This is a genomic window from Halalkalibacter kiskunsagensis, from assembly GCF_037027555.1.
GTDB classification, from domain to species: Bacteria; Bacillota; Bacilli; order Bacillales; family Bacillaceae_D; genus Halalkalibacter; species Halalkalibacter kiskunsagensis.
Genome location: NZ_JAXBLX010000042.1, coordinates 1 through 40689, shown reverse-complemented (window position 1 = coordinate 40689; position 40689 = coordinate 1). Strand labels below are relative to the sequence as shown.

The following is a 40689-nucleotide window of genomic DNA, read 5'->3' as shown; positions in this document are numbered from 1 at the left end:
TTACTAAATTGCTAAACATTGACGAGAAAACATGTTTCTCTATTTCGCTTGGCTTTTGTTCAGTTTTCAAAGAACTACGTCGTCGCTCATTGGCGACTTTAATATCATAACAACTGAAGTAACGAAAGTCAAGAACTTTTCATAACTTCTTTTGCAATCAATTAATTTCTCTTAAGCAACGAGATTAACTTTACCATTAGAAATCATAATCGTCAACAAGTTTTTTAACGATATACTAGATATTTTAAAATGAATGAAAAAGAACGAACTACTCTCACTCTCTCAAACGACACAAGAAAGCTCGATTGAAATGAAAACCAACGTAAGGAATTAAGAGAAAGTGTCGATGAATTTAGAGATAGCACTCACTCCCTGTACATACCTTTTAGTGAGAGGTTTCTCCTTAAAATAACAAAAATGAGAGTAACTCTTTGTAAGAGCCACTCTCATTTTTTGGTTTGTACGGGTTTATTATTCCGACAAGAAAACAAAATACGCAAGGAAAACAAAGAAGAGAACATACATAATTGGATGAACTTCTTTGCCCTTCCCTTTTGCTAACATTGTTATTGGATATAAAATAAAGCCCATTGCAATCCCTGTTGCAATACTATACGTTAACGGCATAGCAATAATTGTCATGAAAGCCGGTACAGATACCTCAAACCTCTTCCAATCAATCAACCCTAAAGAAGACGCCATTAAGATCCCAACAATAATTAATGCAGGAGCAGTTACCTGTGCTGTTACAACCGCCAACAATGGCGAGAAGAACAATGCGAGTAGGAAGAAGAAAGCTGTTACAACAGACGTAAATCCAGTTCGTCCGCCTGCCGCCACCCCAGAAGCCGACTCAATGTAAGCAGTTGTTGTTGATGTACCAAGTATCGCACCTATTGATGTTGCACTAGAATCAGCAAACAATGCTTTGCTAGCACGAGGGAGCTTATTGTCTTTTACAAAACCAGCCTGATTCGCAACAGCGTAAAGCGTTCCAGCCGTATCAAAGAAATCAACGAACAAGAAAGTTAAAATAACTACTAGCAACTGCCATGTAAATACTGTAGACCAATCAAGTGCAAATGCCTGACCAAACGTCGGAGCTAAACTTGGGATCGATCCTACAAATGCAGTTGGACGTTCAATTACACCCGTTACTACTCCAGCTACTGCCGTCAGAACCATTCCGTAGAAGATTCCACCTTTAATCCCACGCACCATAAAAATAACGGTTACGACAATCCCAAACACAGCAAGAATCGTTGGACCTGAAAGCATATCTCCTAGTGTTACCGCAGTTGCTTCATAAGGAACAACAATTCCCGCACCCTTTAAACCAATAAACGCAATGAACAAACCAATCCCTGCAGCTGCTGCATATTTCAACTCTGCAGGAATTGCATTAATAATAACTTCTCGGATTTTAAATATCGTAATTAAAATGAAAATAATACCTGAAACAAATACACCAAATAAAGCCACTTGCCATTCAATCCCCATCCCTAGCACAACCGAATAAGCAAAGAAAGCATTTAATCCCATTCCTGGTGCTAAAGCAATCGGATACTTAGCTAACAGCCCCATAATCAACGTTCCGATTGCCGCAGCTAAAGCTGTGGCTGTAAAAACAGCCCCTATGTCCATCCCAGCATCTGCTAAAATCATCGGATTCACAAACAAAATGTAAGCCATCGATAAGAATGTTGTTAGCCCAGCAACAGATTCTCTCCAATAACTCGTTCCATGTTCTTTAAAACCAAAATATCGATCCATGATCTTTCCCCCATTTTTTCGTCTTACTCGTAATTCGTCTTACTCGTAATATAAACAAAAATAAACTTCCAATGCATCACGCTTGGAAGCTTAACTCACAAAAAATCGTAATATCCCATATAAACAAAGGAATAGGTTGATTTTTCGTAGTCAAGCTTTTTACGGAAGCTTGGTAGAGACTCGTAGGCCATATTCCCACAATTATACGATTCACAAAAGAAAGTGTATCAACCAACCGATTCTTTGTCAACAAGAAACCCGAACCTTTTTGCTCTTTTTTTATTTATTGTTCGTCTTTAATCATTCCCACTCAATTGTTGCTGGCGGCTTGGATGTCACATCGTACACAACACGATTTACATGCTTCACTTCGTTTACAATTCGTGTAGAAATGATCTCAAGGACATCCCATGGAATACGAGCCCAATCTGAAGTCATTCCGTCAATTGACGTAACAGCACGAATCCCTACCGTATAATCATACGTACGAGCATCTCCCATAACTCCTACACTTCTCATATTCGGAAGCGCAGTAAAGTATTGCCAGATTTCACGATCAAGACCAGCTTTTTTAATTTCTTCGCGAAGAATTGCATCCGATTCACGAACAATCTCGAGCTTCTCGTCCGTAATCTCTCCAAGTACACGAATCCCAAGACCTGGACCCGGGAAAGGTTGACGCCATACAATTTCCTCAGCAATTCCAAGTTCTGTTCCAAGTTTACGAACTTCATCCTTGAACAATGTATTAAGTGGCTCGATTAACTCAAAACGCATATCTTCAGGGAGACCACCAACATTGTGGTGTGATTTAATCGTTTGAGCTGTATCTGTTCCACTTTCAATAATGTCTGTATAAAGTGTTCCTTGAGCAAGGAAATCCATGTCTTTTAATTTTCCAGCTTCTTCATCAAATACGTAAATAAATTCATTTCCGATAATTTTACGTTTTTGTTCAGGGTCAGAAACACCTTGCAATTTGCCTAGGAAGCGATCTTGCGCATCAATTTTAATGACTTTCATATTAAATCCTTCACCAAACGTCTCCATTACGCTTTCCGCTTCACCTTTGCGAAGTAAGCCATGGTCAATAAACATACACGTTAACTGATCACCAATCGCTTTATGAATTAACACTGCTACAACTGATGAATCAACACCACCGCTCAATGCACACAGAACTTGTTTATCGCCTACTTGTTCACGGATTTTCTCAATTTCAACTTCCACGAAATTCTCCATTGACCAATCACCTTTACATCCACAAACTTCAAAAGCAAAGTTTTTCAGCATTTCATTACCAAATTCAGAATGGCGAACTTCAGGATGGAATTGAACACCATAGAAATTACGTGACTCGTTGCTCATTGCCGCTACAGGAGTAGACGGATTATAAGCATCGACTACAAACCCTTCTGGTGGTGCAACGATTAAGTCACCATGACTCATCCAAGTAGATTGTTCAATTGGTAAACCTTTAAAAATCTTTGATTGATTTTCAACCTTGATCGTTGCTTTTCCGTATTCCCTATGGTCAGCAGCATCAACGTTACCACCAAAATGCTGTGTCATTAACTGCATTCCATAACAAATTCCTAAAACCGGGATGCCGAGATCAAAGATAGCAGGGTCACACTTTGGTGCACCTTCTACATAGGCGCTGTTTGGACCTCCAGAAAAAATAATTCCGCTAGGGTTCATTGCTTTGATTTCTTCTGCTGTTAACTTATTCGTGTGTAACTCACTATACACACCTAAATCACGAATACGTCTTGCAATTAATTGGTTGTATTGCCCACCAAAATCAAGTACTACAATCATTTCTTGGTTTAATTCAGTCATGCTTTCCCACCCTTTGTATGATTTCATTCGTACATCTTTAGGTAATAAAAAAACTAGAATTCACCTACTTGTCCCACCAAAACATGCGACAAAGAAGGCAGAATTCTAGTTAATCGATCACTCTGCCTTCATAGTCAGATTGTTTACGGAAATCCGGTAGAAACTCTTAGGCCATATTCCTAAGGATATACGAAGGTTATTTCTTTATACACTTTTTAAATACTGATTCATTTTATCAGTGCGCTATAGACCGGTCAAGAATCGATTTTTCGAACAAACGCAATCCAATTGGGCTTTTGCACAGTCCAGCTAGTACCAATGGACTGACCTCCATACGCGATTTGTTCATACGCAACTGTTAGACTCATCATTTCTGTTGAATCAAATTCCTTATCAATCCTCACAGCATATTCTCTAAGAGTTTCTCCATTTTTGCGTTTCCAACCAACAAATTCGAGCAGCCAGAGTAACCGGTCGTACGCCAACAAAAAGGCCTCTTCATCCTCTCTCCGGCTAAATGTCTGCAACGTATAGTATTGAACAATTCGTTTGTTCTTCAAAAAAGCAAAAACTAACGCAGCTACAAGTACTCCAGCTAACATCCAAGAGCCACCTGGAATCGTCGGATTGTTAATCGAACCCGCTCCAGTAGCTTCCTGCTCAACTTCGTCGTCTCCTTCTAATTCAGCAAAGGCATCTTCAACTTCAGGTTCCGTTTCTTCTTCTAATCCAGTGTCATCGTATATGTTGTCGACTTCCACTTCAGGCTCAACAAATTCATACGTACTATCAAATCCACGTGTTGGTTCAAACGGAACCCATCCAACTCCTGGAAAATACACTTCGACCCATGAGTGAGCATTCCCGTTTGTCACCTTGTATACATCTCTTGAATCATCTAGCACCTCAACAACCTCGCCTTGCGTATAACCCTTTACCCACCTAGCCGGTATATCTAACGCTCGTAACAATACAATCATGGACGTAGAAAAATTGTCACAATATCCTCGCCTTGTTTCAAATAAAAATTGATCAACGTAATCTTGCCCATCAACAGGGACAGGTACATCTTGTGTCTCATAGCTAAAGCCTTCATCACTAAAAAAGGTCTCAACCGCTTTTGCACGATCATAGCGATTTTCTTCACCAGACGTTATCTCAACAGCTAATTCCCTCACTCTCTCAGGAAGGTCTTCCGGCAATTGCGTATAAAATTCTCGAATCTCTTGTGGGTCTTGTTCACTCGATGAACGCAGTCCATCAATCTGATAACTTGGGAACAAGTACGTATATTGATAGTTTTCCAGTTTGACAGGTTCACCACCTTGATATGTGCTTGCCCTTTCTGTATACGCATCTTGAAATAAGTCCGCATTCATTATCTGATCGTTAAGCAATAATTCACCTGGATAAAGCAAGTGATCAATGAGTCCAGACGAGTCTGCCACAAAAGCGATTTCCGCCTCTAATTGTTCTAATTCAGCTACAGCATTCTGCTCTCCGTATAAGAATTCTTTTCTTTCTTCTGGAGTTGTCGTTTCCCAACCTCTCCCCGTATAAAAATCCTTCGTTTCCCCGCGCCAATAATGCTCCCTCGTTGCCGCCGCGTAGAAAACAGGTGAATTATCATCAATAAACCCACCACCTAGCCGCTCGTCATTATCTCCATAACCAATTCGTTGCAACACTTCTCCTGAACCATCTGTATTCATCCCAACAGCCGCACGAACAAACGGTACGGGATCTTCCCATTGCGGATCGAATTTAGGTGAAATAAAGCCAAATAGACCGCCCACTCCAATCATCATTACAAGAAGTGCAGCAAGACGAATAGGCAAATACTTCGGCGCCCTGTACACAGGTTGTTGTTCAATCATTCGATATACCGTCACCAAACCAAGCAGAAGAAAACCGATGACAAACGTTCGAATAATTGCAAAGGATGCATCGTATATCGTAAACGTATCAATCACTGTTACATAAACAATTGTGAAAAGAAGAAAAAAGAGAATTCTACGCGCATGTACCGTCCAATAGAACAATAGATAGCTCATAATAGCTAACAACACAAAAAACAAGAAGCTCCTGAACGTATCTGTTAACGCATACCAGCCCCCATTAATCATCAATTCTATATTTTCTCTCACATCTAGTAAAAGTATAAATAGCCAGTCAACAGAGAAAAACGGACCTTCAAAAAAAACCAAATAAAGTCCGTAACATATAACCAATGACTTCATGACCATGGATAGTATAACAGGTAGCTGCAAAAAGGTAATAAAGAAAAACACGGCTGTAAGTAAGACAAAAACATGAATATAACCAGTATCTGTAACGTACGGGAGTGGTAAGAGCCATTCCATTAGTAGCAAGAAGCTAAGTCCATAAAGGAGAATATCTCTCCCGTACTCCATTTGCTTTTTTTCCATTCGCACGACTCGACCATCCCCCCTTCTTTTTCATTCTTTTTCAATAAAGATCGTAATGCCTAGCTTTTCTAACTCTTTTACAATGTTACGATTTTCCGGCGAAACAGCAACGACACAAATGGTGACGTTCGCCCCTTGCTCCAAGATCGTTTGACAAGTCTTACGTAATTGTTCATTTAATTCAATACAAACATAATAAACATGCATTCCTCGCCACTCACGGTACATTTTGTGAACAATCGGAGTAGCTTTTGAGTTCGGGGTTACTTTCGCCAATAATTTCAAACCTAAGAAGACTTGTTGTTGCGTGACCTCTATAGCTACCCAATCGTGAAGGCGCACCGCGAGAATCGGTGAGGTTTGTTTTTTCGCAAACATGACGAGCAACGAAGCTGCTAACTCAATAGAATGCTCAAAATATGACTCGCCTTGCAACAAAAAAGAGTCAAACGCTACAAGTACCCCTTCCCCTTGATACGATTCAAATTCTTTTGTCATCAACTTGGCCGAACGTGCAGATTGTTTCCAATCAATTGACGTTAACCTATCGCCAGGTACATACCCGCGAACGCCTGAAAGTGAGCGGTCCTCTTCGAAAGATTGACGAACTCTTTGACCTTCTAATTGTTTCGGACTCCCATTCGCTGGTATCTCATTTATTTTATAAAAATGAGGATACACGAGCACAGTCGTCTCACATGGAACAACCGTTACTCTCTCAAATAACCCAAACAAATCACCAAACACAAGTGATAATTGTTGAAATGTATGAGAACCTCTTTTTACATCGTGTACTGAATAGGAAAAAACAAGACGTTTTTGAAACGAAAAGAAAAATAGCGCTCCAGCTTCATGATATGTTCCTAACTTTTCAGGAATGATATCTTGGACCCGTACAAAGAAAAACGGTTGAAATGCTTGCTTATGAATGGTCACTGTTACTTCTACTTTTTCACCCGCTTGAAGGACTTCTTTGCTTAGTTTCCGTTCTACTTTTTTTATTGAAAAAGGATAAATAGCGATCAAAACCGTACAAATGATCACGGTTAAGACACTGTAAAAAAGAAACCAACTAACAAATCCTCCTTGAAACATGGCATAAGAAAAGGTTGCTACTACAAAAATAAGCAGCAACATATACTTTAAAAACGAACGAACTTTACCAGCTATGTTCACGAGCGCGTCAACCTTCTTTGAGTAACTGGAACTTGTACCTGTTCAAGAATAGAATATATTACTTCTTCAGGTGTACGATTTGCCATCTTTGTCTCAGCCGTCAACATGACCCTATGCGCTAACACATATGGGGCTAAGTATTTCACATCATCAGGCAGAACATATTCTCTTCCTTGTAAGAGCGCATATGCCTGCGCTGTTTTCATTAACGCAATTGTACCACGAGGACTAACACCAAGCTCTATAGACCGATGCCCTCTAGTCTCATGAACAAGATCGATCATATATTTTTTTACATCTTCACTTACTAACACGTTCACAACATCCGATTGAATATCGATTACTTCCTCCGTTGTCATCACTGCTTCTATTTCTTCTAGAGGAGATTTATGTTGAAGTCGGTTTAATATATCAAGCTCCTCTACCGCAGTTGGATAGCCAACATTCAATTTCAAAAGAAACCGATCGAGCTGCGCTTCTGGTAAAGGGAACGTCCCTGCATACTCAATTGGATTCTGTGTAGCCATCACAAAGAATGGCTTCTCAAGCAGCATCGTTTCTCCATCTACCGTTACACTACCTTCTTCTAATGACTCTAATAGAGCAGACTGCGTCTTTGGTGACGTTCGGTTTATTTCATCAGCAAGCACGACATTAGCCATAATGGGGCCTTTTCGAAACTCAAATTGCTGTGTATGTTGGTTATATATCGATACTCCCGTCACATCTGACGGCAAGAGATCCGGTGTAAATTGAATTCGTTTAAACTCCGCTCCAAGCGTACGTGCAATGGCTTTAACCATCATCGTTTTCCCAACGCCTGGTACATCTTCTAAAAGAACATGACCACCAGCAAAGAGTGCAACAAGGCTTAACTCAACCTCTTTCCTCTTCCCTACAACGACATGCTCAATTGCCTTAATTACTTTCTCTACCCGATCTACGGCTTGCACCATACAACTGCCTCCAATCTAAATAAAACGACTCGTCCTCATCATACCATTTCATTTACTAAAAAACGTTACAATTGCATTACCAATTTTTTGAGAATAACATTCTAGCTTCATGAAAAAACATTAAAGTTCTTTCGATTTTTTTTATTTTCTGCCAACATTTTTCCCTCTTTAAACGTTATCTTTATCAATATGATAAAAAGGAAGCAAAGAACCTATATCCCTCCTTAAGGATATAGGGGAACTTTCACGAAGAGCTGCACAAAGAAGCATACTTTGACCAACTGCTACGTAAAGGTCACCAAAAGAAAAAATGGTTTTGAAAAAGTGGTCCATCCCTAAACGTGAATCCCGTAATAAAGCCTAAGCAACAACACCCAATCGAACGTTTAGTTGGGTGTTGTTTATCTTTTTTAAAGGAATTTTTCTCCCATAATTCACTCGCACTTAGGTATACTACAAAGAGATAGGAGGAGTACGATGTTTCGATTATTTACTCATAATGACTTAGATGGTGTTGGATGCGGCATTCTTCATCGCTTAGCTTTTAAAGACGATACCTATATTCGATATAACTCTGTGCAAGGATTGGATTTTCAGATTGAACGTTATTTAGAAACTGACCGCCTAGAAGATATTGTGTTTATTACAGACCTTTCTGTGAATACAGAAAACGCGCAACGATTAGAGGCGTACAAGGTAAAAGGAGGAAAAGTTACCCTTATTGATCATCATAAAACGGCTCTTCATTTCAATGAATATGATTGGGCTCATGTAACCGTTGAATATGAAGATGGCCGCTTAACAGCAGCAACTTCACTCTACTACGAGCATTTAGTAAAGCATCATTATCTAAAACGATCAAGTTCTCTCGATCAATTTGTTGAGCTTATCCGGCAGTGGGATACATGGGAATGGGAAAAAAATGAAACACTTGACGCCAAGCGATTAAATGACCTCTTTTTTATGCTATCTATCGACGAGTTTGAAGAAAGAATGGTCAAGCGTCTTCAAGAGAGTGATACTTTTTCATTTGATGAATTTGAGGAAAAGATTTTAGACATGGAAGAAACAAAGAAAGAACGTTATATACGGAGAAAAAGAAGAGAACTCGTGCAAACGTTTATTGACGACTACTGCGTAGGAATTGTTCATGCAGAATCCTACCACTCAGAGCTCGGCAATGAGCTTGGAAAAGATAGCCCTCATCTTGATTATATTGCGATCTTAAACGTCGGCGGTAAGAAAATAAGCTTTCGAACGATTCATGAGACAATAGATGTTTCTGCCGTGGCTAATCAATTCGGTGGTGGCGGACATGCCAAAGCAGCCGGTTGCCAGCTAACGGAACAAGCATACAAGTTTTATATCGAAAAACCATTCACCATTGAATCTCTACGAGTGGATGCCTTAAAAAATCAACACAACTTAAAAGGAAATCAGGCTGGTTCATTGTACGCAGATCAAAAAGGAAGTTTATTTTTCATCTATCCTAGGACAGACCAAAGCTGGACGCTTGAGCAGAATGATTCAAATAAACAAGCCTTCTCTACATTTGAAGAAGCCGAACGGCACATTAAACGCAACTACTCTGCTTGGCTAGTACGAGACGATGAATATCTCCGTTTCTTAGCCGAGAATCCGAACCACTCTAAACGTTCAAAATGAATGAAGATGTTGTCTCAAAAGGGCGTTTTTTGGAGGCCACTGAAAAAGGTTGCTTTTTACCTTTTTCAGCGGCCTCACTTTTTGACCTTTTGAGACAACATCTTTTTGGGACAGCCATTTTTTTGTTACCTAAGCATAGCTTCATCAACATCCGGAACCAATCCTTCATTCGCAGCCCTTTTAAGCAACGAAGTCACAGCTGTAAATCCATCATCACCTAAGTTAGCAGTATATTCATTTACATATAAAGAAATATGCGACTGCGCTACTTCCATAGATAGCTCCTCAGCGTGTTTCATAATGTAGGGTTTAGACAAGTTAGGATTTGCCCACGCGTACTCAACAGATGCTCTCGTCCAATTTGTAATTGCTTTAATATCAAGTGACCGGTGGGCGATGATCGCACCTAACGGAATTGGTAAACCTGTATCAGATTCCCACCAATCTCCAAGGTCAGTCATCATTGTTAGTCCATAAGAGTGATAGGTAAACCTGGCTTCATGAATAACTAGGCCCGCATCAATTTCTCCTCTACGAACTGCTGGCATAATTTCATGAAACGGCATCACTACGATCTCACCAACACCACCTGGTACGTTTTGCGCTGCCCATAACCGAAAGAGCAAATAAGCGGTTGAGCGTTCACTAGGTACCGCTACCTTCTTTCCTGTCATGAAAGACGGGTCATTCGTACTATCCTTCGTTAAGACAAGTGGTCCACACCCTCTTCCAAGCGCTCCTCCACACGGAATTAATGCATAGTCAGATAATACCCATGGCAAAGCTGCGTAAGAGATTTTTTGGACTTCTGGTCCCTTGCCATTAGCCGCCCAATGGTTTGTCTTGTCAATATCGGCATACGTTACATCCAGTTTAGGGGCACCAGGAATGAACCCATGGACCCAGGCATGAAAAACAAATGTATCATTCGGACAAGGAGAAAATGCTATTTTCACTTGAACACCTCCGGTAATATTGCACTTGCACGCTCTAATGTCGCTAGCGCCTCTTTGATACGCCAAGACTCACGGTCTCGCGGGCCAACCTTATTGGAAATCGATCGAATTTCGACAACAGGAATTCCTTGTTGTTTTGCTGCTTCAGCTACGCCAAACCCTTCCATACCTTCTGAAACAGCATGAGGAAAACGTGCTGCTAACTCAGCTGCCGTTTGTGCGGTTCCTGTTACCGTGGATAGAGTTAAGGTAGCTCCTGTAGTAATAGATAGACCAGCTTTCTTTCCTTCATTGACTATGTGTGTAACTAAGTTATCATCAACCTGAACACTTGATGAACCTAAGTTTAACTCTTCTAAGCTAAGAAAGCCTTCTTGTGACTCTGCCCCTAAATCAGCAGCGATCACCTCACTCGATACTACGAGCGATCCAACATCTGCCTTTCCAACAAATCCACCAGCAATCCCCGCATTTATAACTAAATCATAGGTAGTAGTAGCAAGTTCTTTTGCTGTTGTTGCTGCAGCTGCTGCCTGACCTACTCCAGCTACAAGGACGTCAAAGTACGTCGCCTCACCAAGACCACGCAAAACGGCCTCTTTTTCAGCAGACACAGACGTCACGATAAGCACCCGAATCTTCAACTTATTTTGGTCTTTTTTTAGATCGTATGTCATTTGTGTCAACACTCCTGTATTGATTATCAATGTCCTTACTTGCTTTAGTGTAATCTACTTCCTTTGACTTTGGCTAGTTTGGCACCTAACTACTTGAAACTTTTAAAAATGTACCAATATCTTCTAAAAGATAAATGGTATGATGGAAGTAAGGGGTTACATCAAAACACGAGGAGGAACCTATCATGTCTTATAATGTAGAAGTTGCTTTACACGCCAAGGCCACATTAGGAGAAGGACCACACTGGGATCAAGCGAAAGGTGTTTTATATTGGGTAGATATTCTTCAGAAAAAACTACATATCTATGATCCAGCTACAAACGATAACCGCACGATATTATTTGAGCAATACATAGGGGCCGTTGTTCCGACTACGTCCGGTCAAGTACTATTAGCGATGGAAAATGGAATTTATCAATACAACTTAGAAACAGAAGAATTAACATGTATTGCTGACCCCGAAGCAGATCAACCAACTAATCGCTTCAACGATGGAAAGTGCGATCCATCTGGCCGCTTTTGGGCAGGCACGATGAGCCTAACTGAGTCCAATCATAAAGGTTCTCTGTATCGCTTAGATCCATCTGGACAAATCACAAAAATGGTCTCTTCTGTCACAATATCAAATGGGTTAGCTTGGAGTCCTGACCGTAAATTTATGTATTATATCGATACTCCAACTCGTGAGGTTGCCGTTTATAGCTATGATGAAGCAAGTGGAGAAATTATATATATCAAGGCCTGCGTTCAAATACCTGAAGGAATGGGAAATCCAGACGGTATGACGATCGATAGTGAAGGAATGATTTGGGTTGCTCACTGGGGTGGTGCAAGAGTTACACGTTGGAATCCACATACAGGGACTTTGCTAGAGGAAATTCCGCTCCCTGCCAAAAATGTTACTTCATGTACATTCGGTGGGGAGAATTTAGATGAATTGTATATTACAACCGCTAAAATCGGAATGACGGAAAGTGAATTAGAGCGCTACCCAGGTTCAGGAAATTTATTTAGGGTAAAAACAAACTATAAAGGTTTACCGGCAAATCCATTTAACAAATAATTAGAGAAAAGGAAGGGGAGCTCACTTTTGAGCTCCCCTTTATTCGCTATCTGTTAGGCAATAACTCCGATTAACATTGCTGCAACAATAAGAACAACACTAAATCCCCACACCCAGAAGAACGAATAACGAATGTGTTTCCCCATCTCAAGGCCAGCTAAACCGAGTGCTAACCAAAGCGCTGGTGAAAACGGACTAATAAATGTTCCAATGATATTCCCTATCACCATCGCATAAGCAGCGGACGCTGCTTCCACTCCGTACCCACTAACAATCTGCTCTACAACTGGTAGCAATGCAAAGTAATAAGCATCCGTACTTAACACGAGCTCAAATGGAACACCTAGAAAACCAATCACAAGATGCAAATAAGGGACAACAAACGCAGGTAATAAGGTGACGAGATCTGTAGCTAATGATTGCAACATCCCAGTTCCATCTAATATTCCGAGAAAAGACCCTGCAGCTAAAATAATCGCTGCCATTAAGAGCGCATTTGGAGCATGAGCTTTTATTCTCTCCATTTGGTCATTTACTTTCGGATAATTAATAACTAACGCAATGCTTAAACTAATCATAAAGACAAAACCAGCAGGGATGATTCCCCATACTAACATTGTGATCACACCTAATGTTAACAATAAATTCACCCACAATAGTTTGGGACGAGCTAATGATTCATCTTTTTCAAATTTAGATTTTTCATTAGTTAATTCAAGAGTAGCAGCAACTTCTAGCTCTGCATTATCTGAATCAGGAAGCTTGGAAATTCGGCGTTTTTCTCTTAGTCCTAAAATAACGGCCAATCCAATTAATAAAACCATAGCAATGATTTGTAATGGGATAAGAGGTCTCCACAATTCCGTTGGATCAGCTCCAATTACAGCAGCTGTTCGCCCAATTGGCCCGCCCCACGGAACCATATTCATAATACTTGCACTTAAACCGACTAATAAGAGAAGCAAGTAAGGACTCATCCTTAATCGCTTGTATAAAGGCAGAAGTGCTGGAATCGTAATAAGAAACGTGGAAGCTCCTGATCCATCTAGGTGCGCAATCGCTGCAATAATCACTGTTCCAACCGTGACTGCGATCACATCTCCTCTAGAAAAGGCAATCATTTTATTAATGATTGGGTCAAACAACCCCGCATCCTGCATAACTCCGAAGAAGAGAATTGCGAATATGAACATAATGACTACACTCATGACTCTGTCAATTCCTTCACCAAACAAGACGCCAATCTCCGCAAATCCGAATCCTGCTAGTAGTGCACCTATGACCGGAACAAGCACTAAGCCTATGATTGGTGTAATCCTCCCACTTAGAAGCAATAAAACTATGATAAGTATCGTAGCAAATCCAATGATGCTAAGCATACAACTCTCCCCTTTCACTTAAATAAACGTTCATTTGAAAAGAGGGAGTTTATGAAAGCGGATACAAATCCACTTATAAAACGCCTTCATTCTTTTGAAGAATAATCCCTCTATTCAAACTTTTCTATATATAGAAAGTTATCATGTTTGAATAGAAGGATGAAGTTTATGAAAATAAACGAAATATTAATCATTTAGGGTATTTTGTTCATATTGTTCACAATAAAAAGTACCGACGTTCAGGACGTCCAACATCGCCATACTTTTGTTCAGCCTTTACTTCTTTCACTGACACCATGTATTCTAAATAACGCCTTGCTGTCGAGCGACTCGCACCAACCTCTTTCCCTACTTGTACCGCCGTTAACCCCTTTTCTCCGTTCTCTTTCATAATTTGTTTGATTTTATCCAACGTTATCCGATCAATCCCTTTCGGCAAATCACCAGTCGCCACCACATCTCCCTCTAACGTCTTAGCTGCCCCCGTAAGCTGGTCAATTTCTTCTTGTTCCATCTCATCTCGAGAAGCAAGTATACTCTTTTGGTGACGATACCTCTCTAACGTTTGTTTAAACCTAGAAAACTCAACTGGTTTGACAATGTAATCAAAGATGCCTCCTTGCAACGTCTCTTCAATGGTCGAAACTTCTTTGGCTGCTGTCATCATAATCAGGTCAATATGGTAGTAGTCGCTACGAATCTTCCAGAACAGCTCTAATCCATCAACATCAGGTATGTAAACATCAAGAAGGATTAAGTCTGGAAGAGTGTTTGGACTAGTAAGGTATTTCAACGTTTCCTCTCCTGTTTTCACCACATTGATAACTGAAAAGCCAGCAACTTTCTCGACAAATTGCCTTGTGATATCAGCGACCCGAAAATCATCTTCTACAATTAATACTTGAAACATTTCACTCATTTGCCTCCCCCCCATCCTCACACTTTTTCGGTATGGTCACAACGAAACAAGCTCCACCTAACTCGCCTTCTTCGAGAAAAATACTACCTTCTATTTCTGTTAGAACTTGTTTTGTTAAGGCTAATCCAATCCCACGGTGTGAACCTTCTTTTGTGGAAAAACCTTGGCGAAATATATTTGACGCAAGTTCCTCTGGGACACCCGGACCTGAATCTTCAATTTCAAACACTAGATCTTCTCCCATATCGGTGAAAAATACTGACACTTTGCGTTCACCATTCGCCGTTTCTTTTACTGCATCAATGGCATTTTGAATTAAATTCCCTAAAACTGTAACAAGAGCATCACGCTTTCTATCAGATAAACGATACGTAAGTTTGCTATCTGGATGGATAGACATCTGAACTCTTTGTTCGTTCGCTTGATTCAGCTTTCCTAACAGGATCGCATTAATCATTGGATCCGGGACTTTTTCGACTAAGAAGCGAATCCATTTTTGCTGAATATTGCTTTCTCTTCGAATAAAATTAACCGCTTCGTTTTTCTTATCTAATTGAATTAATCCTAAAATCGTATACATTTTATTTGAGAATTCGTGTGTTTGCGCTCGGAGTGCATCTGCATACTGCTTCACTCGAGTCAGTTCCTTTGTTAATTTCTCAATTTCTGTTTTATTTCGAAATGTCGAAACCGCGCCAATTAACGTATCTTCATAATAAATCGGAACTCTATTCACAAGGACAATGTGACTGCCAAGTAACATCTCCTTATTATATTGGCTCTCTCCATGTTCAAGGACTTCATGCAATCTGGAATTTGGTAACACTTCTAAAATGGGCTTACCAATAAATTGATCTATTTCTGTACCTTCCTTAGAAAGCAAGTGCTGTGCTGCAACATTGATTAACGTAATGAAACCTTTGTTATTTACCGCAATAATTCCTTCATGTGTGGACTGTAAAATTGTTTCTTTTTGCAAAAGCAAGTGTGAGATTTCCTCTGGTTCAAGTCCGAAAAGAACATTCTTTATATAATGAGCAATAAAAATAGCCCCTACAATTCCAATCACTACGATTGATATCAACACATACCAAAGTTCTTTACTATAATTCTTTATAATACTTTCGACATCATCCATTAAAAAGCCGACTGATACGACACCGACAATCTCTCCTTCAGACGTTCTAACAGGCGCCTTCCCACGAATAGATTGTCCAAGTGAACCGACTGCTTTTGATACATAAGATTCACCATGAACCAAAGCGCGATCATTATCTTCACCAACCATTTTCTTACCAATCTGGTCAGGAAATGGATGAGCGTAACGAATTTCGTTTGTATTACCTACAACAATGAATTCAGCACCAGTCGCTTCTTTAATAGGTGTAACAAGTGGTTGTATTACTGAAGCAGGCTCCTTAAGTGCAAATGCCTCTCTTAACTCTGGCACATGAGCAACACTTTCAGCCACACTTAGCGCCCTTTCCCCCAACTGAGCTTCTAACGTATCAGAGAAAAAGAAATGAAAAAAAGCACCCATAATTGAAAACATACCGATGATCAATAGTCCAATTAATAATGTCATCTTTACTTTTAAATTAAGTTTTATTTTTGGGTTAACAAGATATTTTTTAGTGTCTCCTTTTCGAATCGAACTCATTGTACTGGCCCCTTTTATGAACGACTCCTATACTTTAGCATAGAGTAAGCCATTGTATGTATATTGTAAACATCTAAAACGTCAACAGAGCTTACTTTACAGAAACGAAAAAGCATCGGGAATTGCCGATGCTTTTTCCTCTCTTATATCATCCAAATTGCGCATAATGCAACCTACTATAAATACCTTCCGCTTCAATTAAGTCTTCATGCTTTCCTTGCTCAGCTATTCCTTGTTTCGTCACGACCATAATTCGATCAGCATTTTTAATTGTTGCTAGTCGGTGAGCAATGACAAGTGTGGTCCGACCTTTTGATAGCTCTGCTAATGACTTTTGAATCGCTACTTCTGTCTCTGTATCAAGAGCGGATGTTGCTTCATCTAAAATAAGGATCGGTGGATTTTTCAAGAACATTCGGGCAATCGCCAAACGCTGTTTTTGCCCTCCTGAAAGTTTCACGCCCCGTTCCCCAATCACAGTGTCGAGCCCTTGTGGTTGGGTTCGAACGAATTCATCAAGCTGTGCGCGACGTGCCGCTTCCATAATTTCATTATCTGTCGCCTGTAAATTTCCGTACGTAATATTTTCTCTAATTGTACCAGAGAATAAGAAAACGTCTTGTTGCACAATGCCGATTTGGCTACGTAACGACTCAAGGGCAATATCTTTAATATCTACTCCATCAATCTCAATGCTCCCTGCATCCATTTCATAAAAACGCGGAAGCAAACTACATAATGTTGTTTTTCCTGCACCTGATGGGCCAACAAATGCAACTGTTTCCCCCGGGCGAATCGATAAGGATATATTATTTAGCACTTTCTCTAAGCCTTCATAACCAAACGTTACATTGTTGTATCGAATCGCACCGTGTAATTCAACTTCTTTCGCCTGCGGTGAATCAGCAATGTCAGGATCTGTATCAAGGATTTCACAATAACGTTTGAATCCTGCAATCCCTTTTGGGTAACTCTCAATTACAGCATTGATTTTTTGAATGGGACCAAGAAGAATATTTGCAAGTAAAATAAAAGCAACAAATTCCCCGTTCGTTAACTCCCCACGGATCACAAAAAATGTACCAAACATCAATGTAAATAGAGTAATGATACGCATAAGCATATAGTTAGCTGTTACATTTTGAGCCATAATTTTGTATGACTGTAATTTCGTCTTACGATAGCGCTCATTGTTTACCGCAAATTGCTTTTGCTCGTGCTTTTCGTTTGCAAACGCTTGAACGACACGAATACCGCCAATGCTATCTTCTACTCGCGCATTAATATCAGCAACATCGTTAAACATTCTTCGAAACGTTCTTGTCATTTTTTTATTAAAGTAGATTGCTAGATACGTGAGAAGTGGGATAACTAAGAAAGATAGAACTGCTAGCCTCCAGTTGATTGTTAGCATTAACACAAATGAACCAACTAACGTCATCACGGCAACAAAGACATCTTCTGGTCCATGGTGTGCCACCTCTCCTATTTCTTCTAAGTCTTTCGTTAGACGCGAAATCGAATGCCCTGTTTTATTGTTATCATAATAACCAAAAGATAGTTTTTGCATATGCTGAAACAGTTTTCGGCGCATATCGGTCTCAATATTAATGCCGAGCATATGTCCCCAATACGTTACGACATAATGTAAGCCTGTATTTAGTAGATAAATAAACAAAAGGCCAATACAAGCCCATAAAATAATTGACCAGTTTCCTTCAGGAAGCAACCGATCAATCACTTGGTTTACCGCTAAAGGAAACGCTAACTCTAGCAAACCAACGAGTACTGCACACGAGAAATCAAGGATGAATAGAAATTTATAAGGTTTATAGTATGAAAAGAACCGTGCTAACAATGAATTCACTCCTTTAAGAAAACAACACTCACTATTAATGATAAAGATAATCAATTATAAGTGAGTATTCCAACTTTTTCAACTATTTGACACTTATTTCAATCCACCAATCATTTCGTGATTTTATCTACTATTTATTTGACGATAAGACAATTAAAAATACTTACATCCACGTAATCAAAGAAATAAAAAAAGAAGCTCTCCATAAGTTTGGTCAACTCATGAGAAGCCTCCGTTAAATTCCTCGTTGTTAACAAAATGTGAGCATTTCAACCTTGTGGGACACTAAACCTGCCCCTATGTTACTGCTATGTTAATGTATTGACAACCTCTTCTAATTTCATGCCGCGGGAGCCTTTGACTAGGACAATGTCCCCTTCCTCCACAACTTCCTTTAGTTTAGTGATCAACACCTGTTTGTCATCATATGCCAAAACCCGATTTTCTGAAAAATTCACTTTTGCGCCTTCTGCAATTTTCCTCCCCAGTTTGCCAAATGTGAAAACATAATTGATTTTACCAGTGTCAATCCCTTTTCCGACTTCATAGTGGAAAGTTTCTTCATTGTCTCCTAGTTCCAACATATCCCCCAAAACGACTATTTTCTTTCCATAGTCTTTTAAATCCTGAAGCAATTGAATCGCCGCTCGCATGGAAGTTGGGCTGGCATTATACGCGTCATTAATAACCGATACTCCATCTTTGCCTTGGATCAATTCCGTTCGCATCCCCGTGATCTTGATCTTTTCCAGTCCTTTTTTGATGTCAGGAATCGATACACCAAACTGCTTTGCAATCGCGATGGCAGAGAGGGCATTATTGATATTGTGTTTGCCGAGAACCGGAATAAAAAACTCAGTCTCAGCCTCTCCATTTATCGTAAAATACGTTCCGTCACTCTTCTGCTCGATCTGCACCGGATAAAAGTCGTTTGTCTCAGAGTTGCCAAATGTAATAACATGAAACGGACTGTTTACTACTTTTTCTGTTAATAGTGGCTCATCCCCATGGATCACGAGTGTTCCGTTTTCCCGTAGACCTGTCGTAATTTCAAATTTCGCCTCCGAAATTCCTTCCCGTGAACCTAAATCCTGCAAATGGGATTCCCCAATGTTTGTGATAATTGCGGCTTCAGGTTTTGCAATTGTAGAAAGAAGCTCAATTTCTCCCCTTCCGCTCATCCCCATTTCCAGCACTGCCATTTCCGTGTCCTCTTCTAATCGGAGAATCGTAAGCGGCAGCCCGATGTGGTTATTGTAATTCCCTTCCGTTTTCTTAACCTTATAAGTCGTAGAAAGTACGGAAGTCACCATATCCTTCGTCGTTGTTTTCCCATTGCTACCAGTGATTCCGACGACTTTTGCAGAAAGACTCTCCAAGTAGTTTTTTGCTAAATCTTGCAATGCCAATAAAGTGTCCTCCACATAGATAAGCGGTATATCGGCAGGGGGATTGGGTTGATTTTTTTGCCAAAGGGCCCCAACTGCTCCATCCTCAACAGCTGCTCTCACAAAATCGTGGCCATTGAAGTTCTCGCCAACAAGTGGGATATACAGATTTCCTTCTTGTATCGTTCTTGTATCTGTTGAAACTCCCACAACTTCTACAGGTGTAACACCTAGGCCGACAGCTTCCCCGCTTACCCACGCAGCAATCTCCTTAAACGTCCTTTTAATCATCACAACCGCTCCTTTTTATCGAATATATCGTATGGGGAAAAGACCCCGCCCTTTTTGTTCACTGAGTCTATTCTATGTAAAAGGAGGCTGACTCACAACGTAGTCAACCTCATTACTATTTATTCACCTTAAAAAGTGTGTTTAATCTTTTGTTTTTCCTCGTGACGCTCTACTCCAAGTTCCACTAGTTTTTCAATTAACTTGGAGTAAGGTAAGCCTGACTCTTGCCATAGCATCGGGAACATACTGAATGGCGTAAAGCCCGGCATCGTGTTCACTTCGTTCATAAGAACTTCACCGTCTTTTGTCAAAAAGAAATCAGCGCGAACTAAACCGGAGCAATCAAGAGCTTTGAACGATTGAATCGCTACTCTCTTAATTTCTTCGTATTCTTCATCAGTGATGTCAGCAGGAATAATAAGTCCCGTACTTCCGTCCTCATACTTCGCTTTATAATCATAAAAGTCTGTTTCTGGAACGATCTCACCCACAACCGAACACTCTGGATCGTCGTTTCCTAAAACAGCAATTTCCACTTCTCGACCGTCGATCCCTTCTTCAATAATGATTTTTCGGTCATATTCAAAAGCTAACTCAAAGGCCTTTTCTAAGCTTTCTCGATCCTTACATTTGCTAATTCCAACGCTTGAGCCTAAGTTCGCTGGTTTAACAAAACAAGGATAGCCAAGCTTTTCTTCGACGTTCTTGTATGCTGCATCCGCATCCTTTTCCCAATCACGACGAAGGTACCATACATAGTTAGCCTGCTTAATACCAGCCTGCTCATAGATGTTTTTCATCATTACTTTATCCATTCCGGCAGCGGAAGCCAGTACCCCATTTCCCACATAAGGCATATTCATTAATTCTAATAATCCTTGAACTGTTCCATCTTCCCCGTTTGGTCCGTGAAGCAGTGGGAAAACGACATCAATCTTATCTTCAGTTGATTGATTATTTGATGGAACCGGGAACAGTTCCGAATTTAACGCAACTGGAGAGATCGCATTTCCTTCTTCTTTCAATTGAAGCTGCTTGACATCCTCTACTGGGCCTTCAAGCTGAGCTCCCCTGACCCACTCACCGTTTTCTGAAATATATATTGGATGGATTTCATATTTTGTTAAGTCTAAAGCTTTAATAACAGCTTTCGCCGTTTGTAATGATACTTTATGTTCAGCAGATTTCCCACCATACAATAATCCAAGTTTAATCTTCATATTCACCCTCCGTATCCATTTTCCCTTCTTATTGTAACACTATCGCTCCTAAGTTAAATACTAATTTATGACTAGTTTATACCCTCGTACTGGCTCATTAGCCTATTCTTAACTAATGTATGTCAAAATCTTTTCTTTGGGCATGTTTATGGGAAAGTTTTTTTGGTAAGTGTTGTGTGGATTTTGGTAGGACTTGTCACAACTTCACAACAGTGCAACAGTTTTTCTACCGGGTCTTCTTTCCTTGAGGTTCTAAGGCTCTATCTACTACGTTTTATTTTAAAATTACTGGGGTTTCGAATCATATCATGTGGTACCGTCATACTAGATATAAAAAAAGAAGCTTCCCACAAGTTTGATCAACTTATGAGAAGCTTCTGTTAAAATCCTACATATGGTTTCCAACCCTCTTTCACCCTGTTATGAAATAAGGTTTTTGCATTTTCTGTCATATACATTGCCTTTTTATAGCGTATCTCACTGCCAGGCACCGTTCTCCCGAAAGCTGGAACTACTACTATCTCCAAAATCTATTATACCTCAGGGAACCCTTACTTTGCTCCCTTCCTCCTGACTCTTTTCCTTAATCATCATAACACCAATCAAACCCATCATGGAAAAGATAACCGGGGTGATAAAACCGTAATAATATCCATGATAATGATCTAATACCATCCCAAATATGCTTGGCAGTAATACGGCACTTAGGAATCCACCAGTATTGGCAAACCCAGAGGCAAGCCCCGATTCGGTGAGCGGAAAAGATTGACGTACGGCAGCAAAAGTTAAAGCATTAGCACCGTAGGCAAGACCAATCACAAAGAAAAGAATTGTTAAGAAGAAAACGGTTGGTTTCGCATTCGTAACAAGAAAGGTGGACCAACAGGATACAATAATGAGATGCACAACAACATATGGACGTTTAATCATTCCTAACTTACTCGAAATCCAACCAGATAAGGGAGCACCAATAAGCGCTCCAACTAAACCAATCAAGATGAGTTGACTCACATCGGTTCGGGTCATTCCGTACATACTCATCCCATAAGGCACAGCCCAGGAGCCGATAAAACCTACATACGTCCCGACAATCCCAAAGTGGCAAAGGAATAATGCCCAAGCTTGTCGATTCAAAACAATTCTTCGCAGCAATTTTAATGTTTCATCTCGTTTGATTTCCCTTTTTTCAAATACAGATTGTTTTGGCTTTTTTACAAGGACAAAATAGAGGAGAATGCTGCATAAGCATAATAAAAATCCTGTTGAAAAAAACGCTGCCCGCCAACCAAGCAAGTCAATCCAGGCTGCGAAAGGGACGGTCGCCAAAAGAAAACCAAGGCTTCCAGTCATGGCAGTGACACCAATTAATCTCGTAAATTCCTTAGCACTAAACCATTGGCTTAAAATCAACACCATATTGACCCAAATGGTCGCATCCCCGATCCCTGTTAGTATCCTGGCAAAAAACAGGACAAATTCATGAGTTCCGAGACTGTAAATAATGGTACCTATCCCAGTGAGGAGAGCACCTATAATGAGAAAGAAATTGGGTCCAAACCGATCCGCCAAAATCCCCATCGGAATTTGCAATCCAGTGTAAACAAAAAATTGAATACTCGCTAACAACCCAATCGTTGACGCTGATACCTGGAAATCGTTCATCACTTCGCTAGTTATCAATCCCGGAGCGGTTCGTTGGCTGACATGAGTAAATAGGTAAACAGGACAGACCCAAGTACAACCCACCGAAATCGGCTATCATGTTTTTCCAATTGTTTCTACTCCCATTAGCTTTTTCTATATATATATGGCATTTTTGAATCAGTAGTACCGTTAAAGGAGATCCCCAAAAAACACGTTTCCAAATGGCCTATATTCCCTCTGCCTCTTATCAATCAATTTGAAAAGCTTGCTTTATCGTTTTCTTAATCTTTTTACATATACCCTTTAACAGTAATTACCTTCTTCGGTTTGTGAAGGACACTTCCCTTGGATTTCCGGCTTGTTTTGTCCTGATATGAACGAAACTGGTCAATGCTCCCTACACAATTTGCTTTTTTATTTGGTTTTTGGGCATAAGAGAAGCTTACTGCGGCTTCTTGACTTTTTGTATGAAATTCCTTCATCAGATTTATGAAGTTCCTTAAATCCTCTCAAAGACATTCATACAAAATCCTTACCCGATTGTGGAAAAAATCTGTTGATATTATTAGCGTATTTTGATCTAGAGGAGATGTTGTGGATAAGCTATGTCACAAACATTTCTGTGGACATAATTTAATATAAGCCTTCAACTACTATCTCCAATGCTTTTGCCACTCGAACTCCTTCTGCAGCTGATGAAAGTGGCAGAACAATAAAATTCTCATCCTTAATTGCTGTCACATCAGTTAATGCTGGATGTGTTAGTAATTGATGACGTTTCTGATCTGCTGTTATTTCCCCATAGTCAACAATGATGATAACCTCAGGATCTCGTTCGACAACTTCCTCCCAGCTTACCTCGGCCCAATTTTTATCTACATCAGAGAAAATATTCGTAGCTCCAGCCAACGTAATAATTTGGTTTAAAAAGTTTTGCCCAACTGTAAACGGTGCTGTGTCGCCACTATCATATATGAATACTCTTGCTTCAGATTGGTCACTTGGGATTCGTTTCTTTAATTGTTCAATATCGTCATCTAACTCACTAATTAATGCCTCTCCTCTACCCCTAACATTAAAAATCTTGGCAATATTACGTATATCATCGTAGATATCTTCAAGTGTCGGTCCTACTATTGTAGATGATTGATGTAGGTATGCGTTTATACCGAAGCTCTGCAACTGCTCTATCGAACCAATCCCTTCTTCATTAAACGCACTGCTCCACCCTGCATATGCAAAGTCCGGTTCAACGTCTAAAAAGGCTTCTTGAGATGGGGAACGTTTAGCGAGAACCGGAATCGACTCATACGCTTCCTTCCATTCAGGTAGCACTTCATCATCTAAGTAAGCTGTACCAACCATATGGTCCTCTAGTCCAAGAGCCAGCATCACTTCGGTCACATGCTGATTTAAAGTTACCGCACGTGTCGGTACTTCAGAAATTGTTAATGTGTGATCCCCATTTTGAATTTCTACTACTTCATTTTGTGATGTTTCTTCTACTCCATTCACTTGTTGGTTAGTTCCAACTGCTTCTGAACAAGCGACGACAATGGCTGCCACTCCCAATCCTAATATAGCTTTTTGTAATAATTTCTTCATTCCTCTTCCTACCTTCCTCTTATGATTTTGCAATTACTGTAAACGAGTGACCATTTTTCTGTGCGGTGTTAGATAAAGGATATCCACCACCATTCCAAGCATCTTCTTGATATGAATTTAGATATCTGTTCTTCACTTCTATTTCCTTTTCTGATAAGTTTTCTTCTCTCGCTAATTGTTGACTGCTTTGATAAATATCTACCATAGATGAATTAGCATTATCATAGCTGCCTATAACATGAAATCCTTCCATCGTTAGCAAGTAAATTAACTCTTGTACAGTTAGTAACGAGAGCTCCCTTTCCACTCGGTATCTTGACTCTAATAATCCTTTTCTCTCTAGCTCAAAATAAACTGTATAATTCATTATTTGCCTAGCAAACGAAACCTTTGTTTTCGTATGTAGTTGAATCGTTTTATGCTCACTCACTTGTTTTTGAGACGTTTCTTTTTTTACAGGCAGCTCGTTTGGAAAAACTAGATCAATAGAAAGATAGCCACCTGTCTCTAGATGTTCCTTTGCTTTTCGGATAATCATCTTTTGTTCACCAGGAGTCGTACACTCTTGAAACGTGCCTTCAGTTAGAATGATGTGGGTAAACTTCTTATTTAGTGAAAAATGAAGAATATCCTCATGAATTAGTTCAATATCGTGATTAAATCTTTTGAATCTCCTTTCAGCAACCGTAAGCATGTCTTCACTCCAATCAACACCGGTGACACTCGCCCCATCTTTCAATAGCTCCACAGCCAGTCTCCCTGTTCCAATTCCTAGATCTAATACAGATGCCTGATCATGATACGATGCAAGCCAACGACGATAAAAGCTTATCCCGCGCTTCCCAACAAAATAATCATAATACTTAGCCTCTAACGAACTATATTTAGGATTGGGCTGCTTTAGATGACGTTCTCCCTGTAATCCACATCTAGAACACAATGTTCCTGCTAATTGATAAAAAGGAGTATTCTCTGGAATTCCGTTCTTTGGATCACCATGCAACTCATTGTAACGAAACCCACAAACAGTACATTGATAATTTCCCATAGGCTTCCTTTCCTTAGCTCTGAAGCCAGCTTTTTAGCTGATGATCAAAAATCCCTTGTTTCATCCCTGGTGAGACATACATGACTTGTACTTTTTGAGTTAATGGGTGCGTCCATATGGTTGCTTCTACTTGAAAGACTTCCTCTAATAGTTGCTTTGTAAGAGTTTCTTTTGGTGACCCGTTCGCTACCAATCTACCGTCTTGCATAACAATGATCCGATCACAATAAGAGGCTGCTAGATTTAAGTCATGTAGGGCAGTAAGTACCGTCATGTTAGACCGTTGTAATACATCAAGAATATGAAGTTGGTGGTGAATATCTAGATGATTCGTAGGTTCATCTAGAATAAAGAAGCTAGGCTCTTGTGCAATCGCTCTAGCAATAATGACACGCTGCTTCTCTCCACCAGACAATGTGGCGAAACTGCGCTGTTCATAACCTTCTAGCCCAACATGTTTAAGTGCGTCTATAGCAATGTCATGGTCAACCTTTGTTTCTTGGTCAAGTAATCGTTTATGTGGATTTCTTCCCATAAGGACAAGATCTAGAACGGAAAAATCAAATGGAACTGAACTTTCTTGTCCTACGACAGCTACTTTTTTAGCAAACTCTTTATGCTGATAAGAAGTAATTGCTTCATCATCCAACATAACTGCACCTTCAGCTGGTTTGAGCACTCGATATAACGTCTTTAAGAGTGTGGATTTCCCACTTCCATTTGGACCAATCACCCCAACAAATTCCCCTTCGTTCACGTAGAAACTAATATCTTGAACAATGGCTTGGTGATTTAATTCAGTGACTAACTTTTCAACAATTAATTTCATTTTTCTCCATCCTCCCCAAATGAGTACGAGCTTTTTCTTAATAGCCAAATAAAGAATGGCCCTCCACATAATGCCGTAATTATTCCGATCGGTAATTCTTGTGGCGCTACTATTGTTCTTGCGATTAAGTCAGACCAAATCAGAAAAATCGCTCCCAATAATGCACTAAGCGGAAGGACATATCGATGGTTAGACCCCACAACTAAACGAACCATGTGAGGCACCATTAGTCCTATAAATCCAATGGCACCACTAACAGAAACCAATACACCCGTTAATAGGGCGGTTAATAGAATTAGCCATTTCTTTAACATTTGACTATCTATACCTAATGTTGCTGCTGCATCCTCCCCCATAAGCATCAGGTTAAGAGGTCTCGCAATAAGCTTTAGTATAATAAAAGCGAGTAGTAGACTAAGTAATGGTATTGGTAGTTGTGACCACTTTGCACCTGCCACACTCCCCATCATCCAAAACATTGCATCTCTAATTCCTTCTTCACGTGGAGCAGAAATGACAATATAACTGGTAATAGCTGAAAGCATCATAGATACAGCAATTCCAGCTAGCAAAAGTCGAACAGTTGAAATGCGTCCTTGTACCTGCGATAGAATAAACACAAGTAACACAGAAAACAACGCACCACCAAAAGCAGCTGTCGACAAGGCAAATTGTCCAAAAGCAGAAAAAGCACCGAAAATAATGACAAGTGTCGCCCCTACCGACGCACCCGAAGAAACACCTAAGATATATGGATCCGCCAAAGAATTTCTAACAAGTGCTTGGATAACAACTCCAACAAGAGCCAGTCCCGCACCAACTACAGCTGCTAATATCACTCGTGGAAATCGTATCTCCCAAATAATTTGTTGCTCGGCACGGGACCAGTCCGCTATGATATGAGGTTCTATGAACGAAAGCTTTGATAAGGCTATCTTCCACACAGTAAGAGGAGAAATCGTAACGGCACCTACCATCACTGAGATGGTCATTGATATTATTAGGAAAATGAGCATCAACCATGTTAAGAAAACAGGGGATCTCAGATAAAGACCTAAAGATAAGGTCATCTTTCGCTTAGTAACTTCTAATATTCCCATCTCTTTATCTTTCACCTATCCTTCTCTTCTGGCAAACATAAATCAACCTAGGAGAAACATTTCTCTCATACCTGCTACCTTCATAATCACCAAACGTGTGAAGAATAGTAAACCCTACTTCTTCTAACATTGCATCTAATTTCTGACGTTCATATAACTTCACTCGTTCCTCATACTCTCTTAATGCGCCGTTATCTTCCACCTTGATCTTCTTTACGACCGTATTGTTGATAATCATCCGATATTGAAGAATAGAAAGGTCATCAATGACATCCTTTGAAAAAGGCACAAGATGATTTTCTAAGAAAGATGGATTCAAATAATCAAAGACAAAATATCCATTTGTTTTCAGAGCATGATAAGCATTCGCTAACACTTTTTTATTCTGTTCATCCTCTTTAAAATATCCGAAGCTTGTAAAAAGATTAACGACTACATCAAATTCATCTTTATAATATAGTTCTCTCATATCTGAGCGCACATAATGAATGTCTTTGGCGTACTCTTTCTTTTGGGCTTCATTTAATAATGTAGGTGACAAATCAACCCCCGTTACATGAAAACCTTGCTTAGCAAACCACCTACTATGCCTCCCATTTCCACAACATAGATCTAGTAATGACTGATCTTTCATCGTTGGCACAAACTTCATTAATTGAGTTAACTCCTTGTGAGCTAAGTCATCATTACGATGTTTATAGATTCTTAAATAGTCTTCATTAAAATGTTCTTCATACCAATTCTCCATTCTCGCCTCCGATAATCGTAATCATTACGATTATAGTCTTAAAAAATAAAAGCTGTCAAATACAGCTTTTTAATAGGTGTAGCATTAGAATAAAAAGATTAGGACATTCAGATGATCAAATCACAAAAAATGTATATCGCCATATAAAGTAAGAAAAAAAGGCTTCTCAAAAGTTCCAAATAACTAAGGAGAAGTCTAAAATTAATTCACTATGTTAGCATTTTGTTAGCAAATCATTTAGAAATGCTTATGCAACAAGGGTTTGGTCAATTATCACATCATGCCGCCCCTAGGGTGAGAGTGTGTAATATCTTTAACGCTGTGTTCTTAAAGTGCGGCATATCAAAGTTTTACTAAATTTTGTCTGTAACATCTTTAACGGGATTTCACCTTTATTCACTAGATTGCGTTAGCGAAATGTTAGCATCGCAGATAAAATGATATTGATTTGTTTTTCTAAGCAGAACAACTTAACTGTATATTTTACTTAGCGTTTTTTTTAATTGTACTTAAATATAAGTTTAATGAATCTTCTACTTCGTGGGTGACTAACTTAATAAAGTCATCATATTCTTTTTGTGTATGTGCTTTATCTAATGCTTCATAATAAGCTATTCGATTTTCTACTTTAATAACAATTGGTGGAAAGCCATCTTTCATGAGTTCTAAATTTAATAACAAACGTGATGTCCGGTCATTCCCATCAATAAATGGGTGAATTCCAACAAAAATAGCATGTAACATAGCTCCACGAGCAACTGGATGCATTTTTTTCGTTTCTGTTTGTTCATACCACGTCATCAACTGCTCCATCTCTCCTTTTATGAGGAAGGGAGCTGGAGGTATATGTTTAGCACCAGAAATAAAAACTTGCTGGTCTCGATATACACCTGCATATTCATCATCAATTCCTTTTAGTACAAGTCGATGTAGATTCTTAATTTGCCACTCGGACAAAGGTTCACCCTTTTGTACAATTTCCTCTACAAAGTGAATCGCATCCCGATGATTAATAACCTCCAAGTGTTCACGTAGCGTTTTGCCACCAACAGTAATTCCTTCTAGAACTACCTTCGTTTCGTTGATCGTTAACGTGTTTCCTTCAATTGCATTTGTATTATATGTCCATTCGAGTAATAACTTTTCACGTAAGCTTTTTACTGAATATTTAGGTAACGGTCGATTAGAATCTAGATGTTCCTTCTTTTGATTGATATGTTCGAACATTTGATCCACCTCTCTCACTGAAACATATACTTAAATTGAAATACCATCGTTGCTCTGAATATACCTTCTAAACCAATTTTAATCAAATATATGCATAAAAAGTATATACTTTTCTAATTTGCACTAGAACATCATTAAAAATCATATCGTTTCGTTCTTTATTAGTAGATAACAAAGAATATATAGCTAGGATGCGCCCTGGATTACCTAATGCTACTCCTAACATCATGATATAAACACATAGGTTAATGACCCAAGAATGGAGATAAAGATGAATAGTCCCATATTATCGACTTACAGACCCATTCCATATACTACAATGACTACCATTATTAACCCCGGTTTACCCGATAATATAAAGAAATCTGCCTTAGAATTCTTCTCATACTAAAAAAAGCAAGGATTTTTCCCCTTGCCTTTAATTATTTAAGTTTCTTATTAGCACTTTTCTAAAAATCAACTGTTATAAACCTTCTGTTCACTAACAATTGGAATGTCTTCCTTTAAAAACGAAATAAAACAATTTATAAAAATCCTTATTCCCTGACTATCCCTTCGTAGCACCAGATGTTAGTCCTGAAATTAGATATCGTTGCAGGAACAAAAAGACAGTGGCGATAGGTATTGCAATTAAAACCGCTCCAGCAGCAAAACGAGTAAAGTTATTACCAAATTGCTCATTAATAAAATTAAATAAACCTAAAGCTAATGTATAATTTTCTGGACTTCGTAAAATGATACTTGGAAGAATAAAGTCCATAAATGGGGTCATAAAGTTAAACAGAGCAACTACTGCCAAAATGGGTTTTGCTAATGGCAACATAATGGTAAAGAAAATCCTAAGATGCCCAGCTCCATCAATTTTTGCTGACTCATCTAATTCTTTAGGGATCGTGTCAAAATACCCTTTTACCAAGAAAACATTCATTGGAATTGCTCCACCTATATAAATCAAAATTAAACCAGTTAATGAATCTAGCAAGTTGACCATGTTTAAAAGAATGTATAAGGCAACCATCGCCATAAGCACTGGAAACATTTGTAATAGCAAGAAGGTGTATATACCATTCTTTCTTCCTATAAATTGATATCTTGAAAAAGCATATGCAATAAGAGAAACAACTACTACAGCGCTAATAGATGTAATTACTGCAACAATTAATGTATTTTTGTACCAAAGTAAATAGTCACTAGCGGGATTAAAAAAGAGCCATTGATAATGAACAAATGAAAAGTTTTCAGGTATCATTGAAGACCCGTATAAGCTTGTTCCTGGATTTAACGATAGACCGATTGTCCACATTAATGGATATAATATCGCTACAAAGACGATCCCAATAAATGCATAAATTCCTGCTACTTGTAAATTGCTTTTGGTTTTTCTAGACATTTACATTTCCTCCTTGAAGGAACGTGTGCGTCGGAATTGATAAAATGCAAATGTAGCAATAACCAACCCGATAATAATTGAAATTGCAGCGGCCATATTATAATTTTGAGTTTCAAAGGTTAAATTATAAACCCATGAAATCAAAATGTCCGTACCACCAGCATTCTGTCCTCGCACAGCAGGTCCACCTTGATTAAAGAGATAAATTATATTAAAATTATTAAAATTCCCCGCATACTGCATGATTAGTAATGGCGCTGTTGCAAACATTACATGAGGAAATGTTATGTTTCTAAATTTTTGCCAACTAGAAGCTCCATCCATATCCGCCGCTTCGTACCAATCCTTGGAAATGCTTTGTAATATCCCCGTGAAGATAGCAAATACAAAAGGAAAACCTAACCAAACTTGAATACCTATAAGTGCCATTTTCGCCCAGAATGGATCCGTCATCCATGGAATAGCTTGGCCAAAAAGTGGTATTAGAATCTCACGATTGATTGCACCAAAGTCATTATTAAACAGTGCAGCGAAAATTAAAATAGTAACAAACCCCGGAACAGCCCATGGCAAAATCAATACAGTTCTTATAAATTTTTTAAACTTGATTCTTGGGTCATTAACAAAAATCGCCAATATTAGAGCCAATGCAATTTGTAAGGTAGTAGCTACTAATGTCCAAATAATTGTCCAAGAGAGAACACTCAAAAATGTACTACGCCAAATTGGTACTGTCAGTAAAGAAGTAAAGTTATCAAATCCTACCCAATTCAATAAGTTTCTCGGTGGAGAATTATATAAGTTATAGTCCGTAAAAGCTAAAAAGACCATGAATAGTAATGGAAATACAACAACAAATACTAATAAAAATAGTCCTGGACCTACAAGTAAATATGGAAAACTCTTATCCCAACCATCTTTAATACCGTCTCTTAAACTATTAGGACGATATCCTTTCTGAAGTTTCACAGCATCTTTATACGCATCCATTAAATTTAATATATAAAAAGTCAATGCAAAACCTGTAATAATAAGAGAAATAATCCCTTGAGCGAGTAAGACACGCGAATCATCTAATCTAGGAATTTCACCAAGAGTAAAAAGGCCCCAATATCCTATATTTAAAAATTGATAAAAGGTCATTATAAACGCGATAAATAATAGAAAAAAGATTGTTCCTTTCAAGAAACGACGGTTATACATTTGCCCTAATCCAGGAATGATTGATAACGTAGTTGCTACCGTTGGATTATGTTTTTCCTTATTCATATACATTCACCTGCCTTTGGCAATCTAAAGTGAAAGAATGCTTAATGCATTCTTTCACCGTACTCTCTAAAAAATTAGTTACTTCCATCTAAAAGTGAGATTTGTTCTTTTATGTTAGCTACAGCTTCTTCTAATACTTCCATTGGATCTACCCCTTGAGAAATAAACACTAATGCGTCACCCATCGGATCCCAAACTTGGGCCATTTCAGGTATATTAGGCATTGGGACAGCATATTGTATCTGTTCCTGAATTCCTTGATATAGCTCATCGTCTACTGTTACATCCCCCCGTGCCGGAATGCGTTTAAGTTCATCGAACAGAAACTTAGAGTTTTCAGGATTGGACATAAATAATGCAAAATCTGTCGCCCAATATTTGTTTTCGCTATAATCTGAGATAGCCATTCCTTTTACTCCTAAAAACGATTGTAGTTGATTGCCATTAAATGTTGGGAGTGGGGCAATGGCTAAGTTATCACCTAAACCAGAACTAAAATCAGGGATTCCCCAAGGACCTGAAATAATAGCTCCTACTTTCCCATCACGGAATAATCCATTCATAACATCGTAAGTAACACTTCTGGGAATATAATTACTTTCATGCCAAGAACGAATTAAATTTGCTCCTTCTACTACTGCATCAGATGCTAATCCAATATCACTCGTATCAAATCCACCTTCTTCATTCTCTCCAAAGACATACCCACCTGCTGCAGTTAAAAAAGGGAATGTTGGATAAAAATCTGATGTGATATTTAAAAATCCATACTCATCTTTCTCAGTATTAGTTAAACTTGCTGCAACATTTGTAATATCTTCTATTGTCTTAGGAGCATCAGGGACAAGTTCTTTATTATAGAACAATCCAATTGTTTCAACTGATGATGGAATTCCTAATAATTTACCGTCGTACGTAAACGCTTCTAGTGCAGATTCTTCATATCCGCTTAATTGTTCTTCTGTTAATGTCAATTCCGATGCTACACCTTGTAAATAAGAATCACCTATGCGGTCATGTGTTTCGTAATATAAATCAGGTCCTTTCCCTGCAGGTGCATCTAGGGATAGGTCCGCATTTTGAGCATCTATCACGTTCACCTTAATGCCTGTTTCTTCTGTATATCTATCTCCGATAACTTGAAATGTAGATATAACATCATCCCATGCCCAAAAAGTCAGTTCTTCCGGCTTGTCTGGTGCTTCGCCATTACTTGCTTCCTGTTCAATCTCCGTTGTGTCACGCTGCGGTCCGCAAGCTGTCAAGATTATTGATAGTACTAACATCACTACAAAACCAGATGTTACTAATTTGGTCTTTAACATTTTATTTCCCCCTAAGTTGTTTTAAATTAGTGAGTACACACAAGCTTCATAAGGTCTAAACTTTAATTCTTTTGATAAATTACCTTTTTGCTTTTTATAGTTTTTTAGAATAAGTGAAGACTCATCGTATTTTAGGTTATCTGGTAGCTCAACTGTAATTACTTTTTCGGTCATATTACAGATAACTAATGCCTTTTTGTCGTCTAAAACACGTAAATAAGCGAATATTTCAGGGTGATCAGGTAGTAATAACTGATAAGACCCGTAAACAAAAACTTCATTATCTTTTCTTAGTTTTATAAGATCTTTATAGAAATTTAAAATCGAATCCTCATCTTCCAATTGGTCTGCGATATTAATAGAAATATAATTCGGATTTACCTTTAACCATGTATTGCTCGTAGTAGAGAAACCAGAGTTTTTATCCGCATTCCATTGCATTGGTGTCCGGGAATTATCTCGACATTGAGCCCAAATTATTTTCATTAAATCTTCGTGAGATTCACCTTGTTCACGTTTTTTATGATAAAAATTTAGCATTCCTACATCATTGTAATCTTCGATGCTCTTAAACTGGACATTTGTCATTCCAATTTCTTGTCCTTGATAAATAAAAGGAGTGCCTTGCATTAAGAAATAAGTTGTTGCAAGCATCTTTGCGCTTTCTTTCCAATAGCGTTTATCATCACCCCAGCATGAAACACTTCTAGGCAAATCATGATTTTCTAAGAATAAAGCGTTCCATCCTTTTCCATCTAGTCCAACTTGCCATTTACTTAATGCTTTTTTAAAGCCTAATAAATCTTTTGTATTTTCTTTCCCCTTATCCCATAACGCAACATGGTCAAACTGAAAGATCATATTAAAATAACCATTATCTTCTCCTACCCAAGAATCTGCATCTTTGACAGTTACACCACCAGCTTCACCAACAGTCATTACATCAAAGTTTTTGACTGTCTTTTCTGAGAACTCACTTAAAAATATTTCGATCCCTTTCACATTGGTTGTATATTTTGCAGCAGGTACAACATCTAGCTTTTTAGGATTAGGCAACTCAGGGAATCCAGGCTCTCTTTTAATATGTGAAATAGCATCAATACGGAAACCATCTATCCCCTTATCAAGCCACCAATTCACTGTATCGTATAATGTCTGTCGCACTTCTGGATTCTCCCAATTTAAATCAGGTTGTCGTTTAGAAAATAAGTGCATAAAGTATTCGTTAGTCTGTTCGTCATATTCCCAAATCGAACCACTAAAAATTGACTCCCAGTTGTTAGGCGGTTTCCCATCTTCTTTCCCTTTCCGCCAAATATACCAATCACGTTTCGGATTATCTTTAGAAGATCGGGACTCAATAAACCAATCATGTTCATCACTAGTATGGTTTATTACTAAATCAATAATTAATTTCATATCGCGATCATGAACTTCTTCTAGCAATTGGTTAAAATCTTCCATTGTACCAAATTCATCCATTATATCTTGATAATCAGATATATCGTAACCATTATCATCGTTAGGCGACTTATACATTGGGCATATCCATATCACATCTACACCTAAACTTTTAATATAATCAAGTTTTTGAATCATTCCTTGCAGATCACCAATTCCGTCTCCATTACTATCTTTAAAACTTCTTGGATAGACCTGATAAGCTACACTTTCTTTCCACCATTTTTTCTGCATAAATAAATACACTCCTGATTTTCAATAGTCACAATTTACGTAACCGGTTACGTAAAACCGAAAAAATAAAATGACCTAACACATTAAAACCCTATTAATCTTTATACTTTGATCCAATAAAATTTACGTAACCGGTTACGTAACAATACAAAAAAAACTACCTGTGTTCCCTACCAATATTCCTATTGGTTAATTAAATCCTATTGCCACGTAACCGGTTACGTATTTCTGAAAGAGAGACTATTGCGAGCGTACACTTAGTCTCTCAATAATTTGATGATCAAGGATGCAATTACTTACTTCTGTGGCCGAATTAATCATTTTAAACATCAGATTTGCAGCTTTTTCTGCCATTTCATTATGAGATAGCGAAACGGATGTCAGCGGTGGTGACATAAACTTACATAAACTTATATCGTCCATGCCAATAACGGATAATTTTTCAGGAACTTTAATACCTAAATTATAAGCTGCAGACAAGACACCCATACCAATTTCATCATTCTCTGCAAAAATAGCTGTAAGATCGGGTACTCGATTTAACAAATGTTTAAGACCTGTTACTCCATCATCGATAGAAAACTTCCCATACTCAATATAACTTTCATAAAAAGGTATGTTGTAGTCAGAGAGAGCGCTTTTGAATCCCTCTACTCTGGGAATAAGGTTACCGGCAATCCATTCTTCTTTATTTCCACTAATCATACCAATATCCTTATGACCTTTTTGTATTAAATACTTGGTCCCTGTGTACGCAGCTTCGTAGTCATTTGCTGTAACGTAAGGGACGGGAAATTCCGAATAAGCAGACAACAGAACAACTGGAACTCTCATCTTTACGATATAATCATAATATTCTTTTTTCAGTAATGTACTAGCTAAAATAAGACCATCGATTCGTTTTTCATGTAATAGTTGCAGATATTTCATAGTTTTGATACCATGTGACTCTGTGTGACATACGATAACACTCGATCCTATCTTGTGCGCGACTGACTCAATTCCATTTAAAAATTCAGTAATTAAAGAACTTGTTAAGTTTGGGACTAATACACCAATGGTATCTGTTCTTTTATTAGTCAATCCTCTTGCTATCCCACTAGGATAGTAATCTAATTCTTGAATAACATTAAGTACTTTTCTTTTTGTCTTTTCTGAATAACCACCTTGGTCGTTCAATATCCTAGAAACTGTTGCTGTTGATACATTTGCTCTTTGGGCTACATCTTTGATCGTATAGGTCATAATTATTTCCTTCTTCCTAATTACGTAACCGGTTACGTAGATACTAACATAGAACGAAAAGCCTTTCAATGCAAAATTCTAAAAAAATATATTTCATCTATCCCCTCCATTGAATTGCTAATGTGATCCAGACAAAAAATGTTCCTGTGGTATGACTAGGATATACCGGGTGGACAGTGGTCCTGAAAAATGTCTATCTCCACGTTACTCAAGAGATGAAGAAAGAAGTTTCTCAAAAGTTTGGTCAACTAATGAGAAGCCTCTTTATTTCATTATGTTAGCATTTTGTAATCATTCACTCAAAAAACCTTATTATCAAGGGTTTAAGCGGTTTTCACATCATGCCGCCCCTAAGGTGAGAGTGTGTAATATCTTTAACGCGTTGTGCGTAAAGTGCGGTATATCAAGGTTTTTCTAAATTTTTACTGCGACATCTTTAAGGGGGGTTAACCGCTTTTCACTGGATTGCGTTAGCAAAATGTTAGCAATTTGCTAGCCTAATTAATGCCACGAATTCTTCGACTTCCTATTAAGAATTTACCATATAGAAACGTAAAGTGACTTTGAATATTATTTTCTAATGAACAGTTTGGTTGTACTGCGCAGCAAAAGACTCTGTTATTTTTTCATCTTTCTTATTCAACATAAGCTCCCTATAGTTTGCGCAGCTGGAAGAAGTTGAAAGCCTCCACGCTCTGAGTGATTGTCTTTTTGATGATCAACTACAAAAAGGAATTGATCTTGATTCCATTAGTATTTCTCAGCTTTCACGACGATTAAATGGGATGAATCCCGATTTATTCCAAATTCTTTTCCTTGATTTGGTCGCACAAATTCATGCCAAAACACACTATACCAAACTCGTCATGCCGTTAAAAATCATTGATTCCAGTACATTGCCACTAAATTTGACCAATCATAAATGGGCAGAGTTTCGGAAAACAAAAGCAGGAATAAAGCTACATTTGCGCCTTGTATTTATGGAAAAAGGGGTTTCCTATCCTGAAAAGGCTGTGCTAACTACGGCAAAGGAACATGATCGTGGTCAACTAGAAATTATGGTCGATGACAAGGAATGCCTGTATGTGTTTGACCGGGGCTATCTTGACTATGAACGTTTTGATCGCATGACAGACGATGGCTATTTCTTTCTATCCAGGCTACGTAAAAACGCAGTCATACGAGAAGTCTACGATTTTAAACTACCCGAGGATACGACGGTTCTGTCCGATCAAATGGTGTTGATTGGTACGACTCAAAACCGCACGGAGAATTACTTTCGTCTTTTAAGAGTGATTGATTCAAAAGGAAACGAACTTCAGTTACTTACGAATCGTTTTGATTTAAGTGCCGAAGAGATTTCAGAGATGTATAAATCACGATGGGCGATTGAGTTGTTTTTCAAATGGATTAAGCAGCATCTCAGGATCAAAAAGTTCTACGGTCAAAGTGAATGGGCGATCCACAATCAAGTGTTTATCGCATTAATTGAAGAAAATGGAGAAACACTCATATCAAAGTGACTTTATTTATTTACGAACTTTTTTCAAAAACCATGGTTTTTGATATGACCTGTAACTTTTGGAGATATTTTGCACGTATTTTAAGTGTTAATTTGCACATCATCCCAGCTACCTTTATTACATGAGAATATTAGCTGGGCTTACCGTCCAAAAGTTAAAACTTTTAGACTGCCAAAAAAACACCCTATTTTTTTTTATTAAAAGTCAAGTAAATGATTAAAACCTTTTATATTGTAGTTTATTTATAAAATGTTACACATTTAAAAGGGCAAAAGAAGAAGGATAGGAGAGCAGTGAGGATAACTGCTTTGCCTATCCTTTTTTTGTACGACAAATGACCTCATTTACCACAACAACAGAGTTAGGTTTTGTTGCACTAACGCCCCCGTTACTTTAAGTACATTTATTCACAATCTTGTAAATAAATCATTTATTGAATTAATTTTTTTATAGATATTTCAGGAAAGGACTTTACAATAAATGGTATGATTCCATTTGTCGCAACTATAACAACTAAAATATTAACTAACATTGCAACATCTGGTGCGAAAATTCGAATAGTTCTCCATGGACTATTCATAACATAAGTCAGAATAGGTATAATCCCAACTGCGAAAATAAATATTAAGATACCATAGGTGAAAGACCACTTCTTACTTACAATTTTCTTACGTCTAATAATTATATGGATTACAGTTAAAACTGCTAATAGAATAGTTACAGCCAAAATAATCCATTGAAGACTATTACCTGGTTTCGATAACTCACCAGGTTCAGTCCCATTCATTATAGAACGAATCCCTTCCATCATGTAATAAACTTGATAATCATCCATGATATGATATTTATTTGTCAAAAGGACTGCTGCAACATCTTGTTCTGGTATAAAGAACATTTCTGCCCTAAAATCGGATGTTGCTCCCCCATGGAAAGGAAAATGTTCCTTTTTAGAAAAACGCCAACCTAAGCCATATGTTTTACCTTCTTCTGGCGGATTTTTTATTAACTCGAGGTATTGTTCTGATAATAAGTCTCCACCCTCTAACATGAATGTTAAAAACTTTGACAAGTCATTTGTACTTGAAGCTATATAGCCGTATGGTGCTCCCGCATTATCATAAAAACCGTCACTTTTTATCGGTTTGCCGAACCATGACTCGAATCCAGATACGTACCCTTTATCAACTATTCTTTTATAGTCAGCAGCCGAATGATTCATGCTAAGGGGTGTAAAAATACTCTGATTCAAATATTCTGAAAAGGTTTGGTTCGTCACTTTTTCAACGATTGCTCCTAAGAGTAAATAGTTAGCAGAGTTATATTCATAAACCTCTCCAGGCTCGTGAAACAGCTCCACACCACTCAGTTCTGTAACTGCTTGAGTGATTGCTACCATGCTCTCTCTCTCCACGTCTGTAACTTTAAAACCATCATATCTACTAATACCACTTGTATGTTCTAATAGATGCAACACTGTAATTTTTTTTGAACTTTCTGTTTGATAGTTAAACGATGGAATATAAGTCTGAATTGGTTCGTCCAGCTTGATTTTGCCATCTTCCACTAACTTCATGATAGCCAAGGCTGTTATCGGTTTGCTTAATGAACCAATAAGAAAGGGTGTATCTGAAGTAACACTTGCCCCATTGCTCATTATTCCCCAATTACCTTGATAGAAGTTTTCTCCATTTTTAATAATCTTCAGTGATGCTCCAGGAATGTTATATGTATCTAAAGAATTCTCTATATATTTTTCTATTTTTTGCCTAGTATCATCCGTATTCGCAAAGGCATTAATAGGCAGAAACAGTATAATGACTAATAAAACAATTGCTTTTTTCATTGGATTTTGCTCCCCTTGGTCTATAATTAACAATACTACTACCTACTCACCCTCTAAAAGTCCATTTGAAATCTCTATCAATAATTCATAAGTTTTATCTATATCAAATTCATTATCTATTATTTTTTGAAGGGCTAATCCGTCAAAACAGGCTAACAAAATACTCGCTAGAGCATGTGCCTTACTAGGATTATTTATTAAATTTTGCAAAGGTTTTGACAGACTCTCTCTTCCATTTTGTAAAATGTTCATAACTTCCTTTTGATATGGCTCTCCTTTTAACCCCAGAGAATAAAGTTCGTATCTCCATAGATACCACAGTGGGTCATTTTCCACCCTAGATTTAATTTCAAGTAAAACTTCTGTAGGGTTAATTTGGGAAATTTCTTCTGTACCATATTTTCTGTGGTATTTGGTTTGAATATCGTTCTGAACAGACAAAAGTAATTCTTCCTTATTCTTAAAATAATAATGAACCAATCCTGGTGTTATATTAGCATTTTTAGCAATATCCTTTATCGAAGTATTATTAAAACCCTTAGTGCTAAACTCTTTATATGCAGAATCTATTAATCGTTGGCGTTTACCTTTATCCCTTGTATTCATTACATCACCTCTTTGTTGTTTGGTTAACCAACCAAATTATACTTGAAATTTATAACAAAAACAATAAAACAAATGCTAAAACAAAAGATACACCTTAATCTTCCACGCTTGTTCAACAAGTCGAGTAGAAGGGAACCTCTCTACCTCTCGGTAGATTGTGTTCCTCCCCCCTCACAGAACCGTGCTTGCGCTATTAACGCACACGGCTCTTCCGAGTTATCATTCACAAAATATAGCTAATCTCTTTTCTTATTTCATAAATATTAACCTTAACTCTTGCGTAAGGTAATGGATATTTAGTAAGAAAGAGTCTGAATTTATCCCAAGTAAATGATTTTC

28 protein-coding genes, 2 pseudogenes and 2 riboswitches are annotated in these 40689 nt (G+C 38.3%); of the genes and pseudogenes, 3 read left to right on the top strand and 27 right to left on the bottom strand.

Annotated features, from left to right (window positions below):
- Positions 1-471: 471 nt before the first annotated feature.
- From SLH51_RS19430 to SLH51_RS19410, 5 genes are all read right to left on the bottom strand, one after another.
- Positions 472-1773 (bottom strand): NCS2 family permease, encoded by a 1302-nt coding sequence (locus tag SLH51_RS19430; protein ID WP_335963149.1) that lies wholly within the window; start codon positions 1771-1773, stop codon positions 472-474.
- A 127-nt stretch (positions 1774-1900) separates the two neighbouring features.
- Positions 1901-2002, bottom strand: a riboswitch (purine riboswitch).
- 71 nt (positions 2003-2073) lie between these two features.
- Complete coding sequence (guaA, locus tag SLH51_RS19425; protein ID WP_335963148.1) at positions 2074-3615, bottom strand: glutamine-hydrolyzing GMP synthase; 1542 nt, start codon at positions 3613-3615, stop codon at positions 2074-2076.
- 111 nt (positions 3616-3726) lie between these two features.
- Positions 3727-3828, bottom strand: a riboswitch (purine riboswitch).
- 41 nt (positions 3829-3869) lie between these two features.
- Positions 3870-6044: a transglutaminase TgpA family protein gene (locus SLH51_RS19420; protein ID WP_335963151.1), complete on the bottom strand. Its 2175-nt coding sequence runs from the start codon at positions 6042-6044 to the stop codon at positions 3870-3872.
- Between the two features lie 30 nt (positions 6045-6074).
- Positions 6075-7220, bottom strand: coding sequence for a DUF58 domain-containing protein (locus SLH51_RS19415; RefSeq protein ID WP_335963146.1), 1146 nt, complete (start codon positions 7218-7220; stop codon positions 6075-6077).
- A complete protein-coding gene (locus SLH51_RS19410) occupies positions 7217-8176 on the bottom strand; it encodes an AAA family ATPase (protein ID WP_335963144.1) in 960 nt (319 codons plus the stop codon). Before SLH51_RS19410 ends, SLH51_RS19415 begins: the two co-directional genes overlap by 4 nt.
- A gap of 477 nt (positions 8177-8653) precedes the next feature.
- On the opposite strand from SLH51_RS19410, the gene SLH51_RS19405 reads away from it, so the two are divergent.
- Positions 8654-9841 carry a DHH family phosphoesterase gene (locus SLH51_RS19405; protein WP_335963143.1) on the top strand — a complete coding sequence of 396 codons (1188 nt, stop codon included), beginning with the start codon at positions 8654-8656 and terminating at the stop codon, positions 9839-9841.
- A 125-nt stretch (positions 9842-9966) separates the two neighbouring features.
- On the opposite strand, the gene SLH51_RS19400 is transcribed toward SLH51_RS19405, so the two are convergent.
- Positions 9967-10797: a 1,4-dihydroxy-6-naphthoate synthase gene (locus SLH51_RS19400; RefSeq protein ID WP_335963142.1), complete on the bottom strand. Its 831-nt coding sequence runs from the start codon at positions 10795-10797 to the stop codon at positions 9967-9969.
- Complete coding sequence (locus tag SLH51_RS19395; RefSeq protein ID WP_335963141.1) at positions 10794-11474, bottom strand: futalosine hydrolase; 681 nt, start codon at positions 11472-11474, stop codon at positions 10794-10796. The genes SLH51_RS19400 and SLH51_RS19395 overlap by 4 nt, the downstream gene beginning before the upstream one ends.
- Positions 11475-11659: 185 nt before the next feature.
- Between SLH51_RS19395 and SLH51_RS19390 the strand changes: the two genes are divergently transcribed.
- Complete coding sequence (locus SLH51_RS19390; protein ID WP_335963140.1) at positions 11660-12538, top strand: SMP-30/gluconolactonase/LRE family protein; 879 nt, start codon at positions 11660-11662, stop codon at positions 12536-12538.
- 53 nt (positions 12539-12591) lie between these two features.
- On the opposite strand, the gene SLH51_RS19385 is transcribed toward SLH51_RS19390, so the two are convergent.
- The 18 genes and pseudogenes from SLH51_RS19385 to SLH51_RS19300 all read right to left on the bottom strand — a co-directional run bounded on the left by SLH51_RS19385 (position 12592) and on the right by SLH51_RS19300 (position 36378).
- On the bottom strand, positions 12592-13917 hold the full coding sequence (locus SLH51_RS19385) for a CitMHS family transporter (RefSeq protein ID WP_335963138.1): 1326 nt from the start codon (positions 13915-13917) through the stop codon (positions 12592-12594).
- Between the two features lie 217 nt (positions 13918-14134).
- Positions 14135-14836, bottom strand: coding sequence for a response regulator (locus SLH51_RS19380; protein WP_335963137.1), 702 nt, complete (start codon positions 14834-14836; stop codon positions 14135-14137).
- Positions 14829-16496, bottom strand: coding sequence for a sensor histidine kinase (locus SLH51_RS19375; protein ID WP_335963136.1), 1668 nt, complete (start codon positions 16494-16496; stop codon positions 14829-14831). Before SLH51_RS19375 ends, SLH51_RS19380 begins: the two co-directional genes overlap by 8 nt.
- 148 nt (positions 16497-16644) lie before the next feature.
- Positions 16645-18354: an ABC transporter ATP-binding protein gene (locus SLH51_RS19370; RefSeq protein WP_335963135.1), complete on the bottom strand. Its 1710-nt coding sequence runs from the start codon at positions 18352-18354 to the stop codon at positions 16645-16647.
- Positions 18355-18662: 308 nt separating this feature from the next.
- Positions 18663-20033, bottom strand: coding sequence for a UDP-N-acetylmuramoyl-tripeptide--D-alanyl-D-alanine ligase (locus SLH51_RS19365; RefSeq protein WP_335963134.1), 1371 nt, complete (start codon positions 20031-20033; stop codon positions 18663-18665).
- Between the two features lie 128 nt (positions 20034-20161).
- The gene (locus SLH51_RS19360) at positions 20162-21253 is read right to left on the bottom strand and encodes a D-alanine--D-alanine ligase (RefSeq protein ID WP_335963133.1); all 1092 of its coding nucleotides are present in this window, start codon (positions 21251-21253) and stop codon (positions 20162-20164) included.
- Positions 21254-21793: 540 nt separating this feature from the next.
- Positions 21794-23025: pseudogene (locus SLH51_RS19355) on the bottom strand (MFS transporter).
- Between the two features lie 505 nt (positions 23026-23530).
- Positions 23531-24502 (bottom strand): ABC transporter substrate-binding protein, encoded by a 972-nt coding sequence (locus tag SLH51_RS19350; RefSeq protein ID WP_335963131.1) that lies wholly within the window; start codon positions 24500-24502, stop codon positions 23531-23533.
- 19 nt (positions 24503-24521) lie between these two features.
- The gene (locus tag SLH51_RS19345; protein ID WP_335963130.1) at positions 24522-25550 is read right to left on the bottom strand and encodes a methyltransferase domain-containing protein; all 1029 of its coding nucleotides are present in this window, start codon (positions 25548-25550) and stop codon (positions 24522-24524) included.
- Positions 25551-25563: 13 nt separating this feature from the next.
- Positions 25564-26379, bottom strand: a complete 816-nt coding sequence (locus tag SLH51_RS19340; RefSeq protein WP_335963129.1) for an ABC transporter ATP-binding protein — start codon at positions 26377-26379, stop codon at positions 25564-25566.
- Positions 26376-27449, bottom strand: coding sequence for a FecCD family ABC transporter permease (locus SLH51_RS19335; RefSeq protein WP_335963150.1), 1074 nt, complete (start codon positions 27447-27449; stop codon positions 26376-26378). Before SLH51_RS19335 ends, SLH51_RS19340 begins: the two co-directional genes overlap by 4 nt.
- Before the next feature lie 34 nt (positions 27450-27483).
- Positions 27484-28227 (bottom strand): class I SAM-dependent methyltransferase, encoded by a 744-nt coding sequence (locus SLH51_RS19330; protein ID WP_335963127.1) that lies wholly within the window; start codon positions 28225-28227, stop codon positions 27484-27486.
- A 483-nt stretch (positions 28228-28710) separates the two neighbouring features.
- A complete protein-coding gene (locus SLH51_RS19325) occupies positions 28711-29454 on the bottom strand; it encodes a Fic family protein (RefSeq protein WP_335963125.1) in 744 nt (247 codons plus the stop codon).
- 547 nt (positions 29455-30001) lie between these two features.
- Positions 30002-30844, bottom strand: a complete 843-nt coding sequence (locus SLH51_RS19320; protein ID WP_335963124.1) for a sugar ABC transporter permease — start codon at positions 30842-30844, stop codon at positions 30002-30004.
- Complete coding sequence (locus SLH51_RS19315; RefSeq protein WP_390184023.1) at positions 30845-32113, bottom strand: sugar ABC transporter permease; 1269 nt, start codon at positions 32111-32113, stop codon at positions 30845-30847.
- A 74-nt stretch (positions 32114-32187) separates the two neighbouring features.
- Complete coding sequence (locus SLH51_RS19310; protein ID WP_335963122.1) at positions 32188-33438, bottom strand: sugar ABC transporter substrate-binding protein; 1251 nt, start codon at positions 33436-33438, stop codon at positions 32188-32190.
- Between the two features lie 21 nt (positions 33439-33459).
- The gene (locus SLH51_RS19305) at positions 33460-35133 is read right to left on the bottom strand and encodes a glycoside hydrolase family 13 protein (protein ID WP_335963120.1); all 1674 of its coding nucleotides are present in this window, start codon (positions 35131-35133) and stop codon (positions 33460-33462) included.
- Positions 35134-35373: 240 nt separating this feature from the next.
- The gene (locus SLH51_RS19300) at positions 35374-36378 is read right to left on the bottom strand and encodes a LacI family DNA-binding transcriptional regulator (RefSeq protein WP_335963118.1); all 1005 of its coding nucleotides are present in this window, start codon (positions 36376-36378) and stop codon (positions 35374-35376) included.
- A gap of 659 nt (positions 36379-37037) precedes the next feature.
- On the opposite strand from SLH51_RS19300, the pseudogene SLH51_RS19295 reads away from it, so the two are divergent.
- Positions 37038-37868 (top strand): annotated as a pseudogene (locus SLH51_RS19295) (IS4 family transposase); the annotation flags it as partial.
- 463 nt (positions 37869-38331) lie between these two features.
- Here SLH51_RS19295 and SLH51_RS19290 read toward each other — a convergent pair.
- Positions 38332-39744 carry a serine hydrolase domain-containing protein gene (locus SLH51_RS19290; RefSeq protein WP_335963117.1) on the bottom strand — a complete coding sequence of 471 codons (1413 nt, stop codon included), beginning with the start codon at positions 39742-39744 and terminating at the stop codon, positions 38332-38334.
- A gap of 42 nt (positions 39745-39786) precedes the next feature.
- Positions 39787-40350 (bottom strand): TetR/AcrR family transcriptional regulator, encoded by a 564-nt coding sequence (locus tag SLH51_RS19285; protein ID WP_335963116.1) that lies wholly within the window; start codon positions 40348-40350, stop codon positions 39787-39789.
- Between the last annotated feature and the right edge of the window lie 339 nt (positions 40351-40689).

Coding starts and splice junctions, on each gene's coding strand:
- SLH51_RS19430 (WP_335963149.1), bottom strand. CDS start 1,773: ATGGATCGATATTTTGGTTTTAAAGAACATGGAACGAGTTATTGGAGA.
- guaA (WP_335963148.1), bottom strand. CDS start 3,615: ATGACTGAATTAAACCAAGAAATGATTGTAGTACTTGATTTTGGTGGG.
- SLH51_RS19420 (WP_335963151.1), bottom strand. CDS start 6,044: ATGGAAAAAAAGCAAATGGAGTACGGGAGAGATATTCTCCTTTATGGA.
- SLH51_RS19410 (WP_335963144.1), bottom strand. CDS start 8,176: ATGGTGCAAGCCGTAGATCGGGTAGAGAAAGTAATTAAGGCAATTGAG.
- SLH51_RS19405 (WP_335963143.1), top strand. CDS start 8,654: ATGTTTCGATTATTTACTCATAATGACTTAGATGGTGTTGGATGCGGC.
- SLH51_RS19395 (WP_335963141.1), bottom strand. CDS start 11,474: ATGACATACGATCTAAAAAAAGACCAAAATAAGTTGAAGATTCGGGTG.
- SLH51_RS19390 (WP_335963140.1), top strand. CDS start 11,660: ATGTCTTATAATGTAGAAGTTGCTTTACACGCCAAGGCCACATTAGGA.
- SLH51_RS19385 (WP_335963138.1), bottom strand. CDS start 13,917: ATGCTTAGCATCATTGGATTTGCTACGATACTTATCATAGTTTTATTG.
- SLH51_RS19380 (WP_335963137.1), bottom strand. CDS start 14,836: ATGAGTGAAATGTTTCAAGTATTAATTGTAGAAGATGATTTTCGGGTC.
- SLH51_RS19375 (WP_335963136.1), bottom strand. CDS start 16,496: ATGAGTTCGATTCGAAAAGGAGACACTAAAAAATATCTTGTTAACCCA.
- SLH51_RS19365 (WP_335963134.1), bottom strand. CDS start 20,033: ATGATTAAAAGGACGTTTAAGGAGATTGCTGCGTGGGTAAGCGGGGAA.
- SLH51_RS19360 (WP_335963133.1), bottom strand. CDS start 21,253: ATGAAGATTAAACTTGGATTATTGTATGGTGGGAAATCTGCTGAACAT.
- SLH51_RS19350 (WP_335963131.1), bottom strand. CDS start 24,502: ATGAAGAAATTATTACAAAAAGCTATATTAGGATTGGGAGTGGCAGCC.
- SLH51_RS19345 (WP_335963130.1), bottom strand. CDS start 25,550: ATGGGAAATTATCAATGTACTGTTTGTGGGTTTCGTTACAATGAGTTG.
- SLH51_RS19340 (WP_335963129.1), bottom strand. CDS start 26,379: ATGAAATTAATTGTTGAAAAGTTAGTCACTGAATTAAATCACCAAGCC.
- SLH51_RS19335 (WP_335963150.1), bottom strand. CDS start 27,449: ATGACCTTATCTTTAGGTCTTTATCTGAGATCCCCTGTTTTCTTAACA.
- SLH51_RS19330 (WP_335963127.1), bottom strand. CDS start 28,227: ATGGAGAATTGGTATGAAGAACATTTTAATGAAGACTATTTAAGAATC.
- SLH51_RS19325 (WP_335963125.1), bottom strand. CDS start 29,454: ATGTTCGAACATATCAATCAAAAGAAGGAACATCTAGATTCTAATCGA.
- SLH51_RS19320 (WP_335963124.1), bottom strand. CDS start 30,844: ATGTCTAGAAAAACCAAAAGCAATTTACAAGTAGCAGGAATTTATGCA.
- SLH51_RS19315 (WP_390184023.1), bottom strand. CDS start 32,113: ATGAATAAGGAAAAACATAATCCAACGGTAGCAACTACGTTATCAATC.
- SLH51_RS19310 (WP_335963122.1), bottom strand. CDS start 33,438: ATGTTAAAGACCAAATTAGTAACATCTGGTTTTGTAGTGATGTTAGTA.
- SLH51_RS19305 (WP_335963120.1), bottom strand. CDS start 35,133: ATGCAGAAAAAATGGTGGAAAGAAAGTGTAGCTTATCAGGTCTATCCA.
- SLH51_RS19300 (WP_335963118.1), bottom strand. CDS start 36,378: ATGACCTATACGATCAAAGATGTAGCCCAAAGAGCAAATGTATCAACA.
- SLH51_RS19290 (WP_335963117.1), bottom strand. CDS start 39,744: ATGAAAAAAGCAATTGTTTTATTAGTCATTATACTGTTTCTGCCTATT.
- SLH51_RS19285 (WP_335963116.1), bottom strand. CDS start 40,350: ATGAATACAAGGGATAAAGGTAAACGCCAACGATTAATAGATTCTGCA.